Source organism: Streptomyces sp. NPDC104581 (genome assembly GCF_055583685.1).
In genome coordinates this window covers 250,098-295,306 of the sequence record NZ_JBVJNN010000004.1, presented here as the reverse complement: position 1 = coordinate 295,306, position 45,209 = coordinate 250,098, and the positions used below count along the sequence as shown (strand labels likewise).

The window sequence follows — 45,209 nt, the reverse complement described above, 5'->3', positions numbered from 1 at the left end:
CCCCCCCCCCCCCCCCCCCCCCCCCCCCCCCCCCCCCCCCCCCCCCCCCCCCCCCCCCCCCCCCCCCCCCCCCCCCCCCCCCCCCCCCCCCCCGGACCGCTCGGGCTACTCCGGCGGTTTCTCGGAGTCCGTGCCGGGCCGGGACTTCCTCCACTCGCCGCGAGTGAAGTCCGGGATCGGCTGCGGCGCGCCGTTCGCCTTGATGGACGCGTGGCTCAGCGGGACGGGCGCGGTCCAGGTCGCCGCGTCGTACACGTCGAAGTCGGGGACCAGGCCGAGCCGGACGCACTGCATCAGCCGGAAGACCATGATGTAGTCCATCCCGCCGTGCCCGCCAGGCGGATTCGCGTGCTCCTTCCACAGCCAGTGGTCCCACTCGGCGTACGCGCCGAAGTCGCCCCACTGGTCGTCCGTGTGGTCCGGCTCGATGTAGATGCGCTCGGGATAGTCCTCGAAGACGCCTCTGGTACCGCCGAGGCTGTTGATCCGGCTGTAGGGATGCGGAGTCGAGACGTCGTGCTCCAGCCGGACGACCCGGCCCTTCGCCGTCCGCACGAGACTGATCGTCCGGTCGCTGCTGACGTACGTCTCCTTCCAGCTCGGGTCGCCCGGCGGCATGTGCTCCTCGCGGTACTGGGCGAGGCCGAGCGCGGGCGTGCCCATGCTGGTGATGCTGACGGCGCGGTCACCGCGGTTGATGTCCAGGTAGTTGGCGACGGGTCCGAAGCCGTGGTTCGGATAGAGGTCGCCGCGCAGCCGGGTGTGCCACAGCCGGCGCCAGGGGCCTTCGTAGTAGTCCGGGTCGAACATCAGACCGCGCAGATCGTGGTTGTACGCGCCGGCGCCGTGCAGCAGATCGCCGAACAGGCCCGCGTGCGCCATCCGCAGGACACGCATCTCGTTCTTGCCGTACGCGCAGTTCTCCAGCTGCATGCAGTGGCGCCGGGTGCGTTCGGAGAGGTCGACCAGCTTCCACAGCTCGTCGAGGCGCATCGCGATGGGACACTCCACGCCGACGTGCTTGCCGGCCAGCATCGCGGCCCTCGCCATCTCGAAGTGGGAGTCCCACGGAGTGGCCACGTAGACGAAGTCGATGTCGCCCCGCGCGCAGAGCTGCTCGTAGTCGTGCTCGTCCTTCGTGTAGAGGGCGGGCGCCGGCTGCCCGGCCGCGACGACCTTGGCCGCGGCTGCCCGTGCCTTGTCCCGCACCGGGTCGCAGAGGGCGACCACCCGGACGCCCGGCACCGCGAGGAACAGGTCGATCATGCTGCCGCCGCGGTTGCCGAGGCCGATGATGCCGACGCGTACCGTCGAGCGTCCCTCGAAGGGCACCCCGGCCATCGTGCGGCCCTGGCGCGGGGGGACGGCGGGCTCGGCGCTCCCGGGGGCCGCTTGCGCGGCGGCGGTCGTGGGGGCCTGGGCGGGCTGTGCGGCGGCGGCCGTGCCGCTGCCCAGTGCGGTCAGCCCGAGACCGGCGCCGGCGGCGCCGGCCGTCGTCCGGAGAGCGGAACGGCGGCTCACCGAGCCGCCGTTGTCGCTGTCCCGCTCACTGCCGGGGTTCTGCGGTGCTGCGTCGTTCATGAAGCCTCCAAAGGAGCTGACGTGCGCGGCGGAATGGAACCTCGGCAAGGACCTTGGTAGTTGGGGCTGGTGGTACGCAAGGGTCCTGTTTGGACTCTTCGAACGGACCCTTGGACTCTTCGAACCGACCCGTCAGCTCCTCGGAACGCGCCCGAGGCGCGCGTCGCGACGCCTCTGGGGAGCGGTGGCCCGAGACGCCCCGGCGGCGCCTCAGCAGCGCCGCTCCGGCACCCCGTCGACCGGCCCGCCCACGAGCGCCGACAGCAGCACCCCGAGCACGTCGCGCTGGTCCGCCGTCAGCGGCGCGAGGATGTCCTCGGCGGCCGACCTGCGCGCGTCGCGCAGCGCCCGCAGCACACCCCGGCCGGTCTCCGTGAGCTCGATCCGGATCACCCGGCGGTTGGTCGGGTCCGGCGCCCGGCGCACGCAGCCGCTCGTCTCCAGACCGTCGACCAGGCTCGTCACCGCGCGGGGCACCACTTCCAGGCGCTCGGCGAGATCCGCCATCCGCGGCGGGCTGTCGTAGAAGGCGACCGTGCGCAGCAGGCGCGACTGCGCGGGAGTGATGCCGATCGGCTCCAGATAGCGCTTCTGGACGCGGTGGAGCCGGCGGGTCAACCTCAGGAGCTGTTCGGCCAGCAGGCCGTCGGCGTCGGGGGTGGTCATGGCGGAACAATATCAGGACCTAATTCATTGTGAACCCAGGTAACAGTGAGCTATGCTCCTCAAAGCCCTCTCCGCACTTGTCGAATCCCTCGAAGGAGCCCATGAAGTCCGAACTGTCGACCTGGAAGCCCTCGGCCACGCCCCTGGATCCGTCGCTGCCCGAGCCGCCCGCGCAGGTGCGCCGTATCTTCCGTCTCTTCCGTCCCTACCGGGGCAGGCTCGCGGTCGTCGGCCTGCTCGTCGGTGCCTCCTCCCTCGTGGCCGTCGCCTCGCCCTTCATGCTGCGCGAGATCCTCGACACCGCCATCCCGCAGGGCCGCACCGGGCTGCTCAGCCTGCTGGCCCTCGGCATGATCCTCACCGCCGTGCTCAGCAGCGTCTTCGGCGTCGTCCAGACCCTCATCTCCACGACGGTCGGCCAGCGCGTGATGCACGACCTGCGGACGGCCGTCTACGCGCAGCTGCAGCGCATGCCGCTCGCGTTCTTCACCCGCACCCGCACCGGCGAGGTCCAGTCCCGGATCGCCAACGACATCGGCGGCATGCAGGCGACGGTCACCTCGACCGCCACCTCGCTGGTCTCCAACCTCACCGCCGTCATCGCCACCGTCGTCGCGATGCTCGCGCTGGACTGGCGGCTGACCGTCGTCTCGCTGCTCCTGCTGCCGGTGTTCGTCTGGATCAGCCGCCGCGTCGGACGTGAGCGCAAGAGAATCACCCTGCAACGGCAGAGACAGATGGCCACGATGGCCGCCACGGTCACGGAGTCGCTCTCGGTGAGCGGCATCCTCCTCGGCCGCACGATGGGACGCGCCGACTCGCTCACCAAGTCCTTCGCCGAGGAGTCCGAGCGGCTCGTCGACCTGGAGGTGCGGTCGAACATGGCGGGGCGGTGGCGGATGTCCGTCATCGGCATCGTCATGGCGGCCATGCCCGCCGTCATCTACTGGGCGGCGGGTTTCGTCCTCCAGTCCGGCGGCACGGCCGTATCCATCGGTACGCTCGTCGCCTTCGTCTCCCTCCAGCAGGGTCTCTTCCGCCCCGCCGTGAGCCTGCTCGCCACCGGTGTGCAGATGCAGACGTCGCTCGCGCTCTTCCAGCGCATCTTCGAATACCTCGACCTGCCCGTCGACATCACCGAGCCCGTGAAGCCGGTCGCGCTCGGCGGAGTCCGGGGTGAAGTGCGCTTCGACGGAGTCGACTTCAGCTACGACGAGAAGGACGGGCACACCCTCCACGGCATCGACCTGACCGTCCCCGCGGGCGGCAGTCTCGCCGTCGTGGGCCCCACGGGTTCGGGCAAGTCGACCCTCAGCCATCTCGTGCCGCGGCTCTACGACGTGACGGGCGGCCGGGTCCTGCTCGACGGGGTGGACGTGCGCGACCTGACCTTCGAGACGCTCGCCCGCGCGGTCGGCGTCGTGTCGCAGGAGACGTATCTCTTCCACGCCTCGGTCGCCGAGAACCTCCGCTTCGCGAAGCCGGACGCGACGGACGAGGAGATCGAGACGGCGGCCAGGGCCGCGCAGATCCACGACCACATCGCGTCCCTGCCCGACGGGTACGACACGCTGGTCGGCGAGCGCGGTTACCGATTCTCCGGCGGCGAGAAGCAGCGTCTCGCGATCGCCCGCACCATCCTGCGCGACCCGCCCGTCCTCGTGCTCGACGAGGCGACCAGCGCGCTCGACACCCGTACCGAACACGCGGTCCAGCAGGCCATCGACGCACTCTCCGAGGGCCGTACGACCATCACCATCGCCCACCGGCTCTCGACGGTGCGCGACGCCGACCAGATCGTCGTCCTGGACGCGGGGCGGATCGCCGAGCGCGGCACGCACCAGGAGCTGATCGAACGCGACGGGCGGTACGCGGCGCTCGTCCGCAGGGACGGGGCCCTGTCGACGCCGCCGACGGCAGTGGCGCCGGATGCGGACGCACGTGTGAGCGCCTGACGCACCGTCGGACGCGCGGCCCCGGCGAGCGGCCCCGGCGCGCTGCGGCGTGGATACGCGCCCGCCCGTCGCCCCGTTCGAGGTGCCGGAATAAGCACTTTGTCCGGGTTAGCGTACTCATATGAAGAACGAGCCCTCACGCGCCCCGTCCAAGCGCAGGCCCCGGCTGACCCACCGGGGCCGACTGGTCCTGATCGTGAGCGCGGCCGTGGCCGTCGCCACGGCGGTACTCGTGCCGCTGCTGCTGGTACTGAGCGGGGAGCCACCCGCCCAGAAGCAGACGACCGTGTCGCTGCTCGTTCCCGAGGGGCGGCGGGCCACCCAGGTGTACGCCTCCGTCGACAAGGCCCTCGACGTCGAGTCCGGCACCACCGCGAAGGCCGCGACCGCGGCCCGGCTCGAACTCCCCGGCGCCGCCCGGCGCAACCCCGAGGGCTACCTCTTCCCGGCCACCTATCCGGTCGGGACCGGCGCGACCCCGGCCGGCCTGCTCGGCTACATGGTCGACACCGCCCGTGAGCGCTTCGGCGCCGACCACGTCACCGCCGGCGCCCGGCGCAACGGCGTGAGCGTCTATCAGACCGTGACGATCGCCAGCATCGTCCAGGCCGAGGCCGACACGTCCGACGACATGGGCCGGGTGGCGCGCGTCGTGCACAACCGGCTGGCCAAGGGCATGCCGCTCCAGATGGACTCGACCCTCAACTACGCGCTGAACCGCAGCACACTGGACACCACGCACTCCGAGACGAAGACCGCGAGCCCGTACAACACCTACGAGTTCAAGGGCCTGCCGCCCACACCCATCGGCAATCCGGGGGAGGAGGCGATGAACGCGGCGATCAACCCGACGACGGGCGACTGGCTCTACTTCGTGACCGTGGCGCCGGGGGACACCCGCTTCACCGCCGACTACGCGGAACACGAGCGCAACGTGGCGGAGTTCAACGCGAACAGGAGCGCCGCCGCGACGGGCTGAGCGCCGGCGCCGGGGCCGTCCCCGCGTCCCCAACCGTCGGGGCCATCCCCAACGGTCAGGGGACGAGCACCGGTTGGCGCGCCAGCAGTGCCCGGATCTCGCGCACGGCCGCCCGCCCCGCCCGGTTGGCGCCGATCGTCGACGCCGAAGGCCCGTACCCGACCAGATGGACGCGCTCGTCCCGTACCGCACGCGTGGACTCGACCCGGATCCCGCCACCCGGCTCGCGCAGCCGCAGCGGCGCCAGATGGTCGATCGCCGGGCGGAAACCGGTGGCCCAGAGGATCACGTCGGCCTCGACGCGCCGGCCGTCGTCCCAGGCCACCCCCGACGGGGTGATCCGGTCGAACATCGGCAGCCGGTCCAGCACACCCCGCGCACGCGCGCGCTCGACCGCCTCGGTCAGCGGCAGCCCGGTCACCGACACCACGCTCCGCGGCGCCAGCCCCGCCCGTACCCGCTCCTCCACCAGCGCGACGGCCGCCCGCCCCTGCTCCTCGCCGAACGGCCCCTCCCGGAAGACCGGCGGTCTGCGCGTGACCCATGTCGTCTCCGCGGCCACGTCCGCGATCTCCATCAGATGCTGTGTCCCCGAGGCCCCGCCACCGACGACGACCACCCGCAGCCCGGCGAACGCGCCGGGCCCCGGATAGCCCGCCGTGTGCCACTGGTGGCCCCGGAAGGTCTCCTGCCCCGGGTAGCGCGGCCAGAAGGGCCGGTCCCAGGTGCCCGTGGCGTTGATCAGCGCCCGCGCCGACCACACACCGTCCGACGTCTCGACTCGCAGCCGCCCGCCCTCGCCCTCACGGACCGCCGAGACATCCACGGGCCGGCGGACCCGCAGGCCGAACCGCTCCTCGTACGCGGTGAAATAGCCCCCGACGACCTCGGACGAAGGCCGCGACCCGTCGGCGCCGGTCAGCTCCATGCCCGGCAGCGCGTGCATCCCGTGGACCTTCCCGTACGTGAGCGAGGGCCACCGGAACTGCCAGGCGCCGCCCGGCCGGGGCGAGTGGTCGAGGGTGACGAAGTCCCGGTCGGCCACCAGCCCGGAGCGCCGCAGATGGTAGGCGCTCGACAGGCCCGCCTGCCCCGCGCCGACGACCACGACGTCCACGTCCCGTGGCCCACCGGTCTCCGCCACGGTGACCGCCTCAGCCGCCCCGCGCCTCCCGGCCGCCCCGCGCCTGCCGGCCGCCACGCCGGACTCCGCCGCCGGACCCGTCCCTGCCACCCCGAAGTCGTTCACGTTTCTACCAACATCCGGGAGCCGCCGGATCATCCCGCACGCGGACACACCTCCGGCGCGGCAGGATGGGACCCATGCCCGACGCCTTCACCACCAGGACCGTGAACATCCCCACCGGCACCGACGAGGCGGTGACCGACCTGACCCATCTGTGCGAGCAGTTCCTCCGCGAGACCGCGCCCGGCCGCGACGGCCTCCTCCACGTCTTCGTCCCGCACGCCACCGCCGGGGTGGCCGTCATCGAGACGGGCGCGGGCAGCGACGACGACCTGCTCGCCGCGCTGCACACCCTTCTCCCGGCCGACGACCGCTGGCAGCACCGCCACGGCTCCCCGGGCCACGGCCGCGACCACGTCCTGCCGGCCCTGGTCCCGCCCCACGCGACCCTCCCGGTGATCGACGGCCGCCTGGAACTGGGCACCTGGCAGTCCGTCTGCCTGGTCGACACGAACGTCGACAACCCCGAGCGGCGAGTGCGGCTCAGCTTCCTCGGCTGACCCGGCCCGTACCCTGTGCCCGTGCCGGACCACCACCCCCGCCGCGCCGCCGTCCTCGTGCTGGAAGGCGCGAAACCGCTCGACGTGGGCATCCCCGCCCAGGTGTTCACGACCCGCGAGAGCATGCCGTACGAGGTGCGGGTGTGCGGCGCGGCGCCCGGTCCGGTGGCCGGCGGTGACGGGCTGTCCTATCTCGTCGCCCACGGCCTCGACGCGCTGGCGTGGGCCGACATCGTCTTCATCCCCGGCTACCGGTTCCCGGACCGCGACGAACCGCCGCCCGCGGTCGTCGACGCGCTGATCGCCGCCCACCGCGGCGGCGCCCGGCTCGCAGCCATCTCGACCGGCGCCTTCGCGCTCGCCGCCACGGGCCTGCTCGACGGCAGACGCGCCACGACGCACTGGCACTACACACGGGCCCTCGCGGCCAGGCACCCGCTCATCCGGGTCGACGAGAACGTGCTCTTCGTCGACGAGGGCAGCGTGCTGACATCGGCCGGCGCCGCCTCCGGCATCGACCTGTGCCTGCACATCCTCCGCTCCGACCTCGGGGTGGCCGCGTCCAACCACGCGGCACGCCGGCTGGTCGCCGCCCCGTACCGCAGCGGCGGCCAGGCCCAGTACGTACCGCGCCGGGTGCCCGAACCCCTCGGCGAGCGGTTCGCGGCCACCCGCGAGTGGGCGCTGCGCCGGCTCGCCGAGCCGCTCACCCTCAAGGCGCTCGCCCGGCACGCGGCGGTGTCACCGCGCACGTTCTCGCGGCGCTTCGTCGAGGACACCGGGTACACGCCGATGCAGTGGGTCATGCGCGCCCGCGTCGACATGGCCAGGGAGTTGCTGGAGCGTTCGGAGCGCGGCGTCGAGCAGATCGCCACCGACGTCGGTCTCGGCACCGGCGCGAACCTGCGGACGCACTTCCAGCGCACCCTCGGCACCACACCGAGCGCGTACCGGCGGACCTTCACCCGGGGCGAGTAGCCCGGGCCCGGCCCGCCGTTGGCACGATCCTTGCGAACCATGGCGTTCACGCCGCCGTCACGGGTGGGCGCCGCGCGTCAGCCTGGTGGGGAGACGAAGGGACACCACTCATGACTCGCATCGCCATCAACGGATTCGGCCGCATCGGACGCAACGCGCTGCGCGTCCTGCTGGAACGCGACAGCGACCTCGACATCGTCGCCGTCAACGACCTCACGGAGCCGGCCGCCCTCGCCCGGCTGCTCGCCTTCGACACGACCGCCGGACGGCTCGGCCGCCCGGTCATCGCCGAGGAGGACGCCCTCGTCGTGGACGGGCGCCGCATCGCCGTGCTCGCGGAGCGCGACCCGGCGCGGCTCCCGTGGGCCGCACTCGGCGTCGACATCGTCCTGGAGTCGACCGGCCGCTTCACCTCGGCCGACGCCGCCCGCGCCCACCTCGCGGCGGGCGCGAGGAAGGTCCTCGTCAGCGCTCCGTCGGCCGGCGCCGACGCCACGGTCGCGTACGGGGTCAACACCGGGGCGTACGACCCGGACGCGCACACGATCGTCTCGAACGCCTCGTGCACGACCAACGCGCTCGCGCCACTGGCCGCGGTCCTCGACGACCTCGCCGGTATCGAACACGGCTTCATGACGACGGTGCACGCCTACACCCAGGAGCAGAACCTCCAGGACGCCCCCCACCGCGACGCCCGCCGCGCCCGCGCCGCCGCGGTCAACATCGTGCCGACCACGACCGGCGCCGCCAGGGCGATCGGCCTCGTGCTGCCGAACCTCGACGGCAAGCTGTCCGGCGACTCGATCCGCGTACCCGTCCCGGTGGGCTCGATCGTCGAACTCAACACGACCGTCGCCCGCGACGTGACACGCGACGACGTGCTGACGGCCTACCGCACCGCGGCCGAGGGACAGCTCGCCGGCATCCTCGAATACTCCGACGACGCACTCGTCTCCTCCGACATCACCGGCAACCCGGCCTCGGCGATCTTCGACTCGGCTCTCACCCGTGTCGACGGCCGTCACATCAAGGTGGTCGCCTGGTACGACAACGAGTGGGGCTTCTCGAACCGCCTGATCGACACGCTCGAACTCCTCGCCCGCTGACGGACCGACCGCCGGGACGGCGGTCCGCCGTCCCGGACGGTCCGGGCGCCGTACACCGTCGCGCCGCCGCGCCCGGCCGGGGCATACTCGGACGTCCGCGCGGCGCCGGGCGCGGTCCCCGCGGTCCCGGTGTGCGGGGCCGGCGCGGCGCGGAAGCATCGAGGCGGCGCGAACATCGCCGCCGGCGTCCTCCAGGGCTGAAGGGAATCCATTGCCCTCCTCGTACGTCGAAGATCCCGCCCCGGGTCACGGCTCGTCGGCACCCCGCGCCGCCTTCCGCTCCGACGCCCCCGCGCTGAGTCTCAACGGCGAGTGGCGGTTCCTGCTCTCGCCGACCGCCGGGGCGGCCCCGGAAGGCATCGAACGGGACGACTTCGACGACCGGCACTGGGACGCCGTCCCCGTCCCCGGCCACTGGCAGCTGAACGGACACGGAAGGCCCGCCTACACCAACGTCCGCTACCCCTTCCCCGTCGACCCGCCCCATGTGCCGACCGAGAACCCCACCGGTGACCACCGGCTGGTCTTCGACCTGCCCGCCGACTGGCCCGACCAGCCGGCCCTGCTGCGCTTCGACGGCATCGACTCCTGCGGGCGCGTCTGGCTCAACGGCGTCGAACTGGGCGTCACCAAGGGCAGCAGACTCCCCACCGAGTTCGAGGTGGGCCGACTGCTGCGCCCGCGCGGCAATCTGCTCGCCGTACGCGTCCACCAGTGGTCCGCCGGAAGCTACTTGGAGGACCAGGACATGTGGTGGCTGTCCGGCATCTTCCGGGACGTCACCCTGCTCGCCCGTCCGGCGGGCGGTGTACGGGACTTCACGATCCACGCCGGTTACGACCATCTCACCGCACGGGGCACGCTCCGCCTCGACGCCGACAGCGGCGTACTCCTCACCGTCCCGGAACTGGCGATCACCGCCCTGCCCGCCGGACGGGCGGCGGAGGTGGCGGACGTGGAGCCGTGGAGCGCCGAGGAACCCCGCCTGTACGAGGGCGAGGTCCACACCGGCACCGAACGCGTCCCCGTACGCGTCGGCTTCCGCACCGTCACCGTCGAGGACGGCCTCCTCAAGGTGAACGGCCGCCGGATCGTCTTCCGCGGCGTCAACCGCCATGAATTCCACCCCGGGTCGGGACGCGTCGTGCCGCGCGAGTCCGTCGTCGCCGACATCGAGCTCATGAAGCGGCACAACGTCAACGCCGTCCGCACCAGCCACTACCCGCCCGACCCCGCTTTCCTGGACCTGTGCGACGAGTACGGCCTGTGGGTCATCGACGAGAACGACCTGGAGACGCACGGCTTCATCGAACTCGGCTGGCAGGGCAATCCGAGCGACGACCCCCGGTGGGCGGACGCCTGTCTGGACCGGATGCGCCGCATGGTCGAGCGGGACAAGAACCACCCCTCCATCGTCCTCTGGTCCCTCGGCAACGAGGCGGGCACCGGCCGCAATCTGGCCGCCGCCGCCGAATGGGCCCACCGGCGCGACCCCACCCGGCCACTGCACTACGAGGGTGACGCCGACTGCTCCTACACCGACGTCCACAGCCGGATGTACGCCGGCCACGACGAGGTGGACCGCATCGGACAGGGCCTCGAAGGGCCCGAACGGCTCCGCGAACTGCCCTTCGTCCTGTGCGAGTTCGCCCATGCGATGGGCAACGGGCCGGGTGGCCTGCTGGAGTACCGCGAGCTGTTCGAACGACACCCGCGCTGCCAGGGCGGATTCGTATGGGAATGGCTCGACCACGGCCTGGTCCGGCACGACCCGGCGGGGCGCGCCCACTTCGCGTACGGCGGGGACTTCGGCGAGTCCCTGCACGACGGCACCTTCGTGATCGACGGGGTCGTCCACCCCGACCGCACACCGTCACCCGCCCTCGCCGAGTTCGCGAAGGTCTTCGAACCGGTGCGGATCACGCTCGCCGACGGCACACTCCGCGTCACCAGCCACTACGACAGCGCGTCGACGGCCCATCTCGACTTCTCCTGGACGCTGGAGGAGGAAGGCGTCGAGATCGCGCACGGCGCCCTGACCGTGCCGCCACTCGCCCCCGGCGCCGCCACCGAGCTGCCCCTGCCGGACCTGACCGGCCCGCCCGGACGATCCGCCACCGGTGCGGAGAGCTGGCTCACCGTACGGGCCGCACTCGCCGCCGGCACCCGCTGGGCACCGGCCGGGCATGTCGTCGCCCGGGGCCAGGGCCCCGTCACTCCGCGGCCGTCCCCCGCCGCCCCGGCCGCCGGCGCGGCCCCGGAGCTGACGGAGACCGAACTGCGCCTGGGACCCGGTGTGTTCGACCGCGCGACCGGCCGGCTGACCGCGCTCGGTGACCTGTTGGTCGAGGGACCACGGCTCGACCTGTGGCGCGCCCCCACCGACAACGACCGCGGCTCGGCCGATCCCGACGAGACACGATGGCGGGCCGCCGGACTGCACCGTCTGCAGCACCGGCTCGCGGGCGTCGACCTCCTCGGCGACGCCCTCGTCGTTCGCACCCGGGTCGCCCCGGCCGGTCACGGCTTCGGGATGCGGGCCGACTACCACTGGAGCGCCGACCGGCAGCGTCTGCGACTGCGCCTGGAGGTCGAGCCCGAGGGCACGTGGCCGTGCACGCTGCCCAGGCTGGGGCTGCGTATGGCCCTGCCCGGCCACCTCGGCGGGGCCGAGTGGTTCGGGCGCGGACCGGGCGAGGCGTACGCCGACAGCCGCCAGGCCGCCCGGATCGGCCGTTTCAGCAGCACCGTCGACGCGCTCCAGACTCCGTACGTCCACCCCCAGGAGAACGGCAACCGCGTCGATCTGCGCTGGCTGCGGCTGACATCCGCCGACGGGGCGGGCCTGCGTGTCGACGGCGAACCCGTCTTCGCCTTCACCGCGCGCCGCTGGACCTCGGAACAGCTCGACGCCGCGGCGCACACCACCGATCTGGAGCCCGGCGGGACGATCGTGCTCAACCTCGATCTCGCGCAGAACGGACTCGGCTCGGCGTCCTGCGGGCCGGGTGTCCTGCCGAAGTACCGGCTGCACCCGCGGAGCGCCTCCCTCACCCTCACCTTCACCCCGTTGAACCCGGACACGAACCCGCGCCCGCGCCCGCACCCGAACCCGGACTCGCAGGAGGAGACCCCGGCCCGCTGACAGAAGGACGCGGAGACGGCTCACCGACTCCGGCGCCGCTGACGGCCCCTCAGCCCGAGGCGTCGCGGGAGGGGCGCGACGCGTCGCCGGCGGCCCACGACGCCAGGAAACGCAGCCCGTCGTAGGTGGGTGTGCCGGGCTCGGCGGTCCAGATGACGAGTTGCTGGTCGGGGTCGGTGGTGGCGGTGAGGGTGTCCCAGTCGAGGGTGAGTTCCCCGGCCAGCGGGTGGCGCAGGGACTTGGTGCCCACGCTCAGCGTGGCGACGTCGTGCGCCGCCCACCACCGGCGGAATTGCTCGTCGTGCACCGACAGCTCACCGACGAGGGCGGCGAGCCTCGGGTCGTCCGGATATTTGGCGGCCTCCATGCGCAGTTGGGCGACACACGTACGGGCGACCGTCGTCCAGTCCGCGTACAGGGTGCGCATGGCCGGGTCCGTGAAAATGAGCCGGACATAATTGCGCTGCTTTTCCGGTATCCGTGCGAAATCCGTGATCATCGCGGCGGCGAGCGCGTTCCAGGCGAGAATGTCCATGCGCCGGCCCATGACGATGGCGGGGGTCGCCGTCAGATCGTCGAGCAGCCGCCGCAGCTGCGGCTGGACCTTCTGCCCGGCCCGCCGGGGAGAGCGTGCCGACGGCTTTCCCGCCAGGGAGAAGAGGTACGCACGCTGGTCGTCCTGGAGGTGGAGAGCCCGGGTCAGCGCGGACAGGACGGGGGTCGAGGCCCGGATCCGTCCCTGTTCGAGCCGTGTGTAGTAGTCGGTGCTGATGGCGGCGAGCTGGGCGACCTCCTCACGGCGCAGACCGGGCACCCTGCGGGGCCCGCCGCTCTCCGGCAGTCCGACGGTGCGGGGGCTGAGTTCCGCCCTGCGGGCCCTGAGGAACTCGCCCAGCTCGTTCAGACGCGCGCTGCTGCTCATGTACTCCACTGTCCCACCCGGAGCCCGGCGGCAGGGAGGGAGAGACTCCTCCCTGGATGTTTTCCTCCCGGGAGGAAACTCTCCTCCCCGCGGGCGGCCGATCGCGTGCGAGTGTGGAGCGGAAGCATTTCCGGGCCCCGCTCTCCGTTCCTTTCTACTCTGTTCCGAAAAAGGAGAAGCGCGTGAATTCACTCGGGATGCCCACTGGTCATCATCAAGGTGAGAGAGAAACATCCCTATGAGGGCAACATTCCTGTACGGAGCCGGTGACGTGCGTGTCCAGGACGCGCCGGACCCGGTGATCGAGCGCCCCACCGACGCGATCGTGCGGATCGTGCGCTCCTGTGTGTGCGGCAGCGATCTGCACCCGTACCGCACCATGGCGGCGTCCGACGGCCCCGTCCCCATGGGACACGAGTTCCTCGGCGTCGTCGAGGAGATCGGCACGGAGGTCTCCGGACTCGGGCGTGGTGACATGGTCGTGGCACCGTTCGCGTACGCGGACAACACCTGCGCGTACTGCCGGGAGGGTCTCCAGACCTCCTGCCCGCGCGGCGGTTTCTTCGCCGCGGGCGTGGGCGGCGCGCAGGCGGAGGCGGTCCGCGTCCCGCAGGCCCAGGGCACCCTGGTCAGGCTCCCCGTGGGCGAGGACTCCGCGCTGCTGCCGTCGCTGCTCACGCTGGCCGATGTGTACGGCACCGGCCACCACGCGGCGAAGCGGGCACAGGTGGGCGAACGGACCACGGTCACCGTGATAGGCGACGGCGCGGTGGGCCTGTTGGCGGTCCTCTCGGCGAAGCGGCTCGGCGCCGAACGCGTCATTCTGATGGGACGTCACCGCAGCCGTACGGACCTCGGCCGGTTCTTCGGCGCCACCGACGTCGTCGCCGAGCGCGGCCAGGAGGGCGTCGAGAAGGTCCGTGAACTGACCGGCGGCCAGGGCACCCACGCGGTACTGGAGGCGGTGGGCCACATGCCCGCCTACGAGACGGCGGTCGGCGTCGTACGCCCCGGCGGTGTGATCAGCCGCGTCGGGGTGCCGCAGTACGAGACCGCCCCGGTCGGCTTCACCAGTCTCTTCGGGCCCAACGTCACCCTGACCGGTGGCCCGGCCCCGGTACGGGCCTACATCGACGAACTGCTGCCGGCGATCCTCGACGGCACCGTCGAACCCGGCCGGGTCTTCGACCGCGCCGTACCCCTGGACGAGGTGCCCGAGGGGTACGGGGCGATGGACCGGCGCGATTCGCTGAAGGTGCTCGTCACGCCATGACCCGTGGCCCGGGAGGGGGCGCCGCCGATCCCGCGCCCCGGACTGTCGGTGGCATGCGCTTGAATCCCTCCCATGGACGACTCGGCGCGCATGTGGATCACCACGGTTCCCGCACTGGACGCGGACACCCCCGTGGTGCTCCTCGGCCTCGACCACACCTCCCGCGGCGCCGGTGAGCGCCTGGTCTCCCTGCTGCTCGGCCGGGGCCACGAAGGCGAGGAAGGGGTGTTCTACCTCCTGCCGTTCGACCTGTCGGCCCGCTACGAACGGACGGGCGACCGTCTCGCGGTCGTCGTCACGACGTCCGGGCAGCTGCTCGCGGGTGAGGCGACCGACAGCCCCGGACCTCTGGGCGAGCACCTGCCCGGCCTCCCCGCCGACGCCACGGACGACGACCGGGTCGTCCTGCTCCGCCGGGAGATCGTGACCGACTTCGTCCCGGCCGAACACGACGGCGAGAAGCAGCCGGTGCTCCTCGTCGACCACGACGGTTCGGCGCCGGTCACGGAGGTCCTCGCCCGGTTCGACGCGGGCGAGGCCGGACTCGCGGTCCTGTACGCGCACTGACCGCGTCCCATGTCCGGTCGCGTCGGCGCTCACCGTGCGGAGCCCGAGTCGATGGTGACCACCCGGGCCCACGCGGGCGGCGAGTCCGGTACGTAGCCGGGGTCGTCCTCTTCCTCGTCCCACGACCGGGTCCGCCGGCGGTCGAACAGCCCCACCACCGTCCGGCACGGCGGCCGGGCGCCGGGCCAGGGTGTCTGACCGTCCGTCAGGACCACGACCACGTCCGGCCGCGGTCCCGTCCGCAGCGCCTTGGCGAAGCCGGCGCGCAGATCCGTACCGCCACCGCCCACCAGCGGGATGCCGGCCTCCCGGCACAGCGGATGCACGCGCTGGGCCGCCGCGTCGCACGGCAGTACGGAGACCAGGTCCCGGCGGCCACCGACGGCACGGGAGATCGCCGCCACCTCCAGGAGCGCGCTGCCCAGCTCGTCGTCACTGACCGACCCCGACGTGTCGATGATCACCGAGACCCGGGGCGGCTTGCGCCGCAGGCTCGGCAGGACCACACCGGGCAACCCGGCCGACCTGCGTGCCGGCCTGCCGTAGGTGTAGTCCTCGCCCGCGCCCGAACCGGATGTCGCCGAGCGGACCGCCGCCCCCAGCAACTCCCGCCAGGGCTGCGGCGGATGGAACACCTCCGCGGCCCATCTGCGCCATCCCCGCGGGGTGTTCCCCGGCCGGGCGGTGATGCCCCGCGCCACCCGGAACCGAACGGCGTCCCGTTCCCGCGGGCTCAGTCCGTGCGCGCCCTCCGGCCCGAGGTCCCACTCCCGCTCCAGCCCGTCGGCGCCACTGCCGCAGTCCAGCCAGGCCATGCCCTGCGTCAGCGGACCCAGCCCGAACTGGCGCAGATAGTCCTCCATCAGCTCGCCCTCGCGCAGCCGCAACAGCTCCGGGACGACGGCGCCTTCGGGCCGGACCAGACCGTCCCCGAACACGTCGTCGTTGATCTCGCAGTCCGCCGCGATGTTCATCCGCAGCCGCTCGGCCCGGCCGGTCAGCCCACGCTCCCGCGCGACTCGGTCGCCGCGTCCGTGGTGGTCACGGAGCAGGTGCGACACCTCGTGCACCCAGACGCCGGCCAGCTCCTCCACCGGCGTCCGGGCGACGAACGCGGGGGAGACGTAGCACCGCCACTGCCGGTCGACGGCCATCGTCGGAACCCGCCGTGACTCCACCACGTGCAGGGCGAACAGCGCCGTCGCCAGGAAGGGCCGGGCCCGGACGGCGTGCAGCCGGGCGGCGAACAGCTTGTCGCGGTCCAGGGCTCCCGTCCCCGGCGTGCCGGCGCTCACCGGCCGGACCTCGCGACGCCCCCGGCGCCCGCGACCTCCGCCGCACGGGCCGCCGCCCGGTCGGCCCGCCGGGAGAGGGACACCGCTCCGGCGAGCCGGTCGATCGACGCGGGGACGTCCCAGTCCTCCCGCCGCAGCGAGGCGAGGGTGGTCGCGGGGACGACCACCAGGTCCGGGGCCCCGGTCTCCATCGCCCGGACCAGCAGCGCCCACGCCGCGTCCCAGCGGTCCCTCTCCGGCCGGGCGCGCACCGCCCGCACCACCCCGTCGAGCACGGCCTGGCGCAGATCCCCCCGCTCGGGCAGGACCGCACCCGCCGGGTCGGCGAGAAGCACCTCCGGGTCCGGGAGGTCCATCCGGTCCAGACTCGCCAGCAGCTCCAGCCCCGGACCGTCCCCCACGGTGCCCCTGACGAGCAGTGAGAGGACCTCCCGCGACGAGCCGGCCGCCGTGGCGAAGGCGATCAGACGCAGCGTCATCTCCCAGCTTCGCGGGGACGGCCAAGGGCCTCCACGGCGGGCCTCGTCACTCGGCAGCCGGTGGACGAGCGCGGCGCGGGCCGAGAGCAGACCGCACACGGCGCGACGTGCGAAGTCCACCGATTCCGGCAGGACTTCGGGGTCGAGCCGGGGCAGCGTCGCCCGCGGCCATGTCCCGGCGAGACCGCGTACGACCACCTCGTGGTCGTGGACCCACTGAAGATGGACGAACCGGTTGGCCAGCGGCGGGCTCAGCTCCCAGCCGTCGGCCGCCGACGCCCGCGGATTGGCGGCGGCCACGATCCTGACCTCGGGGGGCAGTCGCAGCGCGCCGATCCGCCGTTCCAGTACGAGACGCAGGAGCGCGGCCTGAACGGCCGGCGGGGCGGTGGACAGTTCGTCCAGGAACAGCAGCCCACGGCCCGTCCGTACCAGCCGGACGGCCCAGTCCGGCGGGGCCATCGGGACGCCCTGTTCCGCGGGATCGTCCCCCACGACGGGCAGGCCCGCGAAGTCGGAGGGCTCGTGGACACTGGCGATCACCGTGGTCAGCGGCAGGTCCAGGGACTCGGCGAGGTGTGTCAGCGCGGCGGTCTTGCCGATCCCCGGCTCACCCCACAGCAGTACGGGCAGATCGGCGGCCACGGCCAGCGTCAGGGCCTCCAGCTGGATGTCGGGGCGCGGTTCGGTGGCCGTGTCGCGCAGCAGTGCGAGGAGGTCGTCGGCGACGGTGAGCTGGGAGCCGTGGGCGGGGGCGACGGTGGCGTCGGCCGGGGCGAGAAGGGCGTCTGAGGACAAGTTTCATCACCTGTGGGTTCGTCGGTGGGCGGAGCGAGTGCAGTGGGGGCGGGGCGCGGAGCCCTGTGCGGACCGGTGGCGGTCCGGTTCAGCGAGTGGTGCCGTGACGCGGTCGTGAACGAATGTCACGGGGACGGCGGCCACCCGGCAGACCGCGTCCCGACCGGGGGCCGGGACCGGTCATCCCCGCCCTGAACAGCCCGTGGACGATCCGGCGTTCGGCGGCGGCCTCCAGCTCGTCCCGCAGAGGGCCGTCGCGCAGCAGCGCGTCGGGGCCCAGCAGGCCCTCGACGACGGCCAGCGCACCGTCCGAGTCGCCGTGGTCCAGACGTTCGCGGACACCGCTGAGACAGTCCGGAGCGCGGTGCGCCTCGTCGATCGCCCGCAGACAGGGCAGCGGAGTCCCGCTCAGCGCGGCCAGCAGCTCCTCCCGCCGGATCTCGTCGGGGTCGTGGTCCAGCGGCGCCAGCACCCCGTCCACCAGACCGATCCGGTGCTCGGCTCCCCGGCACGCGACGAGACGGGCCCGCCCCACGGGGTCCGGGGCACGGGAGGGGCCGCGCGGCGTGTGGTCCGGTACCAGCGCCGAGGCGACGAGCGGGTGCAGCCCGTCGGGCCCGATCAGACCGGCCCGGAGCAGCTCCAGGTCGGGAAGTACCCACGTCGCCGCGTCGGGCAGGACCGGCACGGCGGAGCCGGCACCGTACGGGGACGCCACCGTGAGCCGGGGTACGGGCGGCCCGGCACCGCCCCGGTCCGTGACCAGTTCCAGGGCCGGCCGCCGCCCGGCCCCGAGCCGTACGGTGAAGGTCCCGCCGGAGCGCCCGTCGGCGCGCAGCAGGATGTCCGCCTCGGCCGCCCAGCGGTCGACGGCGCACGGGTACCCCGGCGGCACCGCCGCCGCCACAGCCGGGTCCGTCGCGGGACGGTCGCCGGCCTGCGCGGGACCGGCCCCGGACCGTACGCGCAGCTCGTCCGTCCTGCGCGCGTCCCACAGATGACGGTGCAGATCGAGCCGGAACCGCCGGTCGGGATGCGGATGGGGATGGAGCCGCGGATGGTCGCGGGCGCCGGGCGCGGCGCGGGAGCCGTCCCACAGCGCGAGGCTGATCCGCTGACCGGCGTCCGCCCAGGCCGGCGGGGTCCGGACGACGAGATGCACTCGGTGCGCGGTGTCACGGCCGCCGGCACGGCGAACGGTGTCGTAGCGGGCCAGCGCGACGGTCAGCCCCGGGCGCAACAGCCCGTCGGGGGCGATTCTCGGCATGTGCCAGCGCAACAGGTCAGGAGCCAAGTGGCGCAGATCCGCGCGGAGTCGGGCCGCGAACTCCGAGCCGTACAGACGAGCGGCGGAGCGTGGCCGGAGATCGACATCGATGCCCGCGGCGGCACAGGCCCCCGCCCAGTCGCCGGCTTCCCGGCGGGCGGTCGCGGTCCGGATCATGGAGGGCGGCACGGCGAACTCACGCACGCGCGGCCAGAAGGAGGAGCGGGAAATCCCGTGCACGGTCTCAGTGAGCATCAGCACTCACCTTGCGCGGACGGGTCCCCCAATCTGACGTCGGAGTAGGTAGTCATCGCGGAGACCCTACCGCTCCGCACCGCGATCTGCCAGACACTCATGACCGGGCCCGGCCCCGGACCGGCGGCGACCGGGGAGCCGTCACGGGCCGACGGGCGCGCGCCGCACCAGAACTCGTGTGCGGTCCCGCCCGTCGGCACCTCACGTGCCCGGTGCCGGGCGCCCGTTCAGATCAGGGCGGCGCGGACACCGGCGAGCGCCTCGTCGAGGGTGTCGGCCGTGTTCTCGTGCCCGCTGAACCCCTCGTCGTCGGCGGGGTCGATCGTCCAGCCCCAGCCGCTCTCCGGGTGCCCGTCGATCGTCGCCGCGTGCTCGCCCTTGGTGAGGATGATCGAGACGTTGCCCGCCGGGAGGACGTTCACCTCGGCGTGCGCGCTGTCCCCGAACGCGTGGTGGATGGCGTCGAGTGCTTCCTGCTCGGTGGTCATGGCTGCTCCTGGATGTGGGAGGGCCGATCGCGCGGCCGTCGCGATCGGTGAGGTCGTACCGCCGGTCCAATCGAACGTCCATCTCCGGGCCGATGTCGAGCCCGACACTCCTTCGGAACCACCCTTCGGGGGGATCACGCGCACGTCCCGTCTGCGGCGTCACCTCTTCAGGGGCCTGAATGGGCGGGGAACGGGTGGGAAGCCGGATTGTTCGAGCACAGTGAGGGGGAGACGTGTGGGCGGCCGTCGGAACGGCGTCTCGGCGGGGTCCAGCACGGCGCAATGGATCAAGAGCCGAGAGCACGGTCAATGGTCACGGCGTGGAACCGGCGGCTCTGCCGCGCGGCAAGGTGGCGATGGATGACTCGACCGGTCGGGACCGGCCCGGCGCTGATCTTCGCGGCACTTGAGACGGCCGCTTTCCTGGACGGTGCGAGGAAAGGCGAGTTCGACGCCCCGCAGTCCAACTGGCGTGTTCCGGGGCATCAGTTCGTTGGGACATACGAGCATTCACCGTGCCGTGACGAGCCGCGCCCATTCATGAACGGAGTACGCGTGTCCCCTGCGCCAGACCCTCCGGGCCCCGCTTCTCGGTCATGTCCCCGGCCCTGTTCGCCGCCCCGTCCTCAATCCGACCGCCGCCGGTATCGTGCCCGGCCTGGAGCTGCGAAAAATGCGCGAGGCGCGCGGACTCACCGCGACCGCGTCGGCGGGATCGATCAACGCGTCCGTCTCCGAGGTGAGCCGGCTCGAACGGGCCGAGAGCCCGCCGGACCCGCGTGACATCGACCTTCTCGCCGACCGGTACGGGGCGACCCCCGACGAGCGCGCCGCTCTCCTGCTCCTCGCCCGCCGCGCGGTGGAACCGGAGTGGTTCGACCGCTACTCCGACTGCGCGGACTCGTGGACGCAGCGGCTGATCGGGCTGGATTCGGAGGCCGTGTACTTCTGCGCTGGAGGAGGCACGGATCGCGCCGGGCCTCCTCCAGACCGCCGCCTACGCCAGGCAGATCATCAGCGACGGTCTCCGAGTCCTGGAGGGCGACCGGATCGATCTGGTCGAGGTCGATCGGCCGGGTGAAGTCGGCGTGTTCCAGGATGTATTCGGTCTCCAGCATGTCCGACGCGATGACCACGCTCCGGTCGTTCTCGTCGAAGACTGCCTGACCGTGCGCGAGGACGACGGGGTCGTCGTCGACGTAGACGATTGTTGCGCGCCAGTTCCCCCGTGGTCGGTGCGACCTTCAGCAATTCCTCGGAAGCCCGCCGGTCCACCTTGTGGTTGTCATGTCCGCCCAGCAGCCAGTCGTACATCCTCGCGGCACTCGGAACGGAAGTCGACACGCCTGTTGTCCGGCAACGGAGAGCCCCTCCCGAGTTCGATCCCGATCCCGATACCGCCAGGGAATGGGCATCATCCCAGGAGGGCGGACCGCGGACGCGCACCACCGCGCTTGCCGGTCGATGTCACCGCTCGGAGACGTGGTGCTCCAGTTGTCGCAGCGCCGTGTCGGAGAACTGCCGCCGGGCCGTCAGGAGCGAAGCCGTCACCGTGGGAATGTCGATGCCCATCAGATCCGCTATGACCTCGGGCGGCATCGACAGCCGCCACCGCAGCAGCGCGGTGTCCGCGGTGTCCTGGGACAGGTCGCGGTAGAGCCGTCCCACGGCCGGGTCCAGTCCGTCCGTGTCCCGGCCGGCCGCCTGGATCTGCTCACGCAATTGCCGCCAGGCCTCGGCCGCGGGGCGCGCGTTGCGCAGGAGTTCGCCCCACCGGCCCGCGACGGCCGAGATCGTCGCGTCGACGGCGGCCCGGCTCGCGGTCTCGTCGAGCAGTCTGGCCCGTGCGTAGGACAGATAGTGAATTCTGTGCAGCTGCACGAAGGCGGCGAGGCCGAGGAGGCTGTGCTGATTCATCGGGCGGCCGGGGGCAACGGTGACACGGACGGCCGGCGGGTGCGGATTCAACACGTCTCCTTCCGGGGGATCGTCGCGACACGCGGCCCGCCGCTCCGTGGCGTGAACCGCTACGGAAATACCTGACGAACCGATGGGCCCCTTACTCGGAGCTGTGACGACCGTACCGTGTGTCACGCCGTGGTCACGACGAACAACCCGTCATGCAGAGTCCGATTTCCAAGACATCCCGAAAAAGCCCGCCGGCCCCACGAATTCGCAGCCGGATTCGGCTCCCGTACGCACTCTTGGTGCGGGGTGCGCCCGAGGTGGCACGCGGCAGGGCGGCCACCCGGTCGAGCACCGCGTGGGACGGTGTCGCCTTCCGCGCCGTCGACGGCGACACCGCCGGGAACTGCCGGGTGCCGGTCGCCGGCACCCCGCTCACGACCGACTCCCTGACGGGGGCCGTCGTCAGTCCCGATGACGGCAGGTGCCGGGTGACCGTACGGCCCGGGGGTCGCGCGGCGACGCGACCGCCCGGCTCAGTACTGCGCGGCCACCCAGTCGTACCAGCTCCGCATCCCCTCGCCCGTCGTCGCCGACAGCGTCAGCAGCGTCAGACCCGGATTGACCGAGCGGGCGTACTCCTCGCAGCGGGCGACGTCGAAGTCCACGTACGGCAGCAGGTCGATCTTGTTGACGATCACCAGGTCCGCCGCGGCGAACATATAGGGGTACTTGAGCGGCTTGTCCGTGCCCTCGGTCACCGAGATGATCACCACCCGGCTGCGCTCCCCGAGGTCGAAGAGGGCGGGACAGACCAGATTGCCCACGTTCTCGACGAGGACCAGCGACCCGGCCGGCGGCGTCAGGGTCGTGAGCGCGTCCCGCATCATCTCCGCGTCCAGATGGCACCCCGCCCCGGTGTTGACCTGGACGACGGTGCTGCCCGCCCGCTTGATCCGGTCGGCGTCGAGCGTCGTCTCCTGGTCGCCCTCGATGACCGAGACCGGACGGTGGCCGGCGAAGTCCCTGATGGTGCGCTCCAGGAGCGTGGTCTTCCCGGCGCCCGGCGAACTCATCATGTTCACCGCCACGATGCCCTGTTCGGCGAGCCGGGCGCGGTTGTGGCCGGCCAGGTGCTCGTTCTTGGCGAGCACCCGCTGTTCGAGGGTGATGGTCTCGCCGCCGCCGTGCGGATGCGTGTGGGGTACGGCGATTCGCGTCCCGCCGCCCCCCTCGCCTCCGCCGGAGCAACCGCACGTACCGCACATAGGGTCAGCCCACTCTCATGGAGATGATCTGGAGTTCCTGTCCCGACGTGATCCGCACGTCGGCGCTCCCGCACGGACACAGCAATACAAGATCGGCCAGTGCGAAGTCCTGTGAACACGCCTGGCAGTGCGCCGTTCCCGGAGGCTGTTCGATCTCCAGGGACGCGCCTTCGGCGACCGTGCCCGCGGTGGTCAGATCGAAGCAGAACCGCATCGAATCGGGGACCACCGCCGTCAGCGCGCCCACCCGGACGCTGACCGTGCGCACCGGTCTTCCCGCGGCGCGCTCGCACACCGCGTCGACAATGCTCTGAGTGATTGACAATTCATGCATTCCACCGCCCAGCCTTTCCGGTAATTCACTCGACCGGCCCTGATTCGCCGGGGCGAAAAGCAGGGCCGCCCGGACGAAACCCGTGTTGACAGAACGCTCGGCCGGATCGTAGATGGTAGCAATGTGAGCGACGCCACACCCATGACGTCATGGGTATCGGGTGGGCCAATCCCGGAAGGCAGCGGTGCTATGCCGACAGAAGCGGCGAGAAAAGCAGAGGACACGCTGATTCACGTTCTGTGGATCAATGCCGGACTGAGCTGTGACGGCGATTCGGTCGCCCTGACCGCCGCCACCCAGCCCAGTATCGAGGAGATCGCACTCGGCGCGCTGCCCGGTCTTCCGAAGATCGCCGTGCACTGGCCGCTGATCGATTTCGAATGCGGGCCCAACGGCGGCGCCGACGATTTCCTGGAATGGTTCTTCAAGGCGGACCGCGGGGAACTCGACCCGTTCGTCCTGGTGGTCGAAGGCTCCATCCCGAACGAGAAGCTGAAGGAAGAGGGTTACTGGTCGGGCTTCGGGAACGACCCGGCGACCGGGCAGCCGATGACCACCAGCGAGTGGCTCGACCGGCTGACACCGAAGGCCACGGCGGTCGTCGCGGTCGGCACCTGCGCCACCTACGGCGGCATCCACGCCATGGCGGGCAACCCCACCGGTGCCATGGGCGTGCCCGACTATCTGGGCTGGGACTGGAAGTCGAAGGCCGGGATCCCCGTCGTGTGCGTCCCCGGCTGCCCCATCCAGCCGGACAACCTCTCCGAGACGCTCACCTATCTGCTCTACATGGCCACCGAGCAGGCTCCGATGATCCCCCTCGACGACGCGCTGCGTCCGACCTGGCTGTTCGGCCAGACCGTGCACGAGGGCTGCGACCGGGCCGGCTACTTCGAGCAGGGCGACTTCGCGACCGAGTACGGCTCGCCCAAGTGCATCGTGAAACTCGGCTGCTGGGGCCCCACCGTGAAGTGCAACGTGCCCAAGCGCGGCTGGATGAACGGCATCGGAGGCTGCCCCAACGTCGGCGGCATCTGCATCGGCTGCACCATGCCGGGATTCCCGGACAAATTCATGCCGTTCATGGACGAGCCCCCGGGCGGACGGTTCTCCGCGAACGCCGTCGGCGTGTACGGGGCGACGATGCGGCGGCTGCGCGACATCACCACCCACACGCTCGACCGCGAGCCGAAATGGCGCAGACGCGGTGAGCGGCTCACCACGGGTGCCACCCGCACCTGGTAGTCCGAACGGTGCCCCATCGGCCGCGAATTCACCGGCCGGTGGGGCACCCACCTGGTAACTCATCGCTCGACGAATCGCGAGAAGAAAGAAGAGGCGGCCCCATGACGGCGACGAGCCAGGGCAGGGACGAACTGGTGGAGATGGCGTGGGATCCCATCACCCGAATCGTCGGGAGCCTGGGTATCTACACGAAGATCGACTTCAAGCAGAAGGTCGTCGCCGAGTGCCACAGCACCAGCTCGATCTTCCGCGGCTACTCGGTCTTCATGAAGGGCAAGGACCCGCGCGACGCCCACTTCATCACCAGCCGCATCTGCGGCATCTGCGGCGACAACCACGCCACCTGTTCCTGTTACGCGCAGAACATGGCGTACGGCGTGAAGCCCCCGCATCTCGGCGAGTGGATCGTGAATCTCGGCGAAGCCGCCGAGTACATGTTCGACCACAATATCTTCCAGGAGAATCTGGTCGGGGTCGACTACTGCGAGAAGATGGTCGCCGAGACCAACCCCGGCGTTCTCGAACAGGCCAACCGCACCGCTTCCCCGCACGCGGACGACCACGGGTACCGGACCATCGGCGACATCATGCGCTCGCTGAATCCCTTCACCGGCGAGTTCTACCGCGAGGCCCTCCAGGTCAGCCGGATGACGCGTGAGATGTTCTGCCTCATGGAGGGCCGCCATGTGCACCCCTCCACGCTCTACCCCGGCGGGGTGGGCACGGTGGCGACCATCCAGCTGATGACGGACTACATCACCCGCCTCCAGCGCTACGTGGAGTTCATGAAGAAGGTCGTGCCCATGCACGACGACCTCTTCGACTTCTTCTACGAGGCGCTGCCCGGCTACGAGAAGGTCGGCAACCGCCGTGTCCTGCTCGGCTGCTGGGGCTCCTTCCAGGACCCCGAGCACTGCAACTTCGAGTACAAGGACATGACCGACTGGGGTCGGAAGATGTACGTGACCCCCGGCGTCGTCGTGGACGGCAAGCTCGTCACCACCGACCTGGTGAAGATCAACCTCGGCATCCGCATCCTGCTCGGCTCGTCGTACTACAACGACTGGGACGAGCAGGAGATGTTCGTGACCCACGACCCGCTCGGCAACCCGGTCGACCGGCGGCACCCGTGGAACCAGCACACCAACCCGCAGCCGCAGAAGCGCGACCTGGGTGACAAGTACAGCTGGGTCATGTCGCCGCGCTGGTTCGACGGCAAGGACTACCTCGCGCTCGACACCGGCGGCGGCCCGCTCGCCCGGCTGTGGGTCACCGCGCTGGCCGGCCTCGTCGACATCGGCTACATCCGGGCCACCGGCAAGAGCGTCAAGATCAACCTTCCCAAGACCGCGCTCAAGGGCCCGGTCGAGCTGGAGTGGCACGTCCCGCGCTGGAGCAACACCATCGAGCGCAACCGGGCGCGGACCTACTTCCAGGCGTACGCGGCGGCCTGCGCCCTGCACTTCGCCGAGAAGGCGCTGGTGGAGATCCGGGCGGGCCGTACCAAGACCTGGGAGAAGTTCGAGGTGCCCGAGGAGGGCGTGGGATGCGGCTTCACCGAGGCCGTGCGCGGTGTGCTCTCGCACCACATGGTGATCAGGGACGGCAAGATCGCCAACTACCACCCCTACCCGCCGACCCCATGGAACGCGAGCCCCCGCGACACCTACGGGACGCCGGGGCCCTACGAGGACGCGGTGCAGGGCCAGCCGATCTTCGAGGAGAACGACCGCGAGAACTTCAAGGGCATCGACATCATGCGGACGGTCCGCAGCTTCGACCCCTGTCTGCCCTGCGGCGTGCACATGTATCTCGGCGAGGGCAGAAAACTGGAACTGCTGCACTCGCCCACGCAGTCCGCGGGCAGTGAGTGACATGGGGGACGTCCGCGACATGGCGGAGCGGCGGGCCTCCGGGACCCCGGACCCCGGGGAGCCCGCGAGGTCCGAGGAGTGGCGGGCGACCGGCGAACGCATCGACACCCTGATCTCCGCGAGCGCGGCCGGGGGAGTGGTCGCACGCGAGCGCAGCGAGGAACTGGTGCGCCTCGTCACCGACTTCTACGGCGCCGGTCTGGAACGGCTCCTCGACCTCGTCCACGAGCACGGGCGGCTGGACGACGAGATCCTGGCCGCCCTCGCCGCCGACGACCTGGTGGCCAGCGTGCTGATGGTGCACGGACTGCACCCGTACACCGTGACCACCAGGGTCGAGAACGCCCTGGCGAGCGTGCGGCCGTATCTCGGCTCGCACGGCGGGGACGTGGAACTGCTGGGCGTCACGGACGAAGGAGCCGTGCGGCTGCGGCTGCTGGGCAGTTGTGACGGCTGCCCGTCCTCGTCCGCCACGCTCGCGCTGGCGGTGCGGGGCGCGGTCGAGGCGGCGGCACCGGAGATCACCACGATCGAGGTCGAGGCCGCCGACGAGGCGGCCGCCGGAGCCACCGGCCCGCTGGTGCCGGTGGACGCCCTGTTCTCCCGGCTCCACGAGGCGGGGCCCGCAACGGGCGCCGGCGACGCGGGCGCGACCTGGGAGCCGGTCCCCGCCCTGCTCGCGCTGGAGTCCGGCGGCGTCGAGCGCCTCACCGTCGGCGGGCTGCCGGTCGTCGCCTGCCGGATCGGGTCCGATCTGTTCGCCTTCCGCGACCGGTGCGCCCGGTGCGAGCGCCCCATGGAGGGCGCCACGCTGGCCCGGCGCCTCGGGGGCGACTCCGGTGACGGGGTGCTCAGCTGTCCCGCCTGCCGCGCCCACTACGACGTACGGCGCGCAGGTGTCTGTCTCGACGCGGAGGCGGAGGGTGCGCATCTGGACCCGCTGCCGCTCCTGGCGGACGGCGCGTCGGCCTCGGTGGCCGTGCCGTCGCCGCTACCCGCCCCGTCCGTGGTCGCGACATGAGCGCGCCCCAGGGCCGTGCCGTGCCCACCGGCCGTGCCGCGTCCCCGGCCGCCGCGCTGCTGCGGGTCAGCCGCGGCCGGCCCGGTCCCGCGGTCGGCGAGCGGTGCGAGATGTGCGCCGCGCCGATCGGCGAGGAGCACCGGCACGTGGTGAATCTGGAGAGCCGTGCTCTGATGTGCGGCTGCCGGGCCTGCTCCCTGCTGTTCACCGAGGAGGGCGCGGAACTGCGCTACCGCACGGTCCCCGACCGGTATCTGAGCTTCGACGGTCTCCCGCTGGACGCGCGCACCTGGGACGAACTCCAGATCCCGGTGGGTCTGGCGTTCGTGTTCCGCAACTCCGTGCAGGACCGCACCGTCGCCTTCTACCCGGGCCCGGCCGGGGCGACCGAATCCGAACTGCCCCTGGACGCCTGGGCGACCATCGTCGAGGCCAATCCCGGACTGGCCGTGCTGCGCCCGGACGTGGAGGCGCTGCTCGTACGCCGTACGGAGGCGGGCGGCGGCGGAGGGCGCGAAGTGGTCGCGTCCTGCCATCTCGTCCCGGTCGACGCGTGCTACGAACTGGTGGGCCGCCTGCGCGCGTTGTGGCGGGGATTCGACGGCGGCCAGGAGGCGCACGCCGCGATGGACGACTTCTTCGAGCACGTGCGCTCCCGCAGCCGTCCCGCCGATCCGGCGGGCGTGGAAGGCCGTCCGGCCGACAGCGGTCCCACGGCCGTGAGTGCTTCCACCGCCGCGGGCGGTCCCGCATGAGCGGCGCCGCGGCCCCCGGACTGGAGTTCTCCGTACAGGACGTCGTCGCCGAGCCGTACACCGCCGCGCCCCAGCTGACCGCGCGGCTGCGGATCGAGGACGGCTCGGACGAGCGCATCCACGCGATCGTGCTGCGCTGCCAGGTCCGTATCGAACCGCGCCGCCGCCACTACGGGGCGGGCGAACAGGACGCCCTGCGCGGCCTGTTCGGAGAGCGCGAGCGCTGGTCGGAGACGTTGCGGCCGTTCCAGTGGATGCAGTGCCACACGACCGTGCAGGGCTTCACCGGCTCCACCGAGGTCGACATCGCGCTGCCCTGCACCTACGACTTCGACGTCGTCGGCTCCCGCTATCTGCACGCGCTCAAGGAGGGGACGGTGCCGATCAGTCTGCTCTTCTCGGGCACCGTCTTCGCCAAGAACGCCGGCAGCGGCGGCGGTTCGGGACTCGGGGTGCGGCAGGTGCCCTGGGACTGCGAGGCGCGGTATCAGCTGCCGGTCGCCGTCTGGCGGCAGATGATCGCCCATCACTTCCCCAACTCCGGCTGGATCAGGCTGGATCACGACGTACTCGCGCGCTTCGCCGACTTCCGTGAACGACGCGGACTGATCAGCTGGGACGAGACGGTGACGACGCTGCTGGCGGACGCGCGGGCCCGGACCGCCGCCGACGAGATCGGTGAGGTGGTCACATGACCCCGCCGACTCCCACCACCCCGGTGGGGCTGGACCATGTCCGGACGATCGCCGACGCGGTGCTGTACGAGGGCTATCTGCTGTACCCGTACCGCGCCAGCTCCCACAAGAACCGTTCCCGCTGGCAGTTCGGCGTCCTCGGCCCGCCCGGCGCCGCACCCGGCAGCTTCGCCGAGGAACCCGGCATGGCGATGCAGGCCCTGCTCACCGTCCCCGACGGCGCCTCGGCCCCCACCGCCGAGGTGACCGTACGGCTCCGGTTCCTCCAGCTCCAGGTGCGCGAGGTGCAGCGCAGGGAGCCGGACGGGAGCCACACGGCCGTCGGTGAACTCACCGTGGCCGGCGCCACCGTCCTGAGCTGGGACGAGGCCGTCGAGTGCGAACTCGACCTGGGCGCCGTCCCGTTGGGCGGCGGGTCCGGTACGACCGACGAACTGCGCACCGTCCCCGGCGGCGAGGAGAGCGAACCGCTGACGGACGAACACGGTGTGCCGGCCGGGCGTGTCGTACGGCGCCGCGAACCGCTGACGGTCCGCGTCCGCACCCGTAGCACCCGGGACGACGGCCATGTACGGCTCTCGGTCTCGGTGGACAACGAGCACCCGGGGACCGCCACCGACAAGGACGGTGCCATCCGTGTCTCCCTGATCGGCGCCCATCTGCTCCTCCAGGCCCGCGGCGCCGCGTTCGTCTCGCTGCGCGAGCCTCCGGACGAGGCGGCCCCCGCCGCCGCCCGGTGCCGGCAGCACAGGTGCTGGCCGGTGCTGGCCGGGGCCAAGGGCTCCACGGACACCGTGCTGGGCGCGCCGATCATCCTCTACGACCACCCCGAGATCGCCGAACAGAGCCCCGGCGCCCTGTTCGACTCCACCGAGATCGACGAGATCCTGACGCTCCGGGTGATGACCATGACGGAGGACGAGAAGGCGGAGGCGCGGGCCACCGACCCGCGGGCCCGCGAGATCATCGACCGCTGCGACACGATGTCCCCGGACGCACTGCGACAACTCCACGGTCTGCTCCGCGACCCGCACGGCCCCACCGCGCCACCGGCCCCGGGCGCCCCGGGCCCGCGCGGCGATCTGCGGGACGCCGAGCCGCCCGCCTTCGACACCGGCGGCGCGCCCTGGTGGGACCCGGCGGCCGACGCCTCGGTGACGCCCGAGTCCGACACCGTCGTCATCGAAGGGGTCGCCGTCGCCAAGGGCAGCCTCGTCCGCGTCCACCCGTCCCGCCGCGCCGACGCCCAGGACCTCTTCTTCGCGGGCAGGGTGGCGCGGGTGACGGCCGTGCTCTCGGACGTCGACGGCGGTGTGCACGTCGCCCTCGTCCTGGTCGACGACCCGGCGGCCGACATGCACGACTGGTACGGCCGCTACTTCTACTTCGCCCCCGACGAACTGGAACCGCTGCCCGACGGGGACCCCCGTGAGGGTGACGACATCCCCGGTCCGGCACCACACAGGAAGGAGAACCCCTCGTGAGAATCCTCGGAATGATCACCACGGGCGCGGCCGCCGCCGTGGCGGCCGTCGTCGTCGCCGTTGGTGTGCGCTCGATCCCGGACATCCGCAGGTACGTCAAGATGCGCTCGATGTGAGCGCGTGACGCGAGTGAGAGGAGCATCCGATGACTGACAGGAAGCGTGGCCGTCACGACGAGGAACCGCAGTCGGAGCGGGGCCCCAAGGGGTCGCGCGACACCGGTTCCGACCAGCCGTCCGCGGGTCCCGCCGACCGGCCGGCCGGCGGTTCCGACAAGAAGTCGGACACCTCCGTCAAGCCGGGCGGCCCCACCGATCCGGACTCCCCGAACCTCCAGTCCGGCGGCAACTGACGCCGGCCCGGCGTCCGCCGGGAATCCCGTATCCCCGACCAGGGAGCACAGCGTGGCCAAGGAAGAGAGCCGGCCCGACGGCACCGGCGCCGGCGGCCTGCTCGTGGCGGGCATCGGCAATCTCTTCCTCGGCGACGACGGCTTCGGCCCGGAGGTCGTACGGCGGCTCGCCGCCGACCCCGGGCCGCCGCTCCCCGCGGGCGTCCGCGTCGTCGACTACGGCATCCGGGGCATGCACCTCGCGTACGACCTCCTCGACGGGTACGACGCGCTCGTCCTGGTCGACGCGTACCCCGGCGGCGGCGCGCCCGGCGAGCTGACGGTCCTGGAGGTGGGCCCCGGCGACCTCGGTACGGGTGAATTCGACGCACACGGCATGAATCCGGTATCAGTCCTGGCGAATCTGGGCCAACTCGGCGGTACGCTGCCGCTCACCCACGTTGTGGGGTGCACCCCCGCCGACGTGGACGAAGGCATCGGCCTCAGCGAGGCCGTCTCCGCCGTCGTACCGGAAGCGGTGGCGGAGGTGCGCGCGCTGGTCCGGCGGCTCTCGGCGGCCGGGCCCGCGCCGCGCACACCCACGAAGGAACCCGCACCCGCCCGGACCCGGAGGTCCTGATCATGTGTCTCGGTATCCCCGGGCGAGTCGTGGAGATCGTCGAGGGGTACGCGGACCAGCTCGCCCTCGTCGACGTGGAGGGCGCCCGGCGCCGTATCAACATCGGCATGCTGGACACGCCCCCGGCCGCGGGCGACTGGGTGCTGCTGCACATGGGTTTCGCGATGGAGGTCATCGACGAGACGGAGGCCGCGCGAGCCCTGTCGGGGCTGGAGATGATGGGCAGCGGCGCCCGCGAGGACGAGGACGAGGGCGCTGGGACGGGGAACCACGCGGCGCCCGGTCCCCGCACCGCCCCCGCGGCCGGACAACCGCCGTGCGTCCGGCGCCGGTTCGAGGTACGGGGCGTGGTCCAGGGCGTCGGCTTCCGCCCGTTCGTCTATGTCACCGCCGCCGCACTCGGGCTCACCGGCTCCGTCACCAACACCGGCGGCGGTGTCGTCGCCGAGGTGGAGGGTGATCCCGGCGCGGTCGCGGAGTTCGGACGCCGGCTGCGCACCGGCCCGCCGCCGCTGGCCGTCGTGGAGTCGGTCGCCGAGACGGACCAACCGCCCACCGGGGGAGCGGAGTTCGTCATCGCCGACTCCAGCGCCACCGGCCGGGTCCGCACCCTCGTCTCACCCGACACCGCCACCTGCCGGGAGTGTCTGACCGAACTGCGCGACCCCGCCGACCGGCGCCACCGCCACCCCTTCATCACCTGCACCCACTGCGGCCCGCGCTTCACGATCGTCACCGGCATGCCGTACGACCGGGCGGCGACGACCATGGCGGCGTTCGAGATGTGCGACGACTGCCGCGCGGAGTACGACGACCCCGGCGACCGCCGCTTCCACGCCCAGCCGATCTCCTGTCACGCCTGCGGGCCGCGTCTCGAACTGATCGCGGAGGACGGCCGGGCGGTCCACCACGGCGACGAAGCGCTGCGCGCCGCACGGCGGTTGCTCGCCGACGGAAAGATCGTCGCCGTCAAGGGGCTCGGCGGCTACCACCTCGCCTGCGACGCCCGCGACGAGACGGCCGTCACCGAACTGCGCCGCCGCAAACGGCGCGGCGGCAAGCCCTTCGCCGTCATGGTCGCGGATCTCGGCGTCGCCGAGGAACTGGTGACGGTCACCGACGACGAGCGGGCGCTCCTGACCGGCACCAGAAAGCCCATCGTGCTGCTGCCCCGCCGCACACCGCCCGCCTCCCGGCGACTCGCGGAAGCCGTCGCGCCCGGCAATCCCGACCTCGGCGTGCTGCTCCCGTACACCCCGCTGCACACCCTCCTCTTCGGTATCGGCGACGACACCCCCGGCCCCGACGCGCTGGTGATGACCTCCGGCAACCGCTCCGGTGAACCGATCGTCACCGACGACGCGCGGGCGCTCACCGAACTCGCCCCGCTGGTCGACGCCTGGCTGCGGCACGACCGTCCGATCCGGGTGCCGTGCGACGACTCGGTCAGCCGGTCCGTCGCGGGCACCGAACTGCCCGTACGCCGGTCACGCGGGTACGCGCCGCTGCCCCTCGCGCTGCCCTTCGACATCCCGCCGCTGCTCGCGGCCGGCGCCGATCTGAAGAACACCTGCGCGCTCGGTGAAGGCGGCTACGCCTGGGTCAGCCAGCACATCGGCGACATGGACGACCTCTCCACGGTCGACGCGCTGACCCGCACCGCCGACCACCTCGGGGCGCTGACCGGCGTCGAACCGCGGCAGCTCGTGGCCGACCTGCACCCCGGCTACCGCTCCGGCGCCTGGGCCCGGGCGCACGCCAGGGGCAGGGCCGTACGCACCGTGCAGCACCACCACGCGCACATCGCCGCCGTGCTCGGCGAACACGGCACCGGCCCCGGCGAGAGCGTCATCGGCTTCGCCTACGACGGCACCGGCCATGGCGCCGACGGCGCGGTGTGGGGCGGCGAGACACTGATCGCCGACTACAAGTCGTACCGCAGGGCCGCCCACTTGGCGTACGTACCCCTGGCGGGCGGCGACGCGAGCGTGCTGCGGCCGTACCGCATGGCGCTGGCCCATCTGCACGCCGCCGGGATCGGGTGGGACGAGAAGCTGCCCGCCGTCGCCGCCTGCCCGGCCAGGGAACGCGACGTGCTGGCCCACCAGTTCGCGACGGACTTCGGCTGTGTACCGACCTCCAGCATGGGCCGTCTCTTCGACGCCGTCGCCTCACTGGCGGGCGTACGGCACGAGGTGGCGTACGAGGCGGAGGCGGCGATCGCGCTGGAGGGGCTGGCCAGATCCGCGGAAGGAGAGACCGCCCGCGACGCCGGCGCCTACGCGTTCGCGCTCCTCGATCCGGAGGTCACCGGCGGGCCGGTCGTGGCCGACCCCGGCCCGGTGATCAGGGCGGTGGTGTCCGACGTGAGCGCGGGGGTCCCGCCGGAGCTGGTCGCCGCGCGGTTCCACGCCTCCGTCGCGGCCCTCACCGTCGATCTCGCGGAGCTGTTCAGGCGGCGGACCGGGCTCGCCGTGGTGGCTCTCGGCGGCGGGGTCTTCCAGAACGCCGTCCTGCTCGAATCGACCCAACGGGCGCTGAGAGCGAAGGACTTCACCGTGCTGCGTCCCGTTCTGCTGCCGCCCAACGACGGCGGCGTGGCCTTCGGGCAACTGCTGGTCGCGGCGTCCGGCTGACCCGGCGCCGGAGTCACACACCCAGAGAGAAGGAAGCGACACCATGTGTCTGGCAGTCCCCGGACGGGTGCTCAGCACCGCCGAGGTCGACGGCGCCCTGATGGCCCAGGTCGACTTCGGCGGCGTACGCAAGGAGGTCTGCCTCCAGTACATCCCCGACGCGGAGATCGGCGAATACGTCGTCGTCCACGTCGGCTTCGCCATCCAGCGGCTCGACGAGGCGTCGGCCCGGCAGACCCTGGCGAACTTCGAGAAGCTCGGGCTCCTGGCGGAGGAGTTCGGCGACGGCTTCGAACTCGCCGCGGGACAGCGGGAATCAGTGCAAGCGGAAGGCAGCGGACTGTGAAGTACCTCGACGAGTTCAGCGACCCCGACCTCGCCGGGCGGCTGGTCGAAGAGATCCACGCGGCCACCACCCGCCCCTGGGCGATGATGGAGGTCTGCGGCGGCCAGACCCACTCGATCATCCGGCACGGCATCGACCAACTGCTGCCCGACGGGGTCGAGATGATCCACGGTCCGGGCTGCCCGGTCTGTGTGACCCCGCTGGAGGTCATCGACCGGGCACTGGAGATCGCCTCCCGGCCCGGCGTCGTCTTCTGCTCCTTCGGCGACATGCTGCGGGTGCCCGGCAGCGGCCGGGACCTGTTCTCGGTCAAGAGCGCGGGCGGCGACGTACGCGTCGTGTACTCACCGCTCGACGCGCTGAGGATCGCCCGCGACAACCCCGACAAGGAAGTCGTCTTCTTCGGCATCGGCTTCGAGACGACCGCCCCCGCCAACGCCATGACGGTCCATCAGGCCCGGCGGCTCGGCGTGCGGAACTTCTCGCTGCTCGTCTCGCACGTGCTCGTACCCCCCGCCATCGCCGCCGTCATGGAGTCCCCCGCCTGCCGGGTCCAGGCGTTCCTCGCCGCCGGGCACGTGTGCAGCGTGATGGGGACCTCCGAGTACCCGGCGCTCGCGGAGAAGTACCGGGTGCCCGTCGTCGTCACCGGGTTCGAGCCGCTCGACATCCTCGAAGGCGTCCGCCGCACCGTCCTGCAACTCGAACAGGGCCGCCACGAAGTGGAGAACGCCTACCCACGCGCCGTACGGGAGGAGGGCAACCTCCCCGCCATGGAGATGCTGCGCGACGTCTTCGAGGTCACCGACCGCACCTGGCGCGGCATCGGCATGATCCCGGACAGCGGATGGCGACTGGCCGGGAAATACGCGGAGTTCGACGCCGAGCGCCGGTTCGACGTGGCGGGCATCCGCACCGCCGAATCGCCGCTCTGCCGGTCCGGCGACGTACTCCAGGGGCTGATCAAGCCGCACGAGTGCGCCGCCTTCGGCAAGGAGTGCACCCCGAGGAACCCGCTGGGCGCCACCATGGTCTCCTCCGAGGGCGCGTGCGCCGCGTACTTCACCTACCGCCGGCTCGAACTGGTCGATGCCCAGTGACCGGGACCCGGACCAGCGACCACGTACCCGCCCCCGCGACCCCGCCCGGGCCGGCCCCGGCCGGCAGCGACCTCGACTTCGAGAACTGGGCCTGCCCCGTCCCCCTCCGCACCACCCCCGCCGTCGTCATGGGCCACGGCGGCGGCGGGGCGATGTCGGCCGAACTGGTCGAGCACCTGTTCCTCCCCGCGTACGGCTCCGCCGCCGCGGCCGAACTCGGCGACTCCGCCGTACTCACCGTCGGCGACGGCACCCGGCTCGCCTTCTCCACCGACTCGTACGTGGTCCGGCCGATGTTCTTTCCCGGCGGTTCCATCGGGGACCTCGCCGTCAACGGGACCGTCAACGACCTGGCGATGTCGGGCGCGACACCCCTGTTCATGTCGTCCGCCTTCATCCTCCAGGAGGGCACCGCGCTCGCCGAACTCGGCCGGATCGCCCAGGACATGGGCGCGGCGGCACGGGCTGCCGGGGTCCGGCTGGTCACCGGCGACACCAAGGTCGTCGACAGCGGCAGCGGTGACGGCGTCTATGTCAACACCTCGGGCATCGGGGTCGTCCCCGCCGGCGTCGACATCGGCCCCCGCCGCGCCGCGCCCGGCGACGCCGTGCTGATCAGCGGCGACATCGGGGTGCACGGTGTGGCGGTCATGAGCTGCCGCGACGGCCTGGACTTCGGCACCACGGTCGAGAGCGACACCGCCGCCCTGCACGGCCTCGTCGCCGCGATGCTCGCCACCGGCGCCGACGTGCACGTCCTGCGCGACCCCACGCGCGGCGGCGTCGCGGCCTCACTCAACGAGATCGCCACCGCGTCGGCGGTCGGCGTCGAACTGACCGAGCGGGACCTGCCCGTACCCGACACCGTCCGCGACGCGTGCAGCCTGCTCGGACTCGACCCCCTCCAGGTCGCCAACGAGGGCAAGCTGATCGCGATCGTGCCCGCCGCCGCCGCCGACCAGGTACTCGCCGCCATGACGGCGCACCCACTCGGCCGCGGGGCGCGCCGGATCGGCACCTGCGTCACCGGACACCCCGGCATGGTGGTCGCCAGGACCGGTCTCGGCGGCACCCGGGTCGTCGGCCTCCCCGTCGGCGAACAACTCCCCAGGATCTGCTGAATGAGCGAGCGCGGCGCCATCCTCTTCGCGCGGTACGCCTATCCGCCCAACGAACTCGGCTACTGCGGACCCGCCGACCACACGGCCCTGCTGAGCCACACGGACACCGAGGGCATCGAGCGCGGCGCCCGCCAGTTCGACGGCGCCTGGTGCTATCTCGAGTTCCTCGCCGAGTCGGCCGGTCTCGACGACCCGCTGGACGAGCGCGTCGTCGAGGCGTACTGGATCGGCAACGACCTCCTGGACCGGGCCGACCCGGCGGCCCTGCTGGCCCGGATGCGCGAACGCTTCCGGGGCCAGTCGGGCGGCACATGGCGCGACGCGGGCCACCGCGCACTGGCCCACCACAGCTTCCAGGTCTTCGACGTCTACCCCTGGGCCGGACTGCTGCGCGCCTCGGGCCATCCCACGGCGCTGTCGGTACTCGACCGGTGCCGTATCCGGACGGGGGTGGTCCGCGCGGTCGACGGCGAGTCCGCCACGGTCGAGTCCCGCCCCCTGACCTGGACGGGTACGGATCTGACCCACGGGCCGCCCCGCGAGGAGACCGCGCGCTGGTCCACGGGGGGCCGCTCGCTGCTCCCGGGCCTCGCCACCGGGGACCTGGTGGCGCTGCACTGGGACTGGGTCTGCGACGTCGTCACGGACGCCCAGGCGGCGCGTATCGAGTCGGCCGAGGCACGCCGGCTCGCCCCCGCGCGTGACGTGGCGGCTACGCCAGGGCGTTGAGGGTGACCGCGGCTGCCCCGGCGATGAGGGCGTCGTCCGGTTCGGCGTCCTCGAAGTCACGGCGGGAGAGGACGGCGATGGCGATCGGGGCCGCCTTCGGGGGCCAGACGACGGCGATGTCGTTACGGGTGCCGTAGCCCCCGGTGCCGGTCTTGTCGCCGACCTGCCAGCCGTCCGGGGCGCCCGCCCTGATGACCGTGTCGCCGGTGGTGTTCCGCTTCAGCCAGTCCGTCAGCACGGCGCGTTTCTCCGGCGCGAGGGCGTCGTCCACCACATAGGCGCGCAGGTCGGTGGCGAGCGCACGCGGCGTGCTGGTGTCGCGGAGGTCGCCGGGGACCGCGTCGCTGAGTTCGGCCTCGTAGCGGTCGCACCGGGTGACACGGTCACCGATGGAGGCGAGGGCGGTCTGGAGGCTCTTGGGACCGCCGAGTTCGCGGAAGAGCAGGTTGGCGGCGCCGTTGTCGCTGTAGCGGACGGTCGCGTCGCACAACTCGCGCAGGGTCAGCCCCGTGGCGATGTGCTTCTCGGTGATCGGCGAGTAGCCGGCGCCGGCGAGATCGGCGCGGTCGTACCGTACGAGCCGGTCGAGCTGCCTGAGGGAGTGCGTGTCCAGCATGACGGCGGCGAGCAGCGCCTTGCACGTGGAGGCGTAGGCGAAGCGCTCGTCGGGCCGGTGGGTGAGGGAGCGGCCGCTGCCGGTGTCGATCGCGTAGACGCCGAGCCGGGCGTCGAACTCGCGCTCCAGCCGGGCGAACGCGCGTTTCGTGCTCCCCGCCGCCCGCGTGGAGGCCGGTGGCGCGGACGCCGACGGTGTGGGGCCGGAGCCGGATCCCGGCGCCTCCTCCCGGGTGCTCGTGCCGCAGCCGATGAGGGGGACGGTCGCGAGGCCGCTCAGGGTGGCGAGCGCGGCGCGGCGCGGGACGGCGGTACGGGTGCGCGTACGGATCGACATGTGGTGGCGGCATTCCTCTCGGGGGCGCCCGTCCGGGCGCTTCGTGCGGGGGGAGTCGGGGGGGCTGGTCCGGTCCGCTCGGGGGCCGGACCGGCGCGGGATCCATCGGTGACCGGTCCGTTCGCCGGTCCGCACCTCCTTCGACCAGAGGAGAACAACGCCCGCCCGTCCATGTCCAAGACACGAATGGCTCATGGATCGATCAACCAGGGATATGGTTGCTGGTCGTGGACCTGATAAGGCACCTGCAATGCTTTGTGGCCGTTGCGGAAGAGTTACATTTCGGCCGCGCCGCCCAGCGTCTCGGTGTGGCGCAGCCACCCCTGTCGCAGCGCATCCGGCGTCTGGAGCGGGAGTTGGGCGTACGCCTCTTCGAGCGGACCAGCCGTCAGGTGACGATCACGAAGGGCGGAGCGCTGCTGCTGGACGAGGCCCGTCAGCTGCTGGCCCACTCCGAGGCACTGCTCGCGTCGGCCCGCCGTATCCAGGAGGGCCACAGCGGACTGCTGCGCGCCGCGCTGCCCGCCGACATCACCGGGGAGAGCGTCGCCGCGATCCTGGCCGGGTTCCAGGAGCGCGAGGGCGGTGTCGAACTGGAACTGCACGAGCTGACGACGGCCGAACAACTCACCATGCTCGCCTCGCACGACCTGGACGCCGGGCTCATCCACCACCCCTGCGACGTGTCCGGGCTGGAGCTGGGCCCCGTACTCCGCCACGAGCTGGGCGTCCTGCTGCCGCGCGGCGCCCCGCAGGCGCGCCTCGAAACGGTCCCGCTCGCCGCGCTCACCGGACACGACCTGATCCTCTTCCCCCGCGCCCACGCCCCGGCCGTGCACGACGATCTGCTCACCACCTGCGCCCGCCACGGCTACACGCCCACCGCCGTCCGGCACGGCCAGGGCCCGAGCTTCATCCGGGGTCTTCTCCTGGGCGGCCGGGCCGTCGCCTTCGGTCCGCGTGACGCCGACCGGGCGGCGGACCGTGACCTCGTCTGGCGCCCGCTGAGCGGTGCGCCGCTGGCCTGGCGACACTCGGCCGCCTGGCCCAAGGGGCGGGGCGACGCCGCCGTACGGGCCTTCGCCGACACCGTCACCGACGCCCTGGGCCGTACCGCCACCGCCGGCCCCGACCTGTCCGCCGGTCCACCGCGGCTGCGCCCGGCGGCGGAGTACTGGATATGACCGAGCCTTCCGGCGGCACGCCGGCCCGTGCCCACCCGCGCGACCGGATTCGCGCCGCCTTCGCCGCCGCCGGTGTCACGGGCTGGCTGCACGCGGCGGACATCGACTCCGGCGCCCAGATCGACGTGGGCGCGGACCGGCCCGTCGTCACCGCTAGCGTCCACAAGCTCTGTCTGCTGGTCGCGCTCCACCGGCACGCCGAGACCGGGCGCCTGAACCTGACCGAACAGACCGAGTGCCCCGGGGCGGACCGTACGGCGGGGCCGACCGGCCTCTCCGCCATGCTCGACCCGGCACGTCTGTCCCTGCGTGACGCGGCCTACCTGATGATGGCCGTCAGCGACAACACCGCCGCCGACCTCCTCCTGGAACGCGTCGGCATCGACGCCGTCAACGAGACCACCGAACGGCTCGGGCTCACCCGTACCCACGCCGTCCAGACCTTCCGCGACTTCCTCGTCACCATCAGGGAGGACGCCGGACGGGGCGGCCCGCGGGCCCTGGCCGATCCCCGGGTCCTCGCCCGTATGCGCGCGCTGGACCCCGCCCGCACCAACCGGAGCACCCCGCGCGACATGACCCGCCTGCTCGGCGCGATCTGGCGCGACGAGGCGTGCGCGCCCGAACACGGCGCCGCCGTACGCCGACTGCTCGCGCTCCAGGTGTGGCCGCACCGGCTGGCCTCGGGCTTCCCCTTCGACGACGTCCAGGTCGCGGGCAAGACCGGCAGCGCGCCGACCCTCCGTAACGAGGTCGGCGTGGTCGAGTACCCCGATCACGGCCGTTACGCCGTCGCGGTGTTCACCCGCGCGGCCAGCCCCGCGGCCACGCTGCCGGCGGCGGACGCCGTCATCGGTACGGCGGCCCGCATCGCGGTCGACGCGCTGCGCGGCTCCGGTGCCGGGCCGGTCCGAGGGGTGTGAAGCGGGGCGACGGACCGAGCGGGCCCGCTGTGCGGTAGTACTAGTCTCATTGGTGACGTTGGATATCCGTCGTACGACTGGGACGCACTGAGCGGGGCGGTTGTGGAAGAGCACGGGGCAGCTGGCGATGCCGAGGGGGCGGAGACTCCCCGTGACGACGCGTCGGACCTGAGCGAGCGCCTCGACAGGCTGGAGCGGGTGGTCGCCGGGATGGCCGCCGAGTCGGCCGAGCGGGCAGGGGGTTCGGAGGCGGCGAAGGCGGGTGACGCAGAGCCGGTCGAGGGAGACGAGCCGGTCGAGGGGGACGTGCCGGTCGAGGAGACTCCCGAGGCTCCTGAGACCTCTGCGGTCGCCGGGCCCGAGCCCGAACCGCTGGAGCCGAAGCCCGGCCCGGAACTCGGGCCCGGGCCACAGCCGCTGGAGCCGCAGCCCGAGCCCGTGGAGGCGGCGTCCGCCCCGGAGCCGGCGCGCACCGCGTCCGAGCCCGCTCCTTCCGTGTCGTACGACGCCGAGCCGCCGCCGCACACAGACGTCGACGCCCCGACCGCTCCGCGCGGGAAGCGTCTGCGGCGGCTCGGCTGGGCCCTGGTCGGTTCCGGTGCCTGCTGCGCCGTCGTGCTCGGCGGTGCGGTGATCGGCGGCGGTTCGGCGCCGGGCTGGCTCTCCGTACCGGGCATGACGGAGAGCGAGGACGAGGCCCCGGCCAACTCCACACCCACGCCCACTGATTCGCGCCCCGGCGTGCCCGAAGCCGGACCGGGCGTCAGCGGCGCACCGGGTTCGGGGGCCACTACACGCACGGGGGAAGCCCCGGAGCCCTCGGCCGGCGCACGGTCCGGGGGCAGTGGCTCACCCCGCCCGGCCCCGTCGGAGAGCGGCTCCGTGTCGCCGTCCGCGACATCGGGGAGCCCGAGCGCGCCGGGGGCCACGACCTCGCAGTCACCCACGGGCGGCGCCGCCGACGGCGGTGCGGGCTCAGGCGACCCGACCCCCTCCGACGACGTCCCGACCGACCCCCCGTCGGACGACACGGACCCGCTCGGCGGACTTCTCGGCGGCCTCTTCGGGGAGTGACTCCCGGCCGGCGCGCCACCGCCGGACCAGGATGGTGTCTCGAACGGATTGTCCCGGCGCTTTTCCGGCCGGGGCGTGCGCCGGAGGCACGTCGTAATGCACCGGCGTTCAGCGATAAGCAAAAGAATCAATGGTGTTGAGATCGGTCAATTTCTGTCATCCACTCACACGAAGCGGCCATCTTTCCTACACTCAATTCACCATGTGGCGGCTGGGCCCGATGTGCGACCGACAACCGGGCGGGGGATGGCCGGGCGCGGCCGCTTCGGGCCTCGTCGTTTGCGGCATGATGTCCCGTCATGCGCGCGAAGTCCGTGGTCCGGTCGACCGGCGAACGACGGTTGATTCCGACCGTCGATCTTGTGTGGCGAGATCGGATGCGGGGGGCACCCGGAGTGGTTCGGAGACGGTGGCGGTTACGCGGCCCGGCGGTCGGCGCGTCGCCGCGGCGCACGTACCTGTCGGCGATCGGCGCGCTGCTCGCCGGTCTGGCCTTCGGTCTGGTGACCGGGCCGGGGAATCCGGCCGAGCTACCGCTCTACACCTTCACCGCCGGGGTGCTGCTGGCGATCGGTCTCTACGGCAGCACCCACGATCTGGAGGCCGCCGACGTACGGGAGAACCTGCGCGCGGTGGTGGTGGCCGTCACCCTGGGAGTGCTGCTCAAAGCGGCGCTGATCTCCGCCGTGATGGTTCTGGTGGTCGGCGGCCCGGAAGCCGTCGTCCTCGGTGTCGCGGTCGCCCAGATCGACCCGCTCTCCGTGGCCGCCATGGGGGCCCGCCACCGGATGTCACGCCGGGCGAAGACCCTGCTCTCGGCCTGGGCGTCCTTCGACGACCCGATGACCGTGCTGCTCAGTTTCTACTTCGCCGTGCTGGCGGTGCGGGCCGGCGGAGGTGACGGCGCGGTGTCCATGGCGCCCGACCAGGGTGCCGGGGCCGACTTCCTGCTGACCACCCTCGCCAATGTGGTTCTCTTCGGAATCGCCCTGCTCGTCTGGCACTTGGTGCGGTGTCTCACGGCCGGCCGGCGTACCGGGGGCGGGCCCCGCACCGCCTCGGCGGACAGCGGTGAGGGCGACGGGTCGGGCGTCCGCTCCGTCGCGGCGCGCCGGGCCGACGTACTCGCGCTGCTGCTCGTCGCCGTGCTGATCCTGGTCGCCGCCGCGTACATGCTGGTGCTCGCCGTCGCGCTGGCCGGACTCTTCGTCCGGGTCGGCCGGTTCAAGCCCTACGTCGACCGGACCGTGTCGGCCGCCTTCCTGGTCGCCGCCTGTTTCCTGGGTGTACTGCTCGCGCAGGGGATCGATCCGCTGCCCGGACTCGCGCTCGGCGCGGCGGCGTTCGGGGCGCAGATGGTGGCCGCGCTGCTCGCCGGGCCCTGGCTGGTGCCGGGCATCAGCCGTGTCGACCGCTACTACCTGGGACTCGGCCAGCAGAACGGCATCACGGCGATCCTGCTCGCCCTGGCGCTGGAACCTCAGTTCCCGGGCACCGCGGGGGTCGTGGGGCCCGCGATCCTCGTCGTCAATCTGCTCCACCACGGCGCCAACCGGCTGCTCGACCGGAAGCTCGACGTCACGCCACCACCGCCGCCCGCTCTGCCGGGGGGCCGGGAGAGACCGGCGGCGCCGTACGGCCCGGGGACCGCGGGGCCCGGGAGCGCGGGACCCGGGACCGAGAGGCCCGGGACCGCCGACGGCGGGGCGGCACGCACGACACCGGCGGCCGACGGCCCCACGGGCACTGTCCCCGAGGTGATTTGACCGCCGGGAGCGGGGAGAACGAGAGAGACACCGGGAGGGGGGAGCGATGGACCGGGTGGGGGTGGGTCTGGCCGCCTTGGGATGCGTGGTGGTGTGGGTGGTCGTGGTTCCGTCCGTGGCGTTCGCGGACCAGAAGCAGGACGACGCACGGGCCGTCTACTGCCTCGACCCCGCCCGGGGCGCGGACATGGTGCGCGCGGCGGTGCAGTTGGATCTGGCGAAGCCGGTGACCGGTGATCCGGACCGTCTGATCCCGCGCCCGAACCGGATACGGACCCTGACCGTCGAGCAGTGGTACGACCGCCACCCGGAGGACTTCGGGCGGGTCTGCGAGGCCGTGATGGCGGCCCGCCCCGACGCGCCGGCCCAGGCGAAGGACGAGGGCGGCGGCGGTGTCCGGGACTCGGTGCTGCTGGCCGCACTGGGTGTGGTGTTCACGCTGTTCGTCCAGTTCGTGGAGCGCGGCACCTCGCGCCGCAGGGAGCGGCTCACGGCGCTGACCGGCGCGTCCGGCACCTTCTCCTACGAGGCGGAGGCCTATCTCGCCGCCTGGCGGGAGAACACCCGTACTCCGCACGGTGACGTGGCCGCCGCCCGCGCCGCGTTGGCGGCGGCGCTGCGCGGACTCGGGCTGCCGGGTACGCGGGGCAGTACCGCCGACGACCTGGGCAGGGCCCTTCCGCTGGCCGATCCGCTGGAAGCGGTCGACGCCAAGTCGGCGGGCGGTGCGCGGCCGTGGAGCGCGGACGAGCGGGCGGCCGAGATCGGGCGCGTCCGGGCGGAGTTGAGCACGACGGCGACCGGGGCCCGGGAGCTGATGTCCTGGGGCCCTGTCTGGCACGTCCGCCGGTACGTCCGCCGGGCCCGCTCCTCGCGGCCCCGGACACCGCCCCCGGTCGCCGCGCCGCCGGACCACCAGCCGCGCCGCGGCCCGGCCACGGGGGCCTGACCGCATGACGACCAGCCCGTTGCCCTGCAATCTCTTCGGCGTCCCGACCGGGGGCGCCGGACCGTGGCAGAGGTACGCGCCCCTCGCCCCCTGGCTGTTCGAGGGGCATTCCGACCTCTGGGCGCCGGTGGACCACGTGGCGCAGTTGCTGGAGAAATTCCAGGTGCAGGGCCCGAGCCCGTGGGATCTCGTGGATGTTGAATTCAGCCCCGGCCATCTCGTTATCGTCAGCGGTGCCAAGAAAACGGGCAAGACAAGTCTGATCCACCACTGTGTGCACGATCTGGCCGTCCGTCTCCAGGAATGTGTCATTGCTCGCGACGGGCTCGGTGATGAGGACCCGGGGACGGTCGAGAAATGGCGTACCAGAAATCGCCCGACCAGTTCCTTCGTGGTGGTTCTGGATGGATACCGGAACAAAAGGGAATCCTTTGGCCGAGGGCGGATCGACGGTACCGGTGAGCTGTTCGAGCCCATCGACGCGCAGATCCTGGAGCGTGTCGTCGAAACCCTGAGGGAGCTACCGGAGTGGGACCGGGCGGAACGCGAGTCAATACTTACCGTGGATCCTTCCAAGCCCTACAGTGGATATCACCGGCTGAAAACAATCCTGAAAAGTGTCAACCGGTCCGCTCTGATCGTCGTGCCGCATGTCCCATGGGCGCACACCGAATTGTCCATTAGGTTCATAAATGAGTGCTACGAGATCGCGACCCGTGGACTCGTGGTGTTCCTGGAGGTGTCGCAGATCGACTTCGCCCCGCTGCTGCACGCGGCGCTGGGCGAGAGGCCGGAAGCGGTGACCCATCTGGAGATGGGGCCGCTGGAGAAAGAGGACTGGACCACCTATATCCGCCACCGGCTGACCGTGGACGGCATACCGGCTCCGGTCGTGTCCGTGGCGGACGAGGTCATCGACACGGCGCCGTCATCACCGATCAAAACCATCGGGGACATGCAGACACATCTCTACGAGATCGCCCAGCTGGCTCGCAGGGAATACAACGACAGGATCGACACGGAAGTCGTACGCCGGCACTTCGACGAGTTGACGCCGCCGGATGTCCAACGCCGTTACTGACCGTCTCACCAGGGAGGAGCACCGCAGTGAGTCAGATCGACAGCAATCCCGGCAGAACCAATCCATTTCGGGGCAGCACCAGCGTCCAGCTGGAAGGCTTCGACGACACCACCACCGTCGGTAACGACTCCCCGAGGAAACGGATTCACATCCCGGGCGGTCCCTGGCCGCATTTACGGGAGCATCTCACCGACTATTTCGAGTCGGCGGAGAACGGCCGAGTCCGAGGTCGTGTCATGGCCCTGGTCGGCGGTTACGGACTGGGCAAGAGCCATATCGCCGAGAAACTCATCGGC

General features: G+C 72.0%; 42 protein-coding genes and 1 pseudogene (1 of these 43 only partly in view). 30 read left to right on the top strand and 13 right to left on the bottom strand.

The genetic code is table 11. From position 1 onward, the window contains the following. Positions 1–105: 105 nt before the first annotated feature. Both ACZ61E_RS06155 and ACZ61E_RS06150 read right to left on the bottom strand, forming a co-directional pair. The gene (locus ACZ61E_RS06155; RefSeq protein WP_469697958.1) at positions 106–1,581 is read right to left on the bottom strand and encodes a Gfo/Idh/MocA family protein; all 1,476 of its coding nucleotides are present in this window, start codon (positions 1,579–1,581) and stop codon (positions 106–108) included. 210 nt (positions 1,582–1,791) lie between these two features. Beyond that, positions 1,792–2,247 (bottom strand): MarR family winged helix-turn-helix transcriptional regulator, encoded by a 456-nt coding sequence (locus tag ACZ61E_RS06150; protein ID WP_147875833.1) that lies wholly within the window; start codon positions 2,245–2,247, stop codon positions 1,792–1,794. A gap of 101 nt (positions 2,248–2,348) precedes the next feature. Here ACZ61E_RS06150 and ACZ61E_RS06145 point away from each other — a divergent pair, with 101 nt between their 5' ends. Both ACZ61E_RS06145 and mltG read left to right on the top strand, forming a co-directional pair. Beyond that, the gene (locus tag ACZ61E_RS06145) at positions 2,349–4,202 is read left to right on the top strand and encodes an ABC transporter ATP-binding protein (RefSeq protein WP_469697956.1); all 1,854 of its coding nucleotides are present in this window, start codon (positions 2,349–2,351) and stop codon (positions 4,200–4,202) included. A 121-nt stretch (positions 4,203–4,323) separates the two neighbouring features. Further along, positions 4,324–5,181: an endolytic transglycosylase MltG gene (gene mltG, locus ACZ61E_RS06140; protein ID WP_469697954.1), complete on the top strand. Its 858-nt coding sequence runs from the start codon at positions 4,324–4,326 to the stop codon at positions 5,179–5,181. A 55-nt stretch (positions 5,182–5,236) separates the two neighbouring features. Here the strand turns inward: mltG and ACZ61E_RS06135 are convergent, their stop codons facing one another. Then, positions 5,237–6,325 (bottom strand): NAD(P)-binding domain-containing protein, encoded by a 1,089-nt coding sequence (locus tag ACZ61E_RS06135; RefSeq protein ID WP_469697952.1) that lies wholly within the window; start codon positions 6,323–6,325, stop codon positions 5,237–5,239. A 179-nt stretch (positions 6,326–6,504) separates the two neighbouring features. On the opposite strand from ACZ61E_RS06135, the gene ACZ61E_RS06130 reads away from it, so the two are divergent. The 4 genes from ACZ61E_RS06130 to ACZ61E_RS06115 all read left to right on the top strand — a co-directional run bounded on the left by ACZ61E_RS06130 (position 6,505) and on the right by ACZ61E_RS06115 (position 12,156). Further along, positions 6,505–6,927: a YjbQ family protein gene (locus ACZ61E_RS06130; protein WP_469697951.1), complete on the top strand. Its 423-nt coding sequence runs from the start codon at positions 6,505–6,507 to the stop codon at positions 6,925–6,927. A gap of 21 nt (positions 6,928–6,948) precedes the next feature. After that, entirely contained in the window at positions 6,949–7,905 is a 957-nt protein-coding gene (locus tag ACZ61E_RS06125; protein ID WP_469697949.1) for a GlxA family transcriptional regulator, read from the top strand. Between the two features lie 110 nt (positions 7,906–8,015). After that, positions 8,016–9,011 (top strand): type I glyceraldehyde-3-phosphate dehydrogenase, encoded by a 996-nt coding sequence (gene gap, locus ACZ61E_RS06120; protein ID WP_469697947.1) that lies wholly within the window; start codon positions 8,016–8,018, stop codon positions 9,009–9,011. A 211-nt stretch (positions 9,012–9,222) separates the two neighbouring features. After that, positions 9,223–12,156, top strand: a complete 2,934-nt coding sequence (locus ACZ61E_RS06115) for a glycoside hydrolase family 2 TIM barrel-domain containing protein (RefSeq protein ID WP_469697945.1) — start codon at positions 9,223–9,225, stop codon at positions 12,154–12,156. Between the two features lie 49 nt (positions 12,157–12,205). On the opposite strand, the gene ACZ61E_RS06110 is transcribed toward ACZ61E_RS06115, so the two are convergent. Then, complete coding sequence (locus ACZ61E_RS06110) at positions 12,206–13,078, bottom strand: helix-turn-helix domain-containing protein (RefSeq protein WP_469697943.1); 873 nt, start codon at positions 13,076–13,078, stop codon at positions 12,206–12,208. 238 nt (positions 13,079–13,316) lie between these two features. On the opposite strand from ACZ61E_RS06110, the gene ACZ61E_RS06105 reads away from it, so the two are divergent. Together ACZ61E_RS06105 and ACZ61E_RS06100 are read left to right on the top strand one after the other, a co-directional pair. After that, complete coding sequence (locus tag ACZ61E_RS06105; protein WP_469697941.1) at positions 13,317–14,351, top strand: alcohol dehydrogenase catalytic domain-containing protein; 1,035 nt, start codon at positions 13,317–13,319, stop codon at positions 14,349–14,351. A 72-nt stretch (positions 14,352–14,423) separates the two neighbouring features. After that, a complete protein-coding gene (locus tag ACZ61E_RS06100) occupies positions 14,424–14,918 on the top strand; it encodes a hypothetical protein (RefSeq protein ID WP_469697939.1) in 495 nt (164 codons plus the stop codon). Positions 14,919–14,947: 29 nt separating this feature from the next. Here ACZ61E_RS06100 and ACZ61E_RS06095 read toward each other — a convergent pair whose 3' ends face one another. The 4 genes from ACZ61E_RS06095 to ACZ61E_RS06080 form a co-directional block, all read right to left on the bottom strand. Beyond that, positions 14,948–16,213 (bottom strand): vWA domain-containing protein, encoded by a 1,266-nt coding sequence (locus ACZ61E_RS06095; protein WP_469697937.1) that lies wholly within the window; start codon positions 16,211–16,213, stop codon positions 14,948–14,950. Further along, positions 16,210–17,490 (bottom strand): AAA family ATPase, encoded by a 1,281-nt coding sequence (locus ACZ61E_RS06090; protein WP_469697935.1) that lies wholly within the window; start codon positions 17,488–17,490, stop codon positions 16,210–16,212. Before ACZ61E_RS06090 ends, ACZ61E_RS06095 begins: the two co-directional genes overlap by 4 nt. An 88-nt stretch (positions 17,491–17,578) precedes the next feature. Further along, positions 17,579–19,012 (bottom strand): serine/threonine-protein kinase, encoded by a 1,434-nt coding sequence (locus tag ACZ61E_RS06085; protein WP_469697933.1) that lies wholly within the window; start codon positions 19,010–19,012, stop codon positions 17,579–17,581. 227 nt (positions 19,013–19,239) lie between these two features. Then, complete coding sequence (locus ACZ61E_RS06080; RefSeq protein ID WP_469697931.1) at positions 19,240–19,500, bottom strand: hypothetical protein; 261 nt, start codon at positions 19,498–19,500, stop codon at positions 19,240–19,242. Between the two features lie 649 nt (positions 19,501–20,149). Here ACZ61E_RS06080 and ACZ61E_RS06075 point away from each other — a divergent pair. Further along, on the top strand, positions 20,150–20,581 hold the full coding sequence (locus tag ACZ61E_RS06075; RefSeq protein ID WP_469697929.1) for a helix-turn-helix domain-containing protein: 432 nt from the start codon (positions 20,150–20,152) through the stop codon (positions 20,579–20,581). A 13-nt stretch (positions 20,582–20,594) separates the two neighbouring features. Here ACZ61E_RS06075 and ACZ61E_RS06070 read toward each other — a convergent pair. The 4 genes and pseudogenes from ACZ61E_RS06070 to ACZ61E_RS06055 all read right to left on the bottom strand — a co-directional run. Further along, positions 20,595–20,814: pseudogene (locus ACZ61E_RS06070) on the bottom strand (SAM-dependent methyltransferase); the annotation flags it as partial. Positions 20,815–20,967: 153 nt separating this feature from the next. After that, positions 20,968–21,417, bottom strand: a complete 450-nt coding sequence (locus tag ACZ61E_RS06065) for a hypothetical protein (RefSeq protein WP_469697928.1) — start codon at positions 21,415–21,417, stop codon at positions 20,968–20,970. Between the two features lie 524 nt (positions 21,418–21,941). Beyond that, positions 21,942–22,673 (bottom strand): hydrogenase nickel incorporation protein HypB, encoded by a 732-nt coding sequence (gene hypB, locus ACZ61E_RS06060; RefSeq protein WP_469697926.1) that lies wholly within the window; start codon positions 22,671–22,673, stop codon positions 21,942–21,944. Positions 22,674–22,677: 4 nt separating this feature from the next. After that, entirely contained in the window at positions 22,678–23,007 is a 330-nt protein-coding gene (locus ACZ61E_RS06055; RefSeq protein ID WP_469697924.1) for a hydrogenase maturation nickel metallochaperone HypA/HybF, read from the bottom strand. A 189-nt stretch (positions 23,008–23,196) separates the two neighbouring features. Between ACZ61E_RS06055 and ACZ61E_RS06050 the strand changes: the two genes are divergently transcribed. From ACZ61E_RS06050 to ACZ61E_RS05985, 14 genes are all read left to right on the top strand, one after another. Further along, positions 23,197–24,252 carry an NADH-quinone oxidoreductase subunit B family protein gene (locus tag ACZ61E_RS06050; RefSeq protein WP_469697922.1) on the top strand — a complete coding sequence of 352 codons (1,056 nt, stop codon included), beginning with the start codon at positions 23,197–23,199 and terminating at the stop codon, positions 24,250–24,252. 101 nt (positions 24,253–24,353) lie between these two features. Beyond that, positions 24,354–26,126: a nickel-dependent hydrogenase large subunit gene (locus tag ACZ61E_RS06045; RefSeq protein ID WP_469697920.1), complete on the top strand. Its 1,773-nt coding sequence runs from the start codon at positions 24,354–24,356 to the stop codon at positions 26,124–26,126. Between the two features lies 1 nt (position 26,127). Continuing rightward, a complete protein-coding gene (locus tag ACZ61E_RS06040) occupies positions 26,128–27,147 on the top strand; it encodes a NifU family protein (protein ID WP_469697988.1) in 1,020 nt (339 codons plus the stop codon). After that, entirely contained in the window at positions 27,144–27,902 is a 759-nt protein-coding gene (locus tag ACZ61E_RS06035; RefSeq protein WP_469697918.1) for a DUF5947 family protein, read from the top strand. Before ACZ61E_RS06040 ends, ACZ61E_RS06035 begins: the two co-directional genes overlap by 4 nt. Next, positions 27,899–28,597 carry a DUF6084 family protein gene (locus ACZ61E_RS06030; protein ID WP_469697917.1) on the top strand — a complete coding sequence of 233 codons (699 nt, stop codon included), beginning with the start codon at positions 27,899–27,901 and terminating at the stop codon, positions 28,595–28,597. Before ACZ61E_RS06035 ends, ACZ61E_RS06030 begins: the two co-directional genes overlap by 4 nt. Beyond that, positions 28,594–30,081: a hypothetical protein gene (locus tag ACZ61E_RS06025; RefSeq protein ID WP_469697915.1), complete on the top strand. Its 1,488-nt coding sequence runs from the start codon at positions 28,594–28,596 to the stop codon at positions 30,079–30,081. Before ACZ61E_RS06030 ends, ACZ61E_RS06025 begins: the two co-directional genes overlap by 4 nt. Beyond that, positions 30,078–30,197, top strand: a complete 120-nt coding sequence (locus ACZ61E_RS06020) for a DUF6893 family small protein (protein ID WP_376520934.1) — start codon at positions 30,078–30,080, stop codon at positions 30,195–30,197. The genes ACZ61E_RS06025 and ACZ61E_RS06020 overlap by 4 nt, the downstream gene beginning before the upstream one ends. Before the next feature lie 29 nt (positions 30,198–30,226). Next, complete coding sequence (locus ACZ61E_RS06015) at positions 30,227–30,433, top strand: hypothetical protein (protein ID WP_469697913.1); 207 nt, start codon at positions 30,227–30,229, stop codon at positions 30,431–30,433. A 52-nt stretch (positions 30,434–30,485) separates the two neighbouring features. After that, positions 30,486–31,052, top strand: a complete 567-nt coding sequence (locus ACZ61E_RS06010; protein ID WP_469697911.1) for a hydrogenase maturation protease — start codon at positions 30,486–30,488, stop codon at positions 31,050–31,052. Positions 31,053–31,054: 2 nt separating this feature from the next. Further along, positions 31,055–33,688, top strand: a complete 2,634-nt coding sequence (gene hypF / locus ACZ61E_RS06005; protein WP_469697909.1) for a carbamoyltransferase HypF — start codon at positions 31,055–31,057, stop codon at positions 33,686–33,688. A 43-nt stretch (positions 33,689–33,731) separates the two neighbouring features. Beyond that, on the top strand, positions 33,732–34,034 hold the full coding sequence (locus ACZ61E_RS06000; RefSeq protein WP_469697907.1) for a HypC/HybG/HupF family hydrogenase formation chaperone: 303 nt from the start codon (positions 33,732–33,734) through the stop codon (positions 34,032–34,034). Continuing rightward, on the top strand, positions 34,031–35,134 hold the full coding sequence (gene hypD / locus ACZ61E_RS05995) for a hydrogenase formation protein HypD (protein ID WP_469697905.1): 1,104 nt from the start codon (positions 34,031–34,033) through the stop codon (positions 35,132–35,134). Before ACZ61E_RS06000 ends, hypD begins: the two co-directional genes overlap by 4 nt. Positions 35,135–35,262: 128 nt before the next feature. After that, the gene (gene hypE / locus ACZ61E_RS05990; RefSeq protein ID WP_469697986.1) at positions 35,263–36,255 is read left to right on the top strand and encodes a hydrogenase expression/formation protein HypE; all 993 of its coding nucleotides are present in this window, start codon (positions 35,263–35,265) and stop codon (positions 36,253–36,255) included. Further along, positions 36,256–36,984 (top strand): DUF6390 family protein, encoded by a 729-nt coding sequence (locus ACZ61E_RS05985; RefSeq protein ID WP_469697903.1) that lies wholly within the window; start codon positions 36,256–36,258, stop codon positions 36,982–36,984. It begins immediately after the preceding gene. Here ACZ61E_RS05985 and bla read toward each other — a convergent pair. After that, on the bottom strand, positions 36,968–37,936 hold the full coding sequence (gene bla, locus ACZ61E_RS05980) for a class A beta-lactamase (RefSeq protein WP_469697901.1): 969 nt from the start codon (positions 37,934–37,936) through the stop codon (positions 36,968–36,970). The two genes, ACZ61E_RS05985 and bla, sit on opposite strands and share 17 nt — an antisense overlap. Before the next feature lie 257 nt (positions 37,937–38,193). On the opposite strand from bla, the gene ACZ61E_RS05975 reads away from it, so the two are divergent. The 7 genes from ACZ61E_RS05975 to ACZ61E_RS05945 form a co-directional block, all read left to right on the top strand. After that, entirely contained in the window at positions 38,194–39,120 is a 927-nt protein-coding gene (locus tag ACZ61E_RS05975; RefSeq protein ID WP_469697985.1) for a LysR family transcriptional regulator, read from the top strand. After that, positions 39,117–40,043 carry a serine hydrolase gene (locus ACZ61E_RS05970; RefSeq protein WP_469697899.1) on the top strand — a complete coding sequence of 309 codons (927 nt, stop codon included), beginning with the start codon at positions 39,117–39,119 and terminating at the stop codon, positions 40,041–40,043. Before ACZ61E_RS05975 ends, ACZ61E_RS05970 begins: the two co-directional genes overlap by 4 nt. Before the next feature lie 102 nt (positions 40,044–40,145). Then, positions 40,146–41,117 (top strand): hypothetical protein, encoded by a 972-nt coding sequence (locus ACZ61E_RS05965; RefSeq protein WP_469697897.1) that lies wholly within the window; start codon positions 40,146–40,148, stop codon positions 41,115–41,117. A 395-nt stretch (positions 41,118–41,512) separates the two neighbouring features. Next, the gene (locus ACZ61E_RS05960; protein ID WP_469697895.1) at positions 41,513–42,883 is read left to right on the top strand and encodes a cation:proton antiporter; all 1,371 of its coding nucleotides are present in this window, start codon (positions 41,513–41,515) and stop codon (positions 42,881–42,883) included. 46 nt (positions 42,884–42,929) lie between these two features. Next, complete coding sequence (locus ACZ61E_RS05955) at positions 42,930–43,832, top strand: hypothetical protein (protein WP_469697893.1); 903 nt, start codon at positions 42,930–42,932, stop codon at positions 43,830–43,832. A 4-nt stretch (positions 43,833–43,836) separates the two neighbouring features. Then, entirely contained in the window at positions 43,837–44,913 is a 1,077-nt protein-coding gene (locus ACZ61E_RS05950) for a hypothetical protein (RefSeq protein WP_469697891.1), read from the top strand. A gap of 26 nt (positions 44,914–44,939) precedes the next feature. Further along, positions 44,940–45,209: the 5' end (the start) of a hypothetical protein gene (locus ACZ61E_RS05945; protein WP_469697889.1), read on the top strand. It continues 2,073 nt past the right edge of the window; the window shows 270 of its 2,343 coding nt (coding positions 1–270); the start codon lies at positions 44,940–44,942; its stop codon lies beyond the right edge, outside the window.

Excerpts from the sequence above, each read along its gene's own strand:
- ACZ61E_RS06155 (WP_469697958.1), bottom strand. The coding sequence starts at position 1,581 with ATGAACGACGCAGCACCGCAGAACCCCGGCAGTGAGCGGGACAGCGAC.
- ACZ61E_RS06150 (WP_147875833.1), bottom strand. The coding sequence starts at position 2,247 with ATGACCACCCCCGACGCCGACGGCCTGCTGGCCGAACAGCTCCTGAGG.
- ACZ61E_RS06145 (WP_469697956.1), top strand. The coding sequence starts at position 2,349 with ATGAAGTCCGAACTGTCGACCTGGAAGCCCTCGGCCACGCCCCTGGAT.
- mltG (WP_469697954.1), top strand. The coding sequence starts at position 4,324 with ATGAAGAACGAGCCCTCACGCGCCCCGTCCAAGCGCAGGCCCCGGCTG.
- ACZ61E_RS06130 (WP_469697951.1), top strand. The coding sequence starts at position 6,505 with ATGCCCGACGCCTTCACCACCAGGACCGTGAACATCCCCACCGGCACC.
- gap (WP_469697947.1), top strand. The coding sequence starts at position 8,016 with ATGACTCGCATCGCCATCAACGGATTCGGCCGCATCGGACGCAACGCG.
- ACZ61E_RS06110 (WP_469697943.1), bottom strand. The coding sequence starts at position 13,078 with ATGAGCAGCAGCGCGCGTCTGAACGAGCTGGGCGAGTTCCTCAGGGCC.
- ACZ61E_RS06105 (WP_469697941.1), top strand. The coding sequence starts at position 13,317 with ATGAGGGCAACATTCCTGTACGGAGCCGGTGACGTGCGTGTCCAGGAC.
- ACZ61E_RS06100 (WP_469697939.1), top strand. The coding sequence starts at position 14,424 with ATGGACGACTCGGCGCGCATGTGGATCACCACGGTTCCCGCACTGGAC.
- ACZ61E_RS06085 (WP_469697933.1), bottom strand. The coding sequence starts at position 19,012 with ATGCTCACTGAGACCGTGCACGGGATTTCCCGCTCCTCCTTCTGGCCG.
- ACZ61E_RS06080 (WP_469697931.1), bottom strand. The coding sequence starts at position 19,500 with ATGACCACCGAGCAGGAAGCACTCGACGCCATCCACCACGCGTTCGGG.
- ACZ61E_RS06065 (WP_469697928.1), bottom strand. The coding sequence starts at position 21,417 with ATGAATCAGCACAGCCTCCTCGGCCTCGCCGCCTTCGTGCAGCTGCAC.
- hypB (WP_469697926.1), bottom strand. The coding sequence starts at position 22,673 with ATGTGCGGTACGTGCGGTTGCTCCGGCGGAGGCGAGGGGGGCGGCGGG.
- ACZ61E_RS06055 (WP_469697924.1), bottom strand. The coding sequence starts at position 23,007 with ATGCATGAATTGTCAATCACTCAGAGCATTGTCGACGCGGTGTGCGAG.
- ACZ61E_RS06050 (WP_469697922.1), top strand. The coding sequence starts at position 23,197 with ATGCCGACAGAAGCGGCGAGAAAAGCAGAGGACACGCTGATTCACGTT.
- ACZ61E_RS06045 (WP_469697920.1), top strand. The coding sequence starts at position 24,354 with ATGACGGCGACGAGCCAGGGCAGGGACGAACTGGTGGAGATGGCGTGG.
- ACZ61E_RS06040 (WP_469697988.1), top strand. The coding sequence starts at position 26,128 with ATGGGGGACGTCCGCGACATGGCGGAGCGGCGGGCCTCCGGGACCCCG.
- ACZ61E_RS06035 (WP_469697918.1), top strand. The coding sequence starts at position 27,144 with ATGAGCGCGCCCCAGGGCCGTGCCGTGCCCACCGGCCGTGCCGCGTCC.
- ACZ61E_RS06030 (WP_469697917.1), top strand. The coding sequence starts at position 27,899 with ATGAGCGGCGCCGCGGCCCCCGGACTGGAGTTCTCCGTACAGGACGTC.
- ACZ61E_RS06025 (WP_469697915.1), top strand. The coding sequence starts at position 28,594 with ATGACCCCGCCGACTCCCACCACCCCGGTGGGGCTGGACCATGTCCGG.
- ACZ61E_RS06015 (WP_469697913.1), top strand. The coding sequence starts at position 30,227 with ATGACTGACAGGAAGCGTGGCCGTCACGACGAGGAACCGCAGTCGGAG.
- hypF (WP_469697909.1), top strand. The coding sequence starts at position 31,055 with ATGTGTCTCGGTATCCCCGGGCGAGTCGTGGAGATCGTCGAGGGGTAC.
- ACZ61E_RS06000 (WP_469697907.1), top strand. The coding sequence starts at position 33,732 with ATGTGTCTGGCAGTCCCCGGACGGGTGCTCAGCACCGCCGAGGTCGAC.
- hypE (WP_469697986.1), top strand. The coding sequence starts at position 35,263 with ATGGGCCACGGCGGCGGCGGGGCGATGTCGGCCGAACTGGTCGAGCAC.
- ACZ61E_RS05985 (WP_469697903.1), top strand. The coding sequence starts at position 36,256 with ATGAGCGAGCGCGGCGCCATCCTCTTCGCGCGGTACGCCTATCCGCCC.
- bla (WP_469697901.1), bottom strand. The coding sequence starts at position 37,936 with ATGTCGATCCGTACGCGCACCCGTACCGCCGTCCCGCGCCGCGCCGCG.
- ACZ61E_RS05970 (WP_469697899.1), top strand. The coding sequence starts at position 39,117 with ATGACCGAGCCTTCCGGCGGCACGCCGGCCCGTGCCCACCCGCGCGAC.
- ACZ61E_RS05955 (WP_469697893.1), top strand. The coding sequence starts at position 42,930 with ATGGACCGGGTGGGGGTGGGTCTGGCCGCCTTGGGATGCGTGGTGGTG.
- ACZ61E_RS05950 (WP_469697891.1), top strand. The coding sequence starts at position 43,837 with ATGACGACCAGCCCGTTGCCCTGCAATCTCTTCGGCGTCCCGACCGGG.